Origin of the sequence: Desulfoluna spongiiphila (assembly GCF_900101345.1) — a bacterium.
Taxonomy (GTDB): Bacteria; Desulfobacterota; Desulfobacteria; order Desulfobacterales; family Desulfolunaceae; genus Desulfoluna; species Desulfoluna spongiiphila.
The window spans coordinates 1-56,768 of the sequence record NZ_FMUX01000026.1; the positions used below are offsets into that span (position 1 = coordinate 1).

Annotated in this window: 55 protein-coding genes, 1 tRNA gene, 1 other RNA gene and 1 pseudogene (1 of these 58 running past the window's edge); 22 read left to right on the forward strand and 36 right to left on the reverse strand. The window is 55.1% G+C overall.

All coding sequences use genetic code 11. From position 1 onward, the window contains the following. Positions 1-218, reverse strand: a pseudogene (locus BLQ12_RS27820) (IS5/IS1182 family transposase); the annotation flags it as partial. 245 nt (positions 219-463) lie between these two features. Between BLQ12_RS27820 and BLQ12_RS28420 the strand changes: the two are divergent. Continuing rightward, positions 464-604: a hypothetical protein gene (locus BLQ12_RS28420; protein WP_367888802.1), complete on the forward strand. Its 141-nt coding sequence runs from the start codon at positions 464-466 to the stop codon at positions 602-604. A 95-nt stretch (positions 605-699) separates the two neighbouring features. Here the strand turns inward: BLQ12_RS28420 and BLQ12_RS28425 are convergent, their stop codons facing one another. Next, positions 700-924 (reverse strand): helix-turn-helix domain-containing protein, encoded by a 225-nt coding sequence (locus tag BLQ12_RS28425; RefSeq protein ID WP_092214993.1) that lies wholly within the window; start codon positions 922-924, stop codon positions 700-702. Positions 925-1,405: 481 nt separating this feature from the next. Between BLQ12_RS28425 and BLQ12_RS23930 the strand changes: the two genes are divergently transcribed. After that, a complete protein-coding gene (locus BLQ12_RS23930) occupies positions 1,406-3,232 on the forward strand; it encodes a tetratricopeptide repeat protein (protein ID WP_092214996.1) in 1,827 nt (608 codons plus the stop codon). A 100-nt stretch (positions 3,233-3,332) separates the two neighbouring features. On the opposite strand, the gene BLQ12_RS23935 is transcribed toward BLQ12_RS23930, so the two are convergent. The 7 genes from BLQ12_RS23935 to BLQ12_RS23965 all read right to left on the reverse strand — a co-directional run bounded on the left by BLQ12_RS23935 (position 3,333) and on the right by BLQ12_RS23965 (position 9,569). Next, a complete protein-coding gene (locus tag BLQ12_RS23935; protein ID WP_092214999.1) occupies positions 3,333-3,527 on the reverse strand; it encodes a helix-turn-helix domain-containing protein in 195 nt (64 codons plus the stop codon). A 6-nt stretch (positions 3,528-3,533) separates the two neighbouring features. Beyond that, a complete protein-coding gene (locus BLQ12_RS23940; RefSeq protein ID WP_175470040.1) occupies positions 3,534-5,477 on the reverse strand; it encodes a terminase gpA endonuclease subunit in 1,944 nt (647 codons plus the stop codon). Further along, positions 5,474-6,043, reverse strand: a complete 570-nt coding sequence (locus BLQ12_RS23945; protein WP_092215003.1) for a MerR family transcriptional regulator — start codon at positions 6,041-6,043, stop codon at positions 5,474-5,476. Before BLQ12_RS23945 ends, BLQ12_RS23940 begins: the two co-directional genes overlap by 4 nt. Before the next feature lie 6 nt (positions 6,044-6,049). Beyond that, positions 6,050-6,472, reverse strand: a complete 423-nt coding sequence (locus tag BLQ12_RS23950; protein ID WP_092215006.1) for a hypothetical protein — start codon at positions 6,470-6,472, stop codon at positions 6,050-6,052. 121 nt (positions 6,473-6,593) lie between these two features. Further along, complete coding sequence (locus BLQ12_RS23955) at positions 6,594-7,889, reverse strand: replicative DNA helicase (protein ID WP_092215007.1); 1,296 nt, start codon at positions 7,887-7,889, stop codon at positions 6,594-6,596. Then, positions 7,886-8,644 (reverse strand): hypothetical protein, encoded by a 759-nt coding sequence (locus BLQ12_RS23960; protein WP_092215010.1) that lies wholly within the window; start codon positions 8,642-8,644, stop codon positions 7,886-7,888. The genes BLQ12_RS23955 and BLQ12_RS23960 overlap by 4 nt, the downstream gene beginning before the upstream one ends. Positions 8,645-9,098: 454 nt before the next feature. Further along, on the reverse strand, positions 9,099-9,569 hold the full coding sequence (locus BLQ12_RS23965) for a hypothetical protein (RefSeq protein WP_092215013.1): 471 nt from the start codon (positions 9,567-9,569) through the stop codon (positions 9,099-9,101). Between the two features lie 282 nt (positions 9,570-9,851). Here BLQ12_RS23965 and BLQ12_RS23970 point away from each other — a divergent pair, with 282 nt between their 5' ends. After that, positions 9,852-10,193: a HigA family addiction module antitoxin gene (locus BLQ12_RS23970; protein WP_092215016.1), complete on the forward strand. Its 342-nt coding sequence runs from the start codon at positions 9,852-9,854 to the stop codon at positions 10,191-10,193. 14 nt (positions 10,194-10,207) lie between these two features. Here the strand turns inward: BLQ12_RS23970 and BLQ12_RS23975 are convergent, their stop codons facing one another. From BLQ12_RS23975 to BLQ12_RS23985, 4 genes are all read right to left on the reverse strand, one after another. After that, on the reverse strand, positions 10,208-10,717 hold the full coding sequence (locus BLQ12_RS23975; protein WP_092215019.1) for a hypothetical protein: 510 nt from the start codon (positions 10,715-10,717) through the stop codon (positions 10,208-10,210). 114 nt (positions 10,718-10,831) lie between these two features. Further along, complete coding sequence (locus BLQ12_RS27160; RefSeq protein WP_175470041.1) at positions 10,832-11,473, reverse strand: SEC-C metal-binding domain-containing protein; 642 nt, start codon at positions 11,471-11,473, stop codon at positions 10,832-10,834. A 217-nt stretch (positions 11,474-11,690) separates the two neighbouring features. Further along, positions 11,691-15,725, reverse strand: coding sequence for an NACHT domain-containing antiphage protein EruA (gene eruA, locus BLQ12_RS23980; RefSeq protein ID WP_092215021.1), 4,035 nt, complete (start codon positions 15,723-15,725; stop codon positions 11,691-11,693). A gap of 240 nt (positions 15,726-15,965) precedes the next feature. Then, positions 15,966-16,451: a hypothetical protein gene (locus BLQ12_RS23985; protein WP_092215024.1), complete on the reverse strand. Its 486-nt coding sequence runs from the start codon at positions 16,449-16,451 to the stop codon at positions 15,966-15,968. Between the two features lie 104 nt (positions 16,452-16,555). Between BLQ12_RS23985 and BLQ12_RS27165 the strand changes: the two genes are divergently transcribed. After that, the gene (locus BLQ12_RS27165) at positions 16,556-16,774 is read left to right on the forward strand and encodes a hypothetical protein (RefSeq protein WP_139164091.1); all 219 of its coding nucleotides are present in this window, start codon (positions 16,556-16,558) and stop codon (positions 16,772-16,774) included. Here the strand turns inward: BLQ12_RS27165 and BLQ12_RS23990 are convergent. Next, a complete protein-coding gene (locus BLQ12_RS23990; protein WP_092215027.1) occupies positions 16,753-16,917 on the reverse strand; it encodes a ribbon-helix-helix domain-containing protein in 165 nt (54 codons plus the stop codon). The two genes, BLQ12_RS27165 and BLQ12_RS23990, sit on opposite strands and share 22 nt — an antisense overlap. 232 nt (positions 16,918-17,149) lie before the next feature. Here BLQ12_RS23990 and BLQ12_RS23995 point away from each other — a divergent pair, with 232 nt between their 5' ends. The 8 genes from BLQ12_RS23995 (at position 17,150) to BLQ12_RS24030 (ending at position 21,475) form a co-directional block, all read left to right on the forward strand. Then, complete coding sequence (locus BLQ12_RS23995; RefSeq protein ID WP_092215028.1) at positions 17,150-17,527, forward strand: hypothetical protein; 378 nt, start codon at positions 17,150-17,152, stop codon at positions 17,525-17,527. Between the two features lie 99 nt (positions 17,528-17,626). Further along, on the forward strand, positions 17,627-17,809 hold the full coding sequence (locus tag BLQ12_RS24000; RefSeq protein ID WP_092215029.1) for a hypothetical protein: 183 nt from the start codon (positions 17,627-17,629) through the stop codon (positions 17,807-17,809). A gap of 18 nt (positions 17,810-17,827) precedes the next feature. Continuing rightward, positions 17,828-17,895: hammerhead ribozyme type II (locus BLQ12_RS24005), an RNA gene on the forward strand. 118 nt (positions 17,896-18,013) lie between these two features. Then, positions 18,014-18,280: a hypothetical protein gene (locus BLQ12_RS24010; protein WP_092215031.1), complete on the forward strand. Its 267-nt coding sequence runs from the start codon at positions 18,014-18,016 to the stop codon at positions 18,278-18,280. Next, the gene (locus BLQ12_RS24015; protein WP_092215033.1) at positions 18,277-19,017 is read left to right on the forward strand and encodes a ParA family protein; all 741 of its coding nucleotides are present in this window, start codon (positions 18,277-18,279) and stop codon (positions 19,015-19,017) included. Before BLQ12_RS24010 ends, BLQ12_RS24015 begins: the two co-directional genes overlap by 4 nt. After that, a complete protein-coding gene (locus BLQ12_RS24020; protein WP_092215034.1) occupies positions 19,014-20,072 on the forward strand; it encodes a ParB/RepB/Spo0J family partition protein in 1,059 nt (352 codons plus the stop codon). Before BLQ12_RS24015 ends, BLQ12_RS24020 begins: the two co-directional genes overlap by 4 nt. Before the next feature lie 10 nt (positions 20,073-20,082). Next, the gene (locus tag BLQ12_RS24025) at positions 20,083-20,352 is read left to right on the forward strand and encodes a helix-turn-helix domain-containing protein (RefSeq protein ID WP_092215036.1); all 270 of its coding nucleotides are present in this window, start codon (positions 20,083-20,085) and stop codon (positions 20,350-20,352) included. A gap of 1 nt (position 20,353) precedes the next feature. Then, positions 20,354-21,475 carry a tyrosine-type recombinase/integrase gene (locus tag BLQ12_RS24030; protein ID WP_092215038.1) on the forward strand — a complete coding sequence of 374 codons (1,122 nt, stop codon included), beginning with the start codon at positions 20,354-20,356 and terminating at the stop codon, positions 21,473-21,475. A 235-nt stretch (positions 21,476-21,710) separates the two neighbouring features. Here the strand turns inward: BLQ12_RS24030 and BLQ12_RS24035 are convergent. Further along, positions 21,711-21,797 (reverse strand) — tRNA-Leu (locus BLQ12_RS24035). Between the two features lie 236 nt (positions 21,798-22,033). Here BLQ12_RS24035 and BLQ12_RS24040 point away from each other — a divergent pair. From BLQ12_RS24040 to BLQ12_RS24050, 3 genes are all read left to right on the forward strand, one after another. Further along, entirely contained in the window at positions 22,034-22,636 is a 603-nt protein-coding gene (locus BLQ12_RS24040; protein ID WP_092215040.1) for a Maf family protein, read from the forward strand. Positions 22,637-22,642: 6 nt separating this feature from the next. Then, on the forward strand, positions 22,643-23,338 hold the full coding sequence (locus BLQ12_RS24045; protein WP_092215046.1) for a YggS family pyridoxal phosphate-dependent enzyme: 696 nt from the start codon (positions 22,643-22,645) through the stop codon (positions 23,336-23,338). 178 nt (positions 23,339-23,516) lie between these two features. Then, complete coding sequence (locus BLQ12_RS24050) at positions 23,517-24,080, forward strand: epoxyqueuosine reductase QueH (RefSeq protein ID WP_092215048.1); 564 nt, start codon at positions 23,517-23,519, stop codon at positions 24,078-24,080. Positions 24,081-24,240: 160 nt separating this feature from the next. Here BLQ12_RS24050 and BLQ12_RS24055 read toward each other — a convergent pair whose 3' ends face one another. The 8 genes from BLQ12_RS24055 to BLQ12_RS24090 form a co-directional block, all read right to left on the reverse strand. Next, the gene (locus BLQ12_RS24055) at positions 24,241-26,538 is read right to left on the reverse strand and encodes a GspE/PulE family protein (RefSeq protein ID WP_092215050.1); all 2,298 of its coding nucleotides are present in this window, start codon (positions 26,536-26,538) and stop codon (positions 24,241-24,243) included. Between the two features lie 342 nt (positions 26,539-26,880). Continuing rightward, the gene (locus tag BLQ12_RS24060; RefSeq protein ID WP_092215052.1) at positions 26,881-27,087 is read right to left on the reverse strand and encodes a hypothetical protein; all 207 of its coding nucleotides are present in this window, start codon (positions 27,085-27,087) and stop codon (positions 26,881-26,883) included. A 102-nt stretch (positions 27,088-27,189) separates the two neighbouring features. Next, entirely contained in the window at positions 27,190-29,064 is a 1,875-nt protein-coding gene (locus BLQ12_RS24065; RefSeq protein ID WP_092215054.1) for an ABC-F family ATP-binding cassette domain-containing protein, read from the reverse strand. Positions 29,065-29,277: 213 nt separating this feature from the next. After that, positions 29,278-29,718 (reverse strand): MaoC family dehydratase, encoded by a 441-nt coding sequence (locus BLQ12_RS24070; protein ID WP_092215056.1) that lies wholly within the window; start codon positions 29,716-29,718, stop codon positions 29,278-29,280. Between the two features lie 52 nt (positions 29,719-29,770). Then, the gene (gene phaC / locus BLQ12_RS24075) at positions 29,771-30,904 is read right to left on the reverse strand and encodes a class III poly(R)-hydroxyalkanoic acid synthase subunit PhaC (protein WP_092215058.1); all 1,134 of its coding nucleotides are present in this window, start codon (positions 30,902-30,904) and stop codon (positions 29,771-29,773) included. Between the two features lie 11 nt (positions 30,905-30,915). Next, positions 30,916-32,082, reverse strand: coding sequence for a poly(R)-hydroxyalkanoic acid synthase subunit PhaE (locus BLQ12_RS24080; RefSeq protein ID WP_092215060.1), 1,167 nt, complete (start codon positions 32,080-32,082; stop codon positions 30,916-30,918). Between the two features lie 390 nt (positions 32,083-32,472). After that, positions 32,473-32,859: a hypothetical protein gene (locus tag BLQ12_RS24085; RefSeq protein ID WP_139164092.1), complete on the reverse strand. Its 387-nt coding sequence runs from the start codon at positions 32,857-32,859 to the stop codon at positions 32,473-32,475. A gap of 113 nt (positions 32,860-32,972) precedes the next feature. Then, positions 32,973-33,518 (reverse strand): LysM peptidoglycan-binding domain-containing protein, encoded by a 546-nt coding sequence (locus BLQ12_RS24090; protein WP_175470042.1) that lies wholly within the window; start codon positions 33,516-33,518, stop codon positions 32,973-32,975. Between the two features lie 291 nt (positions 33,519-33,809). Here BLQ12_RS24090 and BLQ12_RS24095 point away from each other — a divergent pair, with 291 nt between their 5' ends. After that, a complete protein-coding gene (locus tag BLQ12_RS24095) occupies positions 33,810-34,064 on the forward strand; it encodes a cytoplasmic protein (RefSeq protein WP_092215066.1) in 255 nt (84 codons plus the stop codon). 147 nt (positions 34,065-34,211) lie between these two features. Then, a complete protein-coding gene (locus BLQ12_RS24100) occupies positions 34,212-36,005 on the forward strand; it encodes an ARMT1-like domain-containing protein (RefSeq protein WP_092215068.1) in 1,794 nt (597 codons plus the stop codon). 94 nt (positions 36,006-36,099) lie between these two features. On the opposite strand, the gene BLQ12_RS24105 is transcribed toward BLQ12_RS24100, so the two are convergent. Further along, positions 36,100-36,777 (reverse strand): response regulator, encoded by a 678-nt coding sequence (locus BLQ12_RS24105; RefSeq protein ID WP_092215070.1) that lies wholly within the window; start codon positions 36,775-36,777, stop codon positions 36,100-36,102. Between the two features lie 224 nt (positions 36,778-37,001). Continuing rightward, positions 37,002-37,298: a hypothetical protein gene (locus tag BLQ12_RS24110; protein ID WP_092215072.1), complete on the reverse strand. Its 297-nt coding sequence runs from the start codon at positions 37,296-37,298 to the stop codon at positions 37,002-37,004. Positions 37,299-37,970: 672 nt separating this feature from the next. Between BLQ12_RS24110 and BLQ12_RS24115 the strand changes: the two genes are divergently transcribed. After that, positions 37,971-38,546 (forward strand): recombinase family protein, encoded by a 576-nt coding sequence (locus BLQ12_RS24115; protein ID WP_092215074.1) that lies wholly within the window; start codon positions 37,971-37,973, stop codon positions 38,544-38,546. 148 nt (positions 38,547-38,694) lie between these two features. On the opposite strand, the gene BLQ12_RS24120 is transcribed toward BLQ12_RS24115, so the two are convergent. The 3 genes from BLQ12_RS24120 to BLQ12_RS24130 all read right to left on the reverse strand — a co-directional run bounded on the left by BLQ12_RS24120 (position 38,695) and on the right by BLQ12_RS24130 (position 41,773). Beyond that, entirely contained in the window at positions 38,695-39,312 is a 618-nt protein-coding gene (locus BLQ12_RS24120) for a TetR/AcrR family transcriptional regulator (RefSeq protein ID WP_217640394.1), read from the reverse strand. A 56-nt stretch (positions 39,313-39,368) separates the two neighbouring features. Next, positions 39,369-39,698, reverse strand: a complete 330-nt coding sequence (locus BLQ12_RS24125) for a PilZ domain-containing protein (protein WP_092215078.1) — start codon at positions 39,696-39,698, stop codon at positions 39,369-39,371. Positions 39,699-39,958: 260 nt separating this feature from the next. After that, a complete protein-coding gene (locus BLQ12_RS24130; RefSeq protein ID WP_092215080.1) occupies positions 39,959-41,773 on the reverse strand; it encodes an ABC-F family ATP-binding cassette domain-containing protein in 1,815 nt (604 codons plus the stop codon). Between the two features lie 361 nt (positions 41,774-42,134). On the opposite strand from BLQ12_RS24130, the gene BLQ12_RS24135 reads away from it, so the two are divergent. Next, a complete protein-coding gene (locus BLQ12_RS24135) occupies positions 42,135-42,578 on the forward strand; it encodes a hypothetical protein (protein WP_139164094.1) in 444 nt (147 codons plus the stop codon). A gap of 308 nt (positions 42,579-42,886) precedes the next feature. Here BLQ12_RS24135 and BLQ12_RS24140 read toward each other — a convergent pair whose 3' ends face one another. From BLQ12_RS24140 to BLQ12_RS24175, 8 genes are all read right to left on the reverse strand, one after another. Further along, positions 42,887-43,309 (reverse strand): 4Fe-4S binding protein, encoded by a 423-nt coding sequence (locus BLQ12_RS24140; protein ID WP_092215084.1) that lies wholly within the window; start codon positions 43,307-43,309, stop codon positions 42,887-42,889. A gap of 12 nt (positions 43,310-43,321) precedes the next feature. Beyond that, entirely contained in the window at positions 43,322-45,277 is a 1,956-nt protein-coding gene (locus BLQ12_RS24145) for an aldehyde ferredoxin oxidoreductase family protein (protein ID WP_092215086.1), read from the reverse strand. A gap of 254 nt (positions 45,278-45,531) precedes the next feature. Beyond that, the gene (locus BLQ12_RS24150; RefSeq protein ID WP_092215088.1) at positions 45,532-46,779 is read right to left on the reverse strand and encodes an iron-containing alcohol dehydrogenase; all 1,248 of its coding nucleotides are present in this window, start codon (positions 46,777-46,779) and stop codon (positions 45,532-45,534) included. After that, a complete protein-coding gene (locus BLQ12_RS24155; RefSeq protein ID WP_175470044.1) occupies positions 46,779-48,011 on the reverse strand; it encodes an iron-containing alcohol dehydrogenase in 1,233 nt (410 codons plus the stop codon). Before BLQ12_RS24155 ends, BLQ12_RS24150 begins: the two co-directional genes overlap by 1 nt. Positions 48,012-48,041: 30 nt before the next feature. Continuing rightward, entirely contained in the window at positions 48,042-48,569 is a 528-nt protein-coding gene (locus BLQ12_RS24160; RefSeq protein WP_092215092.1) for a hypothetical protein, read from the reverse strand. 491 nt (positions 48,570-49,060) lie between these two features. Continuing rightward, positions 49,061-49,669 (reverse strand): TetR/AcrR family transcriptional regulator, encoded by a 609-nt coding sequence (locus BLQ12_RS24165; protein ID WP_092215094.1) that lies wholly within the window; start codon positions 49,667-49,669, stop codon positions 49,061-49,063. 783 nt (positions 49,670-50,452) lie between these two features. After that, on the reverse strand, positions 50,453-52,597 hold the full coding sequence (locus tag BLQ12_RS24170) for a response regulator (protein WP_175470045.1): 2,145 nt from the start codon (positions 52,595-52,597) through the stop codon (positions 50,453-50,455). Between the two features lie 151 nt (positions 52,598-52,748). Then, entirely contained in the window at positions 52,749-53,630 is an 882-nt protein-coding gene (locus tag BLQ12_RS24175) for a DMT family transporter (RefSeq protein ID WP_092215097.1), read from the reverse strand. Between the two features lie 436 nt (positions 53,631-54,066). Between BLQ12_RS24175 and BLQ12_RS24180 the strand changes: the two genes are divergently transcribed. The 3 genes from BLQ12_RS24180 to argJ all read left to right on the forward strand — a co-directional run. Further along, the gene (locus BLQ12_RS24180) at positions 54,067-55,251 is read left to right on the forward strand and encodes an RtcB family protein (protein ID WP_092215099.1); all 1,185 of its coding nucleotides are present in this window, start codon (positions 54,067-54,069) and stop codon (positions 55,249-55,251) included. 378 nt (positions 55,252-55,629) lie between these two features. Continuing rightward, complete coding sequence (locus BLQ12_RS24185; protein WP_217640395.1) at positions 55,630-56,460, forward strand: glucosaminidase domain-containing protein; 831 nt, start codon at positions 55,630-55,632, stop codon at positions 56,458-56,460. Between the two features lie 188 nt (positions 56,461-56,648). Next, positions 56,649-56,768: the beginning of a bifunctional glutamate N-acetyltransferase/amino-acid acetyltransferase ArgJ gene (gene argJ / locus BLQ12_RS24190; RefSeq protein WP_092215101.1), read on the forward strand. Its footprint extends 1,047 nt past the window's final position; only the first 120 of its 1,167 coding nucleotides appear in the window; the start codon lies at positions 56,649-56,651; its stop codon lies off the right edge, out of view.

Consider the following 56,768-nt stretch of genomic DNA (forward strand, 5'->3'; position numbering starts at 1 on the left):
TGCAAACGTTCCTTAATGATGAGCGTAGCAAGAGCCATTCGTGCTGATATTGCTGGGGGGCCTTGACCGGATTGAGTTAGCTTTCCATGGTACTCATTTTCAAATTCATCCCAGGGAATCAGGTGACCCAATTTTACCCAGCGGTTGTCTGGGGACAATCTGCCGCCAAAAGGTAGCTCAAATTCTAAAACAAGTTGCTTCTCATTGTGCCTGTACATAAATTTTTAACCTCAAAGTGCAAGGCTTTTTCAAAAACCAGCCTGTTATCATTGCAGTTCAGGCACAAAACATATCACGTTTCGTATCTGTTTTCAGTGGAATAGATATTATTCAGCAACCTCTAATTAAGACGTTGTTTGAATATCTATGCAATTTATATTGTGAACGTGGTCAAAATTACTCAGAGTATATAAACGACAATCGTATTGTTCTACACAATCATTTTGGCAACTATTTAAAAAAGATGGATGAATTTTATTCAAATGAATCGTTTATTCCTCAACAGATTGTCACTGATTATATTTCGGGCATGACAGACGATTATGCGCTTTGTTGCATGAAGCAAATAACAATACCTAAACCAATACAATTTTCGAATGTATAAATTGGGAAAAAGAGCCTGTTTGGAGAGGGTCACCTCTTTGCCACTTGTTCCCCTTCACAGCTTGGCATTTCGGGATGTCTACGCGTAGGCATCCCCTACCCCCCCACCCCAGCCTCCTCCTTCCGCCTCTCAACAAACTCCTCCACACTCCGCTCAATCACCCTCAACCCTCGCCGATATCCGGTGTAGTACCCCTTAATCTCCCCCGCCTCCAACAACCTGTAAGCATGAGCCCGTGAACAAGAGATCATCTCTGCCGCTTCCATTACATTCACCGTTCGTTCAATCATCGCTTGGGCAAAGGGGTCGCGTCTTGACATTTGACACAACCCCGTCACGGCCTGCCATTTCGGAATGTCTATGCGTAGCCATCCCCTAAACCTACCCCATAGCCTTCCGCCTCTACCCCCACCCCATATCAGATTCAATCACCCAAATCCGCATCGATTCGCAGCAAGATACCCCTTAATTTTTCAGGTCTTGAACAACGTGTAAATATGCATCCGTGATTAATTATAGCAGGGTCATCTCATATTGTAGGTGGCATTGCTATACTGTATTATGTATATGAACTATAGCTATTTTGAGAACTAAAATATCAAACAATAATAAGTGACTGTTTAAGGAATAGAGCAGTATTATTCTTGTGAACAAATGGATCAAGATAAACGTTAGGGTTCCTGTAACGGAGCCAGACCTTCACTCTTTCCATAGCCGATCGTGACGTCTGGGCCAACCCAATACATATGGACATACAACCTGTAGTCTTGATAATTAGCCGCCAAGGAGACATTCGGATTAATGAAATACACCTTATCAATCACAACGTTTTTTTTACTCTTGGTGCTGGTAGCCCCGCCGGTCTTTGCACAAGGAGCTGGGCTTGAATGGGCAATCATTCAAAAAGAGTCCATAGATCTTTGCGATGCCGGTGAATACGATCGTGCTGCCATTCTTGCTCAAAAAGCCATCCGCATTGCCGAAAGTGTTGTCGGTTCAGGCCATCCCGATGTAGCAAAGAGTCTGCTTAACTTAGCTTTAATATACGATGAACAAGGTCATTACGCTTTGGCAGAGCCCCTCTACAGACGCTCACTGGCAATTAATGAGCAGGCTCTTGGCTCGGAGGCCCCTATTGTGGTCGCAAATTTGTCTCTCCTATCGTTACTTTATGAAAAACAAAAGCAGTATGCTTTGGCTGAGCCTTTTAACAGGCGCGTGCTTACAATTAAGGAAAAGAGCCTTGGACCAGACCACCCCGATGTGGCGGATGCTCTAGGATCCTTAGCTTGGAACTACAACGATCAAGGGCATTATGCTGCGGCCGGGCCTCTTTTCAAGCGCGTGCTTACAATTAGGGAGAAAAGTCTTGGACCGGATCACCCCGATGTGGCGGATGCTCTACAATACTTAGCTTGCAACTACAACGATCAAGGCCAGTATGCTGCGGCTGGGCCTCTTTTCAAACGCGTGCTTACAATTAGAGAGAAAAATCTTGGACCGGACCACCCCGATGTGGCAAATGCTATAGAATACTTAGCCTTCAATTACGCCTATCAAGGTCATTATACTGCAGCTGAACCTCTTTTCAAGCGCGTGCTTACAATTACAGAGAAAAATCTTGGACCGGACCACCCCGATGTGGCAAATGCTATAGAATACTTAGCCTTCAATCACTACGATCAAGGCCAGTATACTGAAGCTGAGCCTCTTTTTAAGCGCAGGATTAAAATCAATGAGAAAGCCCTTGGACCGGAGCACCCTGAACTGGTCCGGTCTTTAGAGAATTTAGCAGATACTTACTTTAAGCAAGGGGACTACTATCAGGCAGAGCAGCTTTATAAGCGCGTGATAACAATTAAAGAAAAAACTCTTGGCCCGGATCACCTCGATTTGGCAAATAGTCTGTCACGTTTAGGATGGATTTATTCAGCACAAGGTGGTGGCACAGAAGCAGAACTACTCTGCAAACGTGGGTTAGAGATTAGGGAGAAGGCCCTTGGTCCAAGTCACTTTGATGTGGCCGATAGCTTGGAGGCGTTGGGGTTGTATTACGACATGCACAGTCAGTTCGATTCAGCAGAGCCCCTGTATAAGAGAGCGCTCGTAATTAAAGAAAATACCCTTGGTCCAGATCATCCAGATTTAAGTTCAATTCTTTGGCACATAGGAAGCATGTACGACAATCAGGGTTTGTACACTGCAGCAGAGCCTTTCTACAAGCGCCAGCTGGCGATTAGAGAAAAAAACCTTGGCCCAGATCACCTATCAGTATCCTATGACCTGGTCAACTTAGGTGCGATTATCGAAAAAAAAGGCAATTATGCTGACGCTTTGCAGCTCCGCTTGCGTGCATTGGCGATCACCGAGAAAAACCTTGGCCCGTACCACTCTAATTTGGTCTTTTACTTAAAAGCTATAGGAAGAAACTACTGCAAGCAAGGCAAGTACGCTGATGCGGAGCCATTCTACAAACGAATTCTGGAAATCACGGAAAAGGAATACGGCCCGAAAGACCCAAATGTGATAACAGCATTGAACAATTTAAGCGTGCTTTACGACAAGTTAGGCCAGCATGCAGAAGCAGACAAGCTCTACAAGAGTGCACAGGCGATTAAGAAAAAATAAAGTGGATAGGGCTACACATTTTTTGAAAATTGGAAAGATATGTAAAATGTGTAGCTCTAATCGCACCATCATATCAAGATGTCTACACGTAGACATACCCCTAAACCTCCACTCCCGCCTCCTCCTTCCGCCTCTCCACAAACTCCTCCACACTCCGCTCAATCACCCGCAACCCCCGCCGATTCCCGGTGTAGTACCCCTTGATCTCCCCCGCCTCCAGAAGCCTGTACGCGTGCGCCCGTGAACAAGAGATCATCTCTGCTGCTTCCATTACATTCACCGTTCGTTCAATCATGTTACCCTACCTCTTGTTGTACCAGCTGGGCCGGTTTCGATTTCCTGTGATTCTTTGTCGGACGTCCTGGGCCTCTTGCTTGGGGGCCGGTTTTGGTTTGGGGGCGTCTTTCTTCTTCTCTTGGGCTTTGGCCAGGTACCGGATGCTGGGCGTCCAGGCCGAGTCGGCGCAGGCTGCGGCGTAGACCTCGCAGTCCAGGAGGTGGTTATCTCGGCCTCCGATCTGCTGCCACTTGACCTTACGTGTCTTCTTGTCCCGGCGCTTCTCCTCGGCCAGGAACTGTTTGGCGTAGGCCAGGTCGGTTTCTGAATGGAGGTAGAACCGCTGGGCGTCGGCGGGCCTGCCGGTTTCGGGATCCGCCTCTTTACGGGCAAGCCGATAGTGCAGAAGGTCTTTGAGCTGGTGGGTATCCAAGAGCCGCAGCTCCAGGCCACCGGGGATCGGCTTGTTGCTTCGGGGCATCTTGTCCATGAGTTTTACCTGGACCTTCTGGAACTGGGTCTTGGATGCGCCCTTGATCCCGAAGATCACGCCTCGGTTGTTATCCCTAAGCCACTCGTAGGCCTCTTCGGTCCGGGTCCAATCGTCATCGGCATTTATGCCGCCGCCGGTGTCCAGGGCGGCCCGGAAGATCCCCTTGGTCTCCGTGGAGTCCTGGACCTCATACCGAGTGTTGAAGACAAGGTTTTCCACATCGTCCCAGGTGGAAAGCGTCCCGTACTGGATGAGCCAGCTTGTGAGGTCCTTGTCCCAGGCCCTGACCACAAAATAAAAGTTGGTCTTCTGCATGTCGATGCCGCAGGTGAGAGCCACGGCGTTTTTAGGCACGACACCCGGCGGGATCTCGGTTTTGTGCTTCAGGAGGTTGCTTTCGTCGGTGGTGGCCATCACCGGTTTGTAGGGCACGGCCTTGTGCTGGGTGTCGAAGGCCATCATCTTGGCCGGGTCCTGGAGGCCCTTCAGGAACGCCGCCGCCACATCGGAGAGGCTGACAAAAGGAGAGTACCAGGAAGGGAGGTGGAACCCCACGGCCACGGGTCTCTTGATCTCCTTCTCGGGCACCCACTTGCCGAGCTTCACGGCACGGTTCCGGTCGATGTCGTCCCAATCCATGCCGCACTTGGTGCAGGTGTACCGGGCGGATTTTTTCCTAACCACGGTTCTGTGGTCTGCCTGGGAGCCTTTGGGCCAGTGGATGGAAGGGAACTCCATTTTTTGAAACGTGCCGCAAATAGGGCAAGGCACCTCGTAGTGGTGCATAACCTCCACCTCCTCTTCCAGCAGTCGGGAAAAGGCGTCCCCGTCTTCCGCCGGGGTAGAGAAATAAAGGATCTTCTTGGTGAACGGGTAGGCGTTGGTTCTCATCTCTCCCAGGCTGAAGGGATCCGCCTCTTTGCCGGAGAACTCGGGGTACTTGCCCGGCTCGTCAAAGAAGATGTATCTGACGGACTCGGATGCCATGACCGCAGGCGAAGAAGCCCAGGCCATCATGATGTCCATGCCGTGGGTAAAGTTGATGGATAGGGTGGACACGTCATCAGCCTTTTTTCCCAAAAGCTCCGCAACTCTGGGGGATGATTTCAGAGAGGGGATGATCTGCCGCCTGCTGATCCGCTTCACTGCCTTTTCGTCGGGCATCACATACATGCCCGGACCGGGATCCTGGTCCACCGCATAGCACATGCAATTGATGGCCGCCTGACTCTTGCCCGTCTGGGGTGCGAAACACATGATAATTTTCTGCACCCAGGGCAGGTTCCAGGCATCCATGGGCCCCACCAGGTATTGCGTCAGGTCATTGGTCCAGAGCCCCTGGGCCGGGCCTTTGGCGACCCACCGGTGACGCTCGGCCCACTGGGAGACGGTCAGTTTCTCCTTGGGTTTGAAGATACGGCGCTCAGCGTCTGTGAAGACAACATATTGAGGGTTTCCATCATCATCATGAATCATTCTGCCATCTCCTCTAAGTCCATCTCTTTTGAATCCATTGTGCTCACGGCCATCACCGGCCATTTCTTCGGCTCCGCATACCGCCCTATGGCGCCTTCCAGTTTTTCCAGCCAAAAATCAATGAGGTCGGGCCCCATCTCCGGCTCTCCCTTCACAAGCCGGATCATCTCTCCCGCGTTGGTTCTGAAAAACGTTGCCAGGGCATTTCGAAAGATCGCCGCCCGTGCTGCCAGCTCCCCGTTGAACAGCTCCCGGTCAATGTACTGCCCGGAGTCCACCAGGGTTTTAAGTTCCCAGTGATCTGCCTGGGCATCCGCCTTCCTGGCTTCCGCTGTGAGCTTTTGCCGCTGGATCGCCTCCATGTCTTCACTGAAGGCTTCGCCATCAAGCCGTTTCAGGTGCATCCCCGCATACCGGTCCACGTCCTTCACCAGAAAGCTCCCGTCTTTCTGGGCCGGGATCCGGCCCTCGTCCCGGTGCTTGTACACCGTGGACTGGCTGACCTTGTACCCGGCCTCCTTCAGGTAGGCCGTGATGGCCTTGGGGTTTGAAAGTGTGTCTGTCATAAGTCTCTATTTCATCCCTTCAATTTTCTTGCGCCAGTTCCTCACCGTGGCCGGGTCGCACCCGATACGCCTGGCCGTCTCCGTCGTTTCCCACCCCCGGCCAAAAGAGACGAAGAGCAGAAAGAGCCCCCGGTAGTCCATGTGGCTTCCGGAGAGGAAGGTCCCGGTGAGGCTGGTGAACTTTTTCCCGCAGGCCGGGCAGGACAATCTTTTTCCGCTCCAGAATCTGAAGAGCCGTTGTTCGTCCAGGATGGAAGATCCGCACCCGGGACAACGGGCTTCGCCTTTGTGGATCCGGTTGAGGATCCAGCCCCGGCAGCACTCCAGGTCCAGGAACTCCGGGCCGAAGGCATCGGCTGCCTCGGCCGGGGTGAAGATCTCTCTGCCGTTGGCTGACTTGCATTGGTCTGTATTTTCTCGATGTTCCATTGTTCCAGCTCGTTTTAAAATTTAAGTGCGAAGAACTATCGCGCTCATTCTTACCCGCATGGGGCAAAGCCTGAGAAGGACCCAAAGCGCTTTCGGCTCCTTCCCTCTTCTTGCCAAGTCGTCATGCGTCGTTGAACCGGGTGTACTCCGGGTCCCACCGCAGATCGAACTTCCCGATGGGGCCGTTCCTGTTCTTGGCGGCGATGAGGGTTGCCGCATTGGGATGGGCCTCCTCACTGTAGACGGCGGGCCGGTAGGGAAAGAGCACGATGTCCGCGTCCTGCTCCATGGCACCGGTATCCCGCAGGTCGGAGAGGATCGGCACTTTGGAGGTGCGGTCCTCAAGCTTTCGGTTCAGCTGGGAGAGAGCGATCACCGGAATGTCCAGCCGTTTGGCAAGGCCCTTCAACCGCTTGGTGATGTCGGCCATGTCCCCCTGCTCTTTCGGATTCCAGCCCTTCATCTGTTGCAGGTAATCCACACCGATCCAGCCGATGCCGCACCGGCGATGGTACTTCTGTGCGATGGTTTCGATCTGAGAGATGCTTTGGTTCGGGGTCTCGTCGATGTAAAGCGGCATCTCGGCCACCGCGCTGGCGGCATCGTGGATGCGCTGCCACATGGCCTCGGAGGGCACCTTGCCATGGCGAAAGATCTGTGAGTTGATGCTCCCCACGTCAGAGGTCAGACGGTTGCAGAGCTGCCTTTCGGACATCTCCATGGAAAAAATCAGACCGGGAACCTTCCGCCGCCCCAGGTTCCGGGCCATGTTCAGAAGCAGCGCGGTCTTGCCCATGGAGGGCCTGGCCGCAATGAGGATAAAGTCCGTGGGATGCAGGCCGCCCATGACGCTGTCATACTCCTTGAAGCCCGTGGGAAGGCCCGGCGAACCGTCCGCCGCGTCCATCTCCTCCAACCACTCCATGGACCGGGTCGCAATGGAGGCCATGGAGATGTCGTGCCCTTCCGTCCGATCATCGTCGGTGTTGTGCATCAGGGTGACAATCTCGTTGATGTCCACACCCTGGCTGCATGCCTGCGCCGCGCTGAAGGCCTGCTTCTGCAATGTCCGGCGCTTTGCCCCCTCCCGGATGATGTCCGCGTGGGCTTTCAGGTTGGTGGAGATGGGGACACGGTCAAGAAACCGCGCTATCTCGGCTGCGGGGACCTCCCCTTTCAACCGGTGCGACACGGTCACAAGGTCCGCTGTCTTACCAGCTCCGATGATCTCAGCGATGGCCGCATAAATTAGCTGACTCTGCGGGTTGTAAAAGTCCCCGGGGCGAAGCCCGTCCACGTCAAAGAGATCCTCGTTGTCACACAGAAGGGAGGCGATCACCGACTCTTCGGCAGCTACCTGATCCGGCGTGGCCCCAAGGAATGACGCTGCACCTCGTTGTGAATTGCGTTGTTTCATGAAAAGCTCCTGTAAATGGCACCGGCATCGGTGACAACGGATTGCGGGGTGGATGCCTTTCGCTCGGCTTCATACTGCACGGCCACGTTCTGGAACCGGTTCGTCACGGCCCGTCCCTTGCGCCACCTCAGCTCAGACAGGGAGCGAAGCTGCCCCTTCCCCCAGAAGTGGTGCTCCTGTGCCCACTCCAGAACGCTCTCGATGTATGAAAAGCTGAATCCATCCTGAACCAGTCGCCCCACTGTTTCCGCCCCCTTGAAAAACAACTCCTCGGTAAGGTCCGGGGCGGCGTTGCCGTGGATCTGCCATTGCTTCTGCTGGTACTTCTCAGCAAATTCCAAAAATTGGGGGGTGATATATATATTATTACTTTCTTTAATAGGTAATTGCTCATCGGTTGTTCGCTGGTTGTTCACCGGTTGCTCGCTTTCTTCGGGTGAGGTTTGGTATGTATCCCAATTTACAACCGTAATCAGACAGAATCGGTTGCTCACGTTCTCTGTTTTGATGAATTCATCCTCTTCCAGGGCCTTGAGCATGCGCTGCAGCTTGGGCCGGGTGATCCCCTCGCCCAGGGCCCACTCCGAAACGACGATTCCGAATGAACCGGCGGGTACGTGGTGCCCCGAGAAATAGACCGGCTTGAACCGAGCGCGGTTGAGAATGCTCCACATCAACCCCCGATACTCCAGCCCCCGGCTCCAGGACACAGAATCTTCAACCTTGCGCCATGCCTTCAAATAGCCCCTTTCCATGCGATTAACCCTTTCTAACAACACAACTTTTTACTTGTATAGAACAACGTCGTGTGTTATCTTTTTCTCATTGTTTTGGTAAAGAATTTGAGCCTCGGCAGCGCCTACTGTCGGGGCTCTCTCATTTTCTGACCATTTTTACCGATTTTCTATTTCTGCTTCTCTCATCATTTCAATACATTGAAACAATTCAAATCTGCTCACTTCGTCAGTATTGGCAGTGCCCGGTATACTCTCGTCTCAGCACAGCAAGGCTCTTCTGTGTCCCGTCCTCACCTCTGCCCCTGTCAAAGAAAAACATGCACACATTCGCGTCATAGATCTGTCGTGCCCGTGTCTGTCCCACATCGAAAAGCCGCCCGGCTTCCGCAAAGCTTTTGCTTCACAGCACGGCGCGGGTAAGCTTGATGTTTCGGGTCTTCTGTTCTGGTTGTCCCATTGCGTCCTCCTGCCCCTAATTCCCACCGTCACGCACACGCCCAAGGATAAGCGCCTCCAGCTCATCCAACTCCCTCCGGCAAACCTGAAAATTTGCCAGCAGTTCAAGCTGAGCGTTCTTGGTGGGCTTACCGTTGGTCACCAGCTCCTGGGCCTTCTCCCTGAGCGTCGAAATGGCCGAGACCACGTCAAAGGACTCCTTGTCCCAGTTGTCCGTAGGTGAAAAGACATCCTCTTTCGCCACAAGGCTCATGCCCTCGGGCTCCAGGTAGCTCTTCAGGAAGGGGTCTTCAGTCACGGCCACCACGGCCTTTAAAAAGCGCAGGTTTACTTTAATGCGGCCTGTCAGGTAGTCGTAGATGGTTGCATCGGACAGAGACATCCGTTCCGCAATGCGCTTCACCACCTCCGACTTTTTGCACCGGTGCTTAACCGCTGCATTGGCTTCATTGGTGATTTCATCACGTTCTGTGTCAGCTAATACCATTCCCTAAATCTCCAATGGAAAAGTCTGTAGCCCCACCGGGTTAAGAGGGGGTACAGGTAAAGTGGAATTTTATTTTTCAAAAAATGATTTTTTTCTGAGAGAGGGGGCTGAACATGGGGTATAGAAACAAAAATAGCCCATGCCTTGCGGCTATGAGCTGATGGAAGGACCGCCGGGCCTTGTCTCCGGCCTGTGCGGGTGGTGCTGTGTGAGTGGGATAATACTTAATCGAAACGTCAGGGCGCTGTCAATAAGAAATCATTGTATCCATTAGGAGGGACCATGAAAGACTTTAACCCAACCCATCCAGGAAAAATTCTCTTCGAAGAATTTATGAAACCCCTGGGGATCAGCCAAAGCCGCCTGGCAAAGGACCTGGGTGTCCCGGCCATGCGCATCAATAAGATCGTCCATGGAAAAAGGAGCCTCAGCGCCGACACTGCCCTGCGCCTGTCACGATACTTTGGCACATCCCCAGAGTTCTGGATGAACATCCAATCCCATTATGACATAGAAATGGCAAAAATCACCCTGGGCGACACGCTGGCCGAGGTGAAGATCTTTGCAGAAGAGACGCGAGGTGACGCACCTATATGGAAGCCGGAGGACAGGGATAAACCATGATGAATGGCACCTGACTACTTGACAAGCTTTACCCATTGAAACCCGTGATCGGGATCTTTATTTTTCCAACACAACAAGTGGTATTCTTCCCCACTTTCAGCATCCTGGTAGAGTGCGACTTGCTTCTCCAACTCAACAAAAATGCTATAGTAAGGCGCTGATGTATCCTGAAATATCATTACTTTGTGCTGCGAGCGAGCTTGCAATAATTTTTGAAAATCATGTATAATTTCGTCAACATTACCCCATTCGGATTCAATAATCAGCTCTACAGAAATGAGATGGTGATTGTCCTCGGTTAACCTCACTGCACTTATATCATAAAGCCATTCTCCACAGTCTTTATTATCAATCTGACTGTCACCTATACAGATGCTCAAAGACTCGTCGTTCTTGCGAATATAATCAGCAACAGACTGCTTGATTGCGTGGGTCCAGGGGCCGTTTTTATGTTCACTTTTATTTTCTAAAGAACAGCCGGTTTTATGTATAGTTGAGATTATTTCTTCAATATTCAGCGTCATTGTGACTCCGGTTTATCAAATAATTGAGTGTTAGAGGCCACTATATTGAACGCCTTGCCAGGCAGCTTAATGTTGCCTGGCCCTATTTTTCTTCTGCAAAAGGCTTGTTAAGTTTCAACTGAACGCCTTTTTCATGTGAGGCCTACAACACTTTCTAAATTGTTTGCCTGAACCACAGGGGCATTGGGCCTTTACCGGATGAAGGGCATAATTTATCCTATCCAAAAGTTCTATTTCTTGACGCTCTAAAGCAGAAATCTCTTGGCCATCTTCAACCGACACAGAAATAAGTCCACTTGAAACTGGGTATTTTAGTTTTATCTCTCTGATCCTTGCTCGAAGCTTTAAAAACTTTTCTACTTCAGGCCTTTTTGAAATAGCCACCTCACACGAAGGGAGCCTGCAATTAGGGTTGCCATAATCAAATGTTATTGAATCATCTTTCAGGAAGAGCACTCTCTTATCGTCTCTTATTGTAGGAGTGACACAATAATATTTGTCATTTAGCTCTACGACTGCATGTCCTATAAAGTCGAACGCTACATTTTCCCAAATAGAAATTGCCCAACCAAAAACCACTCGCCCTCCAACAGCATCAGCTTCCACCATAGCGTTGTAAGCACATTTATTTATTATATATTTATCGCTATGCTGAATTTCTAAAAAACAGGTCTCTTCATGACCTGCAACCTTTAAGCATGCTTTCTTTAGCTCAGCAGAAATAAAATTTGGAACTATTGCTGGAGTAAAAGCCATATTCATCCTTGAAACTTAACAATTATTATTGGACAGATCTGTCCCGTAATACCCATTGGAATACGGGGCTGTCAGTATCCCAATTAGTTATGGCAGAGGGCCCCGATTTTTCGTTTGAGAGGCTTCCGCCATCATACATACTATAAGCCCTCAATAGCGTCCTACAATAGGTTAAAGCGCCTGTCCCCTTTTTCATCTTTGCTCGTAGCTATTAATCTTACTTGGGCTTTGACACATCCAAAACGAACACATCAATAAGTCCGGTGAGTGCTTTCGGTAAGCGTTCTTCAATGCTGCTTTTTAGTGCTTGAGCATTTCTGATGCCATGCTTTTTATGTCCAGCAACATATTCATCTTCACCAAACCAGATCACAAGAAATATACCCTGCTGCTCTGCATCTGGATGGATGGAGTATCGTTCATACAATTGATCTGAAGCGGCTGTATATAGCTCGCCATGCCACTGCCCTTTGACCTCGGTTACAAGCAATCGCCTTTTACCGCTGAACATTTTTGTCACCGTAAAATCACTTCGCTTTGCGCTCTTTAGCGGATGCTCTGGTGTCACAGTGATCCCTTGAGGCTCAAGTCTCAAGCTGAGACGCTCAGCAATAATCTCAGTTGATCGTACCTCATTTAGATGATCACCTTTCTCATAAAAGCGATCAGCGCTGTTGAACTCTCCACCATCGATAGATTTCTGGAAGTCTTGAAGCTCGTGGATCACGAGTTGACGCAATCCCTCCACAGTAACCACGGTGTCGTGTTCAAGCCAGTTCACGATTTCATCAGGTTTCGGTGGTTCGAAATCCCTCAGTGCTCTCTTTCTCAATTGCCCAGCATATATGTTCTTCAGGTTATTATTCAAATTAGCAAAACGCGAATCCTTAAGAAGCCGTTCGAGGACAGGGATAGCATCATCGGGACTATCTGAATCAATAGACCAAATCACTTCGGTCAAAAAGCGGTATGCGGTCTCTTCTTTTGGGCTTGATGTCCCCCAGGAATTTGAAAGGTATACCTTAGGCCATTTGTCGATGAATGCATCTAAAATGGCTTCTACCTTCCTTGATGTGAGCTTGGGCCAGTAGGGATGATCTCGATGACTCATTCGATCAGACCGCTCGTAGAGTATAAATAAAGTATCCTTATCTGCTTTAAGCCAATTCCAATATATTTTAGGTGCATTGTCGAAAAAATACCACGCCCTTACGAACCAAAAAGTGCGCTTTTGTTTAATATCATCATCTTCAGTCATGTTGGGCCATCTACCCATAAAGTCAGAACACCGTTCCTCAATGATTTCTTTTAATTGGCACCGGTCCCCATACTGAGCTGCAATCTCGAAAAGCTTATCTAACGGCTCAAGAGCCAATTCCCGAAAATGCTTAAGCCATTCAATTGATAATGTAGCGCGTAAGTGGCTGAAAGCCTCTTCATTGTGAAGTAACCAAAGATCAGGATGATTAAACTCCGAGTGTGATAGTTGTGGCTCGACATATTGCCGGAGAAAGCCTTCAGCGCTCTCGGCATCTGGAAAGATGAGGCGGTCTACTTCGTTCTTAAGTGCAATCCTCTCTTCTTCTGTTACTCCATTGTACCCCATATCAATGTTAGTACGTAGTGCTCTAAGCAGCGAAAGCTTAACATCTTCAAGATTACCCTTGATACGCATGATCTCCAAGCAAGCCGCATGGAGTATCATGACAGAGTGTAACGTCTTTGATGCACAGCGTAATTCAGAGATTTTGAGCAGATCTGGGATGCGTGGAGCTATAAAATCAAGACAATTTTTGAGTGCATTTCGAACGATCTTCTCATCGCCAAATACGTGTTCAATTTTTTCGGGGTCAATAAGCACAAATTTTGCGAAGCGAACCAAGCAACGCCAATCCGCCCCCCCCTCGATAATCTCTCGATTATCTGCAATATATTTTATATTTGCGACACGATTTTCCTCTTCACATCTGCTTTGGCGAGCCATCCTTCGCTTAAGCTTGGCGTGACGCCACAGACGTCTGTCTCGTTTGATTTGTAGTAAATTATCACGATTCGTCTTAGCCCACTCTCGCATGAACGAAGGTTTTTGCAGTGCTTGTTCACGCATGTGGCGCCGCAAGTCGTCGGGACCTCGGTCTTTCTCATCTCTATAGGGCTGATGTCTTTGTATGAAGCTCGCCCACAAATCTACGTTGTCAGCATCAAACGCCAAATCAATTATAAATTTGTAGTCGCCAACACGAAAAATAAGGCCAGAGTGTGACTGAGAATGTCCTTGAAACGTATTCACCCTATTGTTAAATATTTGATCACGATCAGTTAGTTTTACAAATACATGCGCGATAATACCTTGACGAAGGCTGTCATCATCTTGAAGTACTTTTACAGATTTGCTTTGATGTGCACTTATGCCCACATGGAAATTCAAACTTCGGACCCATTGCCAAATTTGTGCAGGTTTAAAAGGAGGCTTAGCCAATTCGAAGTAGCGATCCAGCATTGATCCGACAATCTTGCTCATGCCGTTTCGGCAGTCACATTCATAAGATTCCTTGCCGCATACGCAGGATAGGTCTTTGGTAAGTTCATCCAAGAGCTGTTGGATAAGCTGTAAATCCAATTCGGATATGAAGTGCTTAATAAAATATCGTTCGCCTATTATACCTTCATGTCGTTCTTTGTGGCCTGGGTAAAGCTTTGCACAGATTCGAAAGAAATTTGCAAGATAAGCCTGATCGAATGTTTCCGGCCCAAGTGTCTTGATGGTCTCTGCAGAAATTGTAAGTGACGTAGCACTGGCCTCAATAAAAAGATCGGATAGAACGGGGAGTTGGTCATAACCTTCGATATCAAGTAAACACCGATTCGCCAACCTGCGAGTGTTTTCGCTTTCATTGGGCGCTAAAACAAGTTGGCGCAACTCATCTCTTAGCTGTCCAACCCCTGGTGCCCCTGCCAAAAGTTCAAGGATTAGATCACGCAAGTGTCCATCGCTGCGAACCACAAGAAGAGGTTTGATCTCTTCCATCACATCATTAGTGAAGAAACCTGCAACACTAAATCGACGCCAGTAATCCCCTCTTCGAAAGTAGGGGTCCTCTTCCTCAATATCTTGCAACCGTTTTAAAAGCAGTCGCTTTGACGAATGTTCAAGCTGAGAGGGGTCCCCGTTTGCCAACACCGCATAAGGGTCAAGCTCAATTGCAACGTCCTCGATAGATTTGATGCCTAATGTTGCCATCCAACCCAGTAGGCCGCGTAGTTCATCTCGAACTGTTGAGTTTGGGGCGATAATAGGCAAACACTTAGATAAGGTCAGCTTATCCGCCGGGTCTGCTATTCGTTTTGTGAGATAGCCTGCGGCGCAGTATTCGGCTACAATCTTGTGAACAGGGAGGTGCTGTCCCTCACTGTCCCTGGGTTTGAAAAGACGAGAGGCCAAGATACTACCAGCCTTTACGTCGCGATCAACTAATGACGCCAGCAACGGATAAGTTCGACTTTCGGTGGCCTCTTGTATGCAGACGCCTTCAGCACCAGATAATAAGAGTTTGGTAAAAACATCAGATGCTATGCTCACCTTTTGACTGGTCGATAGCATTGAGTCGACTCTCTTTACATTGGGATTTACTTCCTTTGCTAAACGTTCGGCTGCTTGTGCGAAGATTGATTGTTTATCGGTAAAGTGTCTTTCACTTTCGATATAAGCATCAGCAAACAGCTTAAGAAATTGAGGATTGGGAAGAAGTGCTTCCAAATCAAATCGCGCAACCTCGGCCTGAAACGCAGCAAAGTCCTCCCCCGGCATATGGTGATTAAAGATCTCACGCTGTTCAATGTCTTTAAACTCGCAGAGTCCAACCACCAGAGGCGGGTGTCCGAGAAATTCGGTGAATGCCTCTGTTAAAGCGTTGTCCCACTCGCTGGATCGGCTCGTCAAGTAAACGTGTGTTGGATTTATCGCTTCAGCTTGGCCAAGTAGTTTATAAATACCGGAGGCATCTATTTTTGCTAACTCGTCAAATGCGTCGATCAAGAGCGGTATGTTTTCTTCCCTTGCTCCCACGTATACGAATTTACTCGCTGTCACTACTTTTGCACCCAATTGTTGGGCAAGACTTCCCATAAGCTCCGTTTTTCCACCACCGGGCTCAGCCAACACGACTACATACTTCGAAGCGGCGAGTAGCTCAGTTTCAGTGTAAATGTTGCCATTGATTGAGAGTCTTCGGGGAAGATAGATTGAATTCATATGCGCATAATCATTTAATATAAATCGGACTTATTCCATTCTACCGATTTGAATTATTTTTGGGCGTATCCAGGTGAATGCCATACCTTCCAACGGACACTTTAGAAAGAAAACGACCGGGCCACACCCGCAGCCCGGCCACACATCGCTACCTATTTATAACGTTCCTTTCACGAGAACATTGTTTCTTTTTCGAATAAAAAAAATGCACCTCCGCCTTAGAGCGATTGTGCATGGGAATCACACGGCCGTTTTTTTTTCAGGCTTTGGCGGCTTGTCTTGGGCCTCCGCCTCCCGCCTTGCTTCCTTCAACTCTCCGCGCAGGTAGCGGATCTCATCGCGCAATTCCGAAAGCTCTTCCTTGTAATGTTGGAGGAGCTCTTTCAGTGCTTCAACTTCCATCTTCTTACCAGCCTTCACTTCTTTGGTGGGTACGTCTTTTGTCAGGCTGGTGTCGCTACTTTTTTTAAGGCTGCCAGGCTCTTCTCCAGCTAAGAGACTTTCTCCCAAAGCAAGAAAATCGTCATACGAGTAGCCGCATGCCTTAACAATTGCATGTTGCTTATCAAATGATGCTCTTTTGTTGCCGTTCAGAACCTCACTTAAATACCCCCCGGAAATACCTGCTTCAAGGGCTAATACGCTCTTTTTTCTATGCCAATCCTTCTCAACGACACGTTGAAGCGCACGCAAAAATCTATTGTATGTGGGGTCATTCGTTATCATAGGTTCAATCTTTAGCTAATAGCGAAAAATAAACAACAGAAGTTTTCTTGCTATCAGAAAAGTTTTTCTTGACGATCCGGTAAAACTTCTCTAAAAGCATAATTATGAAACGAGGAACTCAAACAAATATCGTAAATAAGACGAAATTAAGCGCGGGTTTTGTCAGCGAAATATTTTCCGGCAAAAAACGACCTTCATGGAAAAAAGCGAAGGTATTGGCTGGAGCGACTGGCACTGAGCCTATCGTCTGGCTTGAGGGGACACCCGAAGAAATCAAGGCAGCCATAAAAAAAGCAGCGACTCAACCTGACCCACTGCCTTGATGTTGCTTGATGGATTTTTTCAGGAAATAGACCACCTGCCCTGAGAGGGTGCGCTCCTGCTCTTCAGCGATCTTGGCGAGCTGCTCCTTGAGGTCCCGGGTACACCGGATGTGAATGTGTGTGGTCTTCTCCATCTTATCCATGGCTCTCCCTTAACAAGGAACACGCAACGGCGCAATGCAATAGGCTGGAATCAAAATGAAACGTGGCCCAGGCGAGACACACAAGCAACCCCCTGTAACACACGGGGTTTCCCACGGGCCATCACAGGAGCCAACCCGCCCCTCACAGATAGGCCCCGCACCACGTTTTTATCACGGCATCAACGTAATCCAGGGGAAAAGAACCCTCTACATAAAAGAAGGAGCAGGAATCATGGAGAAAGCAAAAAGGGAAAAGGCACAAGCGGAAGCCTTGCTTTTCACCCACAAGGCCAAGAACAAACCGGGCATCGTGCTCAAGACGGCCATTGCCCTCACCCGCGGAATTGACGTGGGGAGAGGACCACTCTGCTTTGTCGTCAGGGCCTGGGGCAAGGACCTGGCGAGTCGGTTGGTTATGTATGACGCCGAGAACCCTTCACCAAAAAGATCAGGTAGGTGGCCGTTAACAGCGAGGGCTCCCATTTTCTCGATTGCGATCTGCTTGCCGCCGCCTGTGCGGATTCCTTCTGGAAGCCCAGCCTTCAGGCCCTCGCAAAGCAGGAAGAACAAGCTGCCATGGAGGAATGCCAAGAGTCAAAGGCCGCCTTGAGTGTATACCAGAAAATCAAGCTGCTGAAGCTGACTGGTTCATTGCCCCGGCCATACCCATGACCCATTCAAAAACTACATAAATGTGCAGGTACGAATTATGGAAAAAACCGGAATCGACAAATGGAACCACATGCACCCCGTTCATACCCCTGTATTCGTAGGCAGGAGCACGGCCACCGTCACCCGGTCGGACGCCTTTGTTTCTCAGAAGGGCAACAGCATGGTGTGGCTTGTGGGCTTCATCTTTCCGGTAGAGTTGACCCGGATCAAGGCTCTGTAGAACCGCCAAGGAAAAAGAAGTCGAAACTCCCCTTCCCGGGGAGTCTGCACGGGACTGGCCGCCCGGCACTGATGAGACAGGCTGAACAAATGAGCTGATGGATGGCTGCTGTGTGAGACTCCGGCCACAACATCCACCGACAAAAAGACAGACAAAAAGGGCGTTTCCCGTCACGGGTGAAGTGCGCCCAAAATCAGGAGAGCCATGAAACGCGAAAAATCAGGTCTTACGGCCTCGGAAAAACGAAAACCATCGGCAACCCTACTCAGCAAACCCCACCCCATCTTCACGAAAAACGACCCTGTCCGATACCACCCCGTCATCGGCGGCCCCCACGATGGCAAGACATACACCATCCGGGGAATCGGTTGCCTGCCCGGAAATCGGCAGGTGGTGTGGCTGATAGGAAAAGTGGGGTACGTGCCCCTGGAATCGTTAAGCCATATGGAGAAAGGAAAGCTGAAAAGATGAACGTCACCTGCATCGCAAACCAAAAGGGAGGCGTGGGCAAAACCACCACCGCCATCAACCTGGCCGCCGGGCTCGCACTCGCGAAAAACCGGGTTCTCCTTGTGGACCTGGATCCCCAGGCAAACCTCACCAGCGCCGCCGGAGTCTTTGCTTCGGGCTGCACCTACACAACAAGCCATGTGCTCCACCAGGAGGCGGGAATCCCCGAGGCGGTTATAAAGGATGTCCTGGGCGGCCATGTGGACCTGCTCCCGGCGGACGAGACGTTGAAGCGTGCCGAGGATCTGTTGATCCCTGAGCTTTTCTCCGAGTCCCGGCTGGCCAAGGCCCTCCAGGGGCTGGGCTATGACCACGTGCTCCTGGACTGCTCCCCTTCCCTGGGCCAGCTGACCGTCAACGCCCTGGTGGCGGCGACCCATGTGTTGATCCCCTGCGACTACGGGAGTTTTTCCATTGGGGGGATCGCCAACATCCATAACAAGATCGCCGAAATCGGCCTTGCAGGAAAGACCGTGCGCCTGGTTGTCACCATGTACCGCAGCACCACCACCCGCACCAATGAATGGGCGGAAAGCGAGCTGGCGCAATACCGGGAGATCATGCTCCGGACAAAAATCCGAAAAACAGAGCCCCTGCTCCAGGCGGCCATCGAGGAGCAGAGCATTTTCCAGTTCGCGCCCAAGGGGATCGGGGCCGAAGATTATGCCGCCCTCACCGAGGAGTACCTGGCACTATGAAAAAGCTCGGAGCCAACAAAAAGGTGAAGATCGCCGCCGGGTTCGGCGGGGAGTCCGGGACCTCATCCCATGAGCTTCTGCCCCAGGGCAGCTTCCTCAACGTGCCGGTGGATGCCCTGAAGCCGAACCCGTACCAGCCCCGGCAGGTGTTCAACCAGGAGGAGCTGGAGGCCCTGGCCGAATCGATCCGGCACCAGGGCGTCATCACCCCCTTATGCATCTTCGTTGAACGTGGCGAGTATTTCATTGGGGGCGGTGAAAGGCGGTGGAGGGCGTCCAAGATGGCAGGCAAGGCCACGGTGCCCTGCTACGTCACCACGGGGAGCCCGGCGGAGATCGGCCTCATCGAAAACATGTTCCGGCAGGACCTCACACCCATGGAAGAGGCCGAAGCCTACGCCCGGATGCAGAAGGAGTTCAGATACACCCACCAGGATCTTGCCCGGGTTGTGGGCAAGTCCCGGAACAACATCACCGAAACCCTGGGCCTAAACAAGCTGCCGGAGACGATCCGGGAAAAATGTCTACGCGTAGACATCTCAAAACGGGCTCTGATTGCCATCTCCCGGATGGAGACGCCGGAGGCCATGGAGGCGGCATTCAATCAGGCCACAGGCATCAGAACAAACGAGACGGATGAGCCGAAGCAACCCAAGGCGAAGAAATCCAAAGCAGCCGGGGCCACCGCCCGGGTGGAAAAGCTGACGGACGAAATCCGAAAGGTGAACCTGACCGAATGCAAGCCGGATGAATCCGCGGCCCTGGTCCTGGCCCTTCGGGATCTGAAGACGGAGCTTGAGCGGATTCCGAACATGGCGCTGTCCATGATGAACCAGGAAGGCGGCCCCGAAGAGCCCCTGAACCTCACCGGCTCCTGCCGGGTCAAGCTCCTCAGAGCTGGCTTTCGGATCTTCCGGACGCTGGACTACGACAAGGCGATTAAAGAACTCAGCCACACGGGAGGCTGGAAGCTGGTGAGCAAGCATAAAACAAAAAAGGCCATGAACGAGGCCCTGGAGGAACTGCTCCGGGATCCCATGTGCGTGAGAGATTAGAGGAGGAAGCATGCCGCAGATTGATAGAGAACAGATGGAAGCGTTGGCAGAACTGGTGGCCCTGAAGGTCATGAAAACGGTTCATGTAGCAAGCACCCTGCCCCGATGGCTGACCATGGAAGAGGCCGTTGTGTATGCCAAAACCAGCAAGCGCAAGCTGCGCACGTGGGTGGATGAGGGGTATATTTACGGATTCAAGCGCACTGGGAAGTACGTTATCGACCGGGAATCTATTGACAACTGGTACAACTCCGAACGCATAAGCATTGGAAGATTCTAATATGGCTCCCAAGATATCGTACGATCAGTCCATGGCGCACCTCTGGAAAAACCCGAAATTCGGGACCTTCTACGCCGAGTGGCAAGAGACGAAAACAGGAACCCAGGGCAAACGGCGGACCGTCACCCGCCGTAAAGCCCTTGCCATGCCTGGAGAGCGAAAAGCCACAAAGGATCCAAAGCTCGCGAAAAAGCTGATCAACCAGTTCAACAGGACGTTGATGGCCGGAAAGGTGGAAGCCATTGCCACAGGCGTTAGAATGACGTGGGGAGATTTTAAGGTGGAGTTCCTCAGGTACGTGGAGGCGAACAGGTCCGACGGTACGTATAAGCTGTACATACAGGCCCTGAATAAAGCCAGTGAGTGCTGGGGGGACGGCATGGATGTAAGCCACATAACGGGACGCCATATTGACCATCTCACCAGCAACCTTCTCCTGGCCGGGTTGTCCATGGCCTACGTGGGCAAAATCTTCCGCCACGTGAAAGCGGCCCTAAAGAAGGCCATCGAATGGGAGTACGCCAAGGCCTTTATTTTCCCTAAAGCGCCAAAGGTGCCCGGGACGGTGCGCTATATCCCCGTTCACCAGCTCAAAGAGATCATGGGAGAAATTAAAGACCCGGAGTTTTACGATTTCTGTCTTCTCAGCGCCTACCTGGGGCTGCGCTCCGGTGAAGCACTCCGGCTCACGCCCGACGACATCGATGCCCCGGAGGGTTTCCTCCGGATCTCGGCCCTGCAGAAGAACCGGCAGGAATCCCGGGTTCCGATCAACGATACGGCCAGGGAGATCCTGGTCCGATGCCTTGGCCGAATGGACGCCTCAAGAAAGCGACGCACCCTCTGGCGCTGGACGACGGTGTCCTACATGTCCAACCTTTTTAAAAGGGCCGTCCGATCCGCCGGGTATGAAGATTTTCATTTCCATGACCTCCGGCACACCTTCGCCTCTTACATGGCCATGCAGGGAGAACCCTTAAAAACCATACAAGACCTCATGCGCCACAAGTCCATCACCTCGACCCTGGTCTACGCCCACCTGTCGCCGGATCACCTGATCGAAGCCTCAAACCGTTTTTCCCTGGGGCCGATACCGACGCCCAAGCCCGACGGACAAAAGTAGTTCATGGCCCTGCAACAAATCATCCCCCAAAAAGATCTTCCCATTTTTGTAGCAATTCTAAGAAGGCCACTTTTCCATGCAATGATCGCCCCCCATTCAAAACGTGGAACTATACGGTAAACTATACGGTAAATGCCGTATAGTTTGCCCTATCTCGCCATTTTTGACACAAAAAAGGGTTCCCCGCACAAAGCGAAGAACCCTTTTTAAATTCGTGAAATCATGGAGATTTTTATGGTACCCGGAACGAGAATCGAACTCGTACAGACTTGCGTCCGAGGGATTTTAAGTCCCTTGCGTCTACCAGTTCCGCCATCCGGGCAGAGCATAAAAATGGTCCTGTTCGAAACATGTCGAAAGGACTGTATCTCTTTACGCGATTTTTTTTTGAATGGCAACCGACAATTTGCCCCTGATGAATTTTAAACCCTGTGGTACCAGTCTTTCTGAGGCATTTTTGCAGGATCCGAAAGTGATGGCTTTCCATCGTCTTGGAAATCTCCCGGCTTGGGTGCCTTCACCTTGCATGCATGTGGGTTTTCTGGTACAACCCCCGAAATGAAAGAAATTCAACACATTGATACCCAACGACTTGTCCTCGCATCTCAGTCTCCCCGACGCAAAGACCTCCTTGAAGAAGCCGGAGTTCTTATTGATATCATTCCAAGCCACGCCGACGAGATCCTGCCGGAAGGGGTGGACCCGGCCGGCTGTGCCATAGCCCTGGGCCGCCTGAAGGCAAGGGATGTGGCTGAAAGCCACCCGGACCGCTGGGTTCTGGGGGCCGATACCATCGTGGTGGTGGACGACATGATCCTTGGCAAACCGGCGTCCGGAGACGACGCGAACCGTATGCTCAGACTCCTTTCCGGCCGGGCCCACCAGGTATGCACCGGTTTTTGCCTGCTCAACGCCTCCCTTGACCGGGAAATCTGCGATGTGGTGGTTACCGACGTCACCTTCAAAGCGCTGTCCGAAGCCGAGATAAGCTGGTATATTGACACCGGTGAGCCCTTTGACAAGGCCGGAGCCTACGGTATCCAAGGCAAAGGCGCCTCCCTGGTCAGGGAGATCAAAGGCTCGTACACCAACGTGGTGGGACTGCCCGTCTGCGAAGTGGTGGAACATTTAAAAGCAATCGATCTGGTGGAGTTCAGATAGCACGTGATGAAAGATCGCATTCAACGCATTGAAAAACAGATAAGAGAAGCCGCCGAAAAGGCAGGACGCAACCCCGACGAGATCCGACTCGTTGCCGTAAGCAAAATCAAACCCGCCGAAATGGTCAAAGAGGCCATGGACGCCGGTCAGAAAATCTTCGGTGAAAACTACATCCAGGAAGCTGTTGCCAAAATCGAGGAGATCGGAAGCACCAGCATTGAGTGGCACTTCATCGGCCACCTCCAGAGCAAAAAATCGAAGTACGCTGCCGGAGCCTTTGCCCTCATCCACTCGGTGGACAGCCTCAAGCTGGCCAGGGAAATCGACAAACAGGCCGCTAAAAAAGGTGTGGTTCAGCCCATTCTCATTCAGGTCAACACCAGCGGTGAAAAGAGCAAGTCCGGAACCACAGCCGAAGACGCCGTGGAGCTGGTCCGAGAGGTGGCAACCCTTGAACATATTGCCGTCAAGGGCCTCATGACCATGCCCGCTTTCTTCGACGACCCCGAAGGGGCCAGGCCCTACTTCCGCGAGTTGCGGCTTATCCGGGATCGCATCGCAGCCCTTGGTTTCCCCGGCGTGGAGATGAAAGAACTCTCCATGGGCATGAGCGGAGATTTTGAGGTGGCCATCGAAGAAGGAGCCACCCTGGTACGCGTCGGCACGGCCATCTTCGGGGCACGGGACTATTCGGCCCGATAACACCGCCCGCACGGCCTTCGCATCAAGCCGTTGGTCAAGGGGCTTAAAAAAACATACCATTAACCACGGGCAAAGCCCGCGAGCAACAGCGACGCACCCGAAAGGCGTGGGGGCGCAGCTTATGCAAACCTGGGGTGCAGGGGATCTATCCCCTGCCCGCCGAAGGCACTGTTTTACCATGAAACTATTGATGCACACATGCTGCGGCCCCTGTTCCATCTACCCAACGCGGGTGCTCCGGGAGGCCGGGCATAACCTGATGGGATTCTTTTACCGCCACAACATCCACCCCTTCACCGAGTGCATGAAGCGTGAAGAGGCCATGCAACAGTTTGCGGAATCCTGCGACATGAAGATGATCTATCAGGAAGGATACGAGCTGGAAGAATTTCTCCGGCAGGCAGCATTCCGGGAAAAGGATCGATGCAGGGCCTGCTACCACGACCGGCTCCGGGCAACGGCCCTTCTTGCCAAACGGGGAAAGTTCGAGGCATTCACCTCCACCCTCCTCTACAGCCGCCACCAGAACCACGAGCTCATCCGAAGCATCGGCGAATCCCTGGGCAGGCAGGTGGGGGTTAAATTTTACTATGAGGATTTTCGCCCCGGCTGGAAGGAGGGCATCGACACCTCCAAAGAGATGGGCCTGTACCGGCAGCAGTACTGCGGGTGCATTTATAGCGAAAAGGATCGGTACGCGAAAGAGATCAAGAAGGTAAAGCAGGTGATAGGTGATAGGTGATAGGTGATAGGTGATAGGTGATAGGTGATAGGGCCTTGACCCTTTGCGCCCCGCGATACAATAAAAAAGGGCGACCCAACGGTCGCCCTTTACTGTTTCAGTATCCTTCCTTACCTATGACCTATCCCCCTTTTTTCCCATGACCTGATTTTCCCATGACCTACTTTATACACACCTTCCGCACCTGCAACAGGTCACAATACCCCTGAAAAATCTTTGCGATTCCGTCCTGTTTCAGGCTGCTCATGCCGTCCCGGACGGCCTGATCCCGCAGCTCCTCCATGCGGGCACTGGTCTGGATCAGCTTGCGCATCTCATCGGTCCCTTCAAGAAGCTCATGGATCCCCATTCGGCCCCGGTAGCCGGTGTTGCTGCACTTCTCGCAGCCCTTGGCCCGGTGCAGCTTGAGATCGTCCGTGTAGGGAATATTCATGAACATGTCGAACTCTTCCTGGCCACCGTACTCCCTCACCAGATCATCGTACTCGTCACGGCTGGGGTGATACTCTTCCTTGCAGTCCTTGCAGAGGGTACGCACCAGCCGCTGGGCCAGGATGCAAAGAATGGCGTCGGCAAAGTTAAAGGGGTCCATGCCCATATCGAGCAGGCGTGTGATGCTCTCCGGCGCGCTGTTGGTGTGAAGGGTGGAGAAGACAAGGTGACCGGTAAGGGAGGCCTCGATGCCGATATGGGTGGTTTCCCTGTCCCGCATCTCCCCCACCATGATGACGTCGGGGTCGGCCCGGAGAAAGGCGCGCATGGCGGCGGCAAAGTCAAAGCCGATCTTCTGCTGTACCTGAACCTGACGCAGGCCCTTCTGGGTAATCTCCACGGGATCCTCGGCCGTCCAGATCTTACGTTCCTCGTCATTGATCTTGGCCAGGGCGGAGTGAAGGGTGGTGGTCTTGCCGGAGCCCGTGGGGCCGCAGACAAAGATGATCCCATAGGGTTTGTTGATCATCTCGACGAATTTTTGAAAGTTCCGATCTGAAAACCGCATGTCCTCCAGAGGAATCGGCTCCCCTGCCGCCAGGATCCTCAGCACCACATCTTCCATGCCGCCCTGGGTGGGCACGGTGGCCACACGCAACTCCACGTCAAGGCCTCCGTAGCGCTTGAACTTGATCTTGCCGTCCTGGGGCTTCCGGCGCTCGGCGATGTCCAGATCGCACATGATCTTGAGACGCGAGACGATGGCATTCCGGTACTGATAGGGAATGGTCTGATAAACCGAGCAGGCGCCGTCCGTACGGAACCGCACCTTGGTGTTCTCTTTGCCGGGATAGGGCTCGATATGGATATCTGAGACCCCCCGGTTGAACGCATCGATGATGATCTTGTTCACCAGCTGAACCACGACGCTGCTCTCTTCGCTCAGGCCGCTCTCGGCCTCCTCGATCTCCTCCTCTTCATCGGCCAGCTTGGAGATGATATCGTCAATGGAGGACTGCTGCTTTTCGTCCTGGGTAAAAAGGGCGATGTAGCTGAGGATATCCTCCCGGAAGGACACAAAGGGTTCCAGCTCACGGCCCGGGAACAGCACACGGATCTGGCCCATTTTCTGGGCATCGTGGGGATCATCCACGATGATCACCACCTTGTCCCCTTCGGATCGCAGGGGCACCCAGTGGTTGTTGCGCATAAAGGGGACTTTCAGGCCATCCAGGAGCTCCCCGGGAATGGGCATGCTGCTGTTGTACTCCACAAAGGGGGCTTTGTAGTAGCGGCTCAAGGCTTCGCCCACATCCCCTTTGGGAATTTTGTACTGGGCCAGGAGCACCTGCTCCACGGCCTCCCCGGATTCGCGAGACATGCGTTCGGCGTGGTTCAGCTCCTTCTGGGTCATGATATGATTTTCCAGAAGGTAATCAAACTTGCCCTTTTTGCTTCGTGCCACGCGCTTCTGGTTGTACAGGGCGATGCCGATGATCTTGGCGATCTCCTGGAGATTCTCTTCGTCCTGTGCGGTAAAGGCATCCCCCTGCTTCCGGTTCATGAGTTGAACCGCGCCGAGGAGGTAGGTTTTATAGAGGATGGGGACCACCAGCATCTGCCGGGTGACAAAGCCTGTTCTGCGATCCCAGCTGGAGTCAAAGGTGATGCTCGGGTCAATGGCGGCCAGCTCTCGGTTGTCATGGACATCCTTGATGTTCAGGAGAGACTTTTTAAGGACGCTGTAGCCCGCAATGCTGGAGGTGGTAATGGACAGGCGGATCTCATCGATCTCTGTGCCGGTCTTGAACCGGGAGACAATCTCCCGTTTCACCCCGTCCACATAGTAGATGGTGATGCGTTCGGCTTCAAAGAGGGTTTTGATCTCATCCTTGAGGTGGATGATGATGTCGTCCAGGTTCACCGCAGCGTAAATCTTATTGCAGATGTCCTGAAGACGGGTACGGTAGGTCACTTCGTGCTGAAGGTTTTCAACTTCACTCGCCCCGTTGGTCGCTCCGCTCACAGCACCACTCCTTTACGTAATCACCGCAAGGCTGCCCCGCAGGGGCCCTCAAAAAGGAAAAGAAGGGGACGGCTCCTGGGGTCGCCATCGTTGTGGGATCTTTTATTTATGGAAGATGGGTTCGTACCCTTTTTGTTTCACATGAACTGCCCGGTGACAAGATGGCGTCCCTTACCCCGGTTGCAGGGACGCGGCGGGATGGTGTCGACCTTTTTCTCGTCGTCTTCGGTGGGAAGCCGGTACGAACGGCTCTTCCAAGATTAATGCAAACCTTGGAAGATATAAACCTTTTTTATTTCAAGACCAAAGCAGTCGCCGATCAAAACGAGTCAGCGCCCCTGGTCAGGAATCCTTTTTCGGAAGACCTTTAAGCTTTTGAACGCCGCCGCCCATCAGAAGGATACTGATGGTGTAAAAGCAAAATTTCATCATGAGGACCGTCCCCCCCGAAAGATCACGGATCTCCTGGATCTGCCGCGCCTTGGACGGAATGGTGAAAAACATGGCCAGCCCCATCAGCAACAGCATAACGCCCCAGATTTTCTTCATCGCCTCTCCCCCTTCGTATCTGTCGAAACAGGTCGGCCCCGGACAAGGGAGCCCTCCCCCTGGGGCCACGGATCATGGGCCCCGCACTCGCGTTGGTACAGCTTACACAGCGCCGCCCAGTTCTTCAAGCTCCGCGTTAAACGAGGCCTCCAGACGATCAAGTTCATCGGAAGACGTCTCCAGCACCTCAAACCCTTCGTCAATGACGGAGTTGTGGTGGTGCAACTCCTTGGACAAAGAGGTAATCCGACCCGAATCACCGGCCTGGGTGGCCTCCAGCAGGTCGTCGTTGATCCGGTTGATCTCTTTTTCGCTGGCATCGATGGCCTCTTCGGCAGCGGCCATCTTCTTTCGCAAGGGGGCGGTCTCTTTGTTCCGCCTTGAAATGATGGCGGAACGCAACTTGCGGCTCTCCTTTTTCCCCACGGATTTTTTCGGAGCCGAAGCCTCCTCCGTGTCCATGGCAAGGGTTTCGGATACGGTGCCCTCCGGGTCATCGCCCCACCCCACCTTCTCAAGGAACTCGGCATAGGTGCCGTCAAACAGCTCCACCCCGCCGTTTCGGAACACCACCAGCCGGGTCGCCACCGCATGGAGAAACAGCTCGTTATGGGTGACCATCACCACCGTGCCGTCAAAATTGTCCACGGCGGCCATCAGGGAATCACAGGATTCCATGTCCAGGTGGTTGGTGGGTTCGTCAAGGAACAACAGGTTCAAGGGGGTCACCAGAAGCTTACCGAGCATCACCCGGCTCTTCTCCCCACCGGAGAGCACCGAGCACTTCTTCAGGGCTTGGTCCCCTTCGAACATCATGGCACCGCAGATGTTTCTAGCCTGCTGGCGTTCCACATCGGGGTGGGCGCAGAGGATCTCGTCCTCCACGGAGCGCATGGGGTTGATGCTGCTGACGTTGGTCTGCTCGTAAAATCCGGGAGCCGCTGACGGGTGATGGGTAATGGTGCCGGCCTTGGGCGTCAACTCCCCTGCCAAAAGCTTCAAAAGGGTGGTTTTGCCCCGCCCGTTCTGCCCCACCACGCAGATGCGATCCCTGGGCCCCAGGGTAAGGGAAAAATTGCGGATCAGCTCCGGCCCGCCGTCATACCCGAAGGAGAGGTTCTCCGCCGTGTACAGCTGCTTGCCCTTGATGGGGCAGCTTCGAAAGCTGAACCCCAGGGTGTCCAGGGAGGCGAGCTTGTCCTTCTTCTCCATCTTGTTCAAGGTCTTTACGCGGGACTGCACCATATTGGCAAGGCGCGCCTTGGCCCGGAACCGGGAAATGAACTGCTCCATCTCCTTGCGTTTTTTTTCATCATTGAGACGGGTCTTCTCGTAGATCTCTTCTTCCTGGGCGATCTGGGTGTAGCAGGCCTCGGTGTTGCCCGTCACCTTGCGGACCCGACCCCTGTGGATCCCCACGGTGTGACTCACCACCCGGTCCATGAATCCCCTATCGTGGGTAATGAGAAGCAACTCACGGGGCCATGCCTTCAAAAAGCCCTCGATCCAGCGGATGGAGGTGATGTCCAGATAGTTGGTGGGTTCGTCGAGAAGCAGGAGATCCGGGTCGGACACCAGCACGCGGGCAAGGTTCAGGCGGACCTGGAACCCTCCGGAAAAATCCCCGGGGTGCTGCCCCATGGCTTCCTGGGAAAACCCCAGCCCCGCAAGGATCTTCTCCACCTTCCAGAGCTGATCCGAATCGTGGTCTGGCAGCCCCAAGGCAGCCTCCTCAAGGACCGTCTCTTCGGTGAAACGAATGTGCTGCGTGACGTAGCCGATGCGATAGTTTTTCGGAATGGTCACCTGGCCGGAGTCGGCCTCTTCCTCCCCTGTAATCAGGCGAAAAAGGGTGGTTTTCCCATGACCGTTGCGACCCACCAGCCCCACGCGTTCCCTTGTGTTGATCTTAAAGCTGACGTCGTCAAAGAGCTGCTGCCCACCATAGCTTTTGGTGATGTTTTCGAGGTTGACCATCGCTGTCCCAAGATTGCCTTTCGTTCCGGTTGATTCCAACACTTCCTTACAAAATATGCGGGTTATATCGAAGGGCCGCCCCCTTGTCAACGTCGGGGCAGGTCATGAAGGCACCGGAAAACCGGCTCGAGCACACAAAAAACCCCCGAAATCCCTGCCCTTGGGCTGGGATTCCGGGGGCTCTTCAGTTGCCTCGTTTGTCACGGGTTGCCGTCAGCTGGCCTGTGCCGCCGCCTTCTTCTTCATGGGGCTCATCAGGGCCGTGCCCGTGATCACCACGGTGCCGTCCTGATTGGTGCAGACCGTCTGCAGAATCACGCGGTTCTTCTCCGCCAACACCTCCACGACCTCGGCCCGCGCCGTGATGGTATCGCCGATGTAAACCGGGGCCGTAAATTTAAGCTCCTGGCTCAGGTAGACGGCCCCGGGGCCCGGCAGATGCGTGCCAAGCACATTGGAGATAAGACCGGCCGACAGCATGCCGTGGGCGATGCGCCGCTTGAAAAAAGTCCCGCTGGCGTAATGCTCATTCACATGGGCCGGGTTGAAATCCCCGGTTACCCCGGCAAAGGTATAGACATCCGATTCGGAGATCGTCTTGGCCACCTCCGCGTGATCCCCCACGGTGATATCATCGATGCTTTTCCCGTTCATGCCCTCTCCTTATTCACCCGCCTGTCTGGTGTTTGGTGTGCAGGAAACCGCCTTACCCGGCCTTTGGCATCTCAGGTGGCCGATGCCCATGCCGAAAGCCCCTTCCGGACTCGCGATCGGCCAGCCACTGGATAATTTCCGGTGCAAACTCTTTCTGGGACCTGGAGCTGACGTAGATACCGATGTGTCCGGTATTGATGCAAAGATCCCGGGCATCCCGGCTTCCCACGGCACTGATCAACCGGTTGCAGGCCTCCGGCGGCACAAGGTGGTCCTTCTTGCCGTAGATGTTAAGAAGGGGCATGGTGATGTTTCGCAAATCCACGGTCTCCCCCCCTAAAACCATCTTGTTCTGGATCAACAGGTTTTGCTGGTAACAGTCCGTGATAAACTGCCGAAAGGTGGCCCCGGGGACATCGGGGCTGTCGAAAATCCACTTCTCCATCCGCACAAAGTTCTCGACAAAATCCCTGTCCCCCATATTCCGTGCAAAGTTGTTGTATTTATCCAGCATAAGACGCGCCGGGTTAAGCAGGAGGAACCCCAGGTTCATGACGTCGGCGGGCATGTTCCCCCAGGCGCCGATGAGCTTGTCCACGTCCAGCTCTTTCATCCAGCTGTGGAGAAACCCGTCGTTGGTGTCGAAGTTGGTGGGGGTCACGGTGGTGATGAGGCTGTTGATCTTTTCAGGGTGGAGTGCCGCATACATGGTGCTGAAGGTGCCCCCCATGCAGATTCCCATCAGGTTCAGGGTTGGCAGCTCTTCCTTTGCCAGGACAAAATCAACGATCTTGTCCATGTACCCGTTCACATGATCGTCGATGGTGAGGTGCTGATCCTTCCGGGTGGGGTATCCCCAATCCACCATGTAGACATCCAGCCCGCTCTCAAGAAAAATCTCCAGCACACTGCGCCCCGGCTGGAGATCCAGCATGGTTTCCCGGTTGATCAGGGCATACACCACCAGCAGGGGCCGCTGAAACGCCTTTTTCCGTGTCTGGGAGCGGTAGTGCTTCAGCTTCACGCGGTCTATCTCGAACACCACCTCAAACGGGGTATCGGCAATGGAGGTGTCAAGATCTGACTCAAACACCTCCATTCCCTGACGTGCTCTGTTCAGGCTGTCGGTACCGTACGCCATCAGCGAGGTGAACGCATCCACCACAGGATTTGCCATACGTTCCATGAGCAGCCCTCCTATGGGGTTTTACCGGCCGGTATTGCCGATGGTTTTGAAGGTTTGCCGGCCTTGTCCGGACTTTTCGCCGCCGACGAGGCAGGAGCCTTCCCGGTGGGGCTTGCTGTCCGGGTCGCCTCTGTCGGCTTGGCCTGAACCGCAGACGTCTTGGTGGCTTTGGGTGCCTCTTTGGGCTTCACCGGGGCCTTGGCGGCAGGTTTGGCTGTCTTGGCGGCGGCCTTGGGTTTCGCCGCTTTTTTTTCAGCCGGCTTCGGGGCCTTGGCAGCCTGGACCAGTGTCTCCACGGAATTTTCTAAGGACGAAAGCTTCTTTTTGATGCTGTAGAGATCCCGGTACAGATCGTCCAGATCGTTTTCGGAAGGAACGCCCATCAACTTCAAAAAGTCACTGATGAAATTCTGGCGGGCCATATTGAACTCTCCCATGGCCGAGACAAGACGCTTGAGCAGCCCCAGGTACTCCTCGGACCCATACAGGGTAAAGTAACCCTGCTCCAGTTCCTTCAGCCAGGTCTCATACACGGTTTCAGGGGTCAGGGTGCGACGCTGCTCATCGGTAAGGCCCTCCATGGTGGCCTGCACCATCCGCATGGACTGCTCCAGGGGCGAGAACATGAGGAACATGTACTCAGCCAGGGTCAGAAGAAACTGGTTGCCCTTTTCCACCACCTCCACCACCTTCTCCTGGTAATTTCGCGAAAGCCCCAGGGGGGGAATGGAGATGAACCGGTTCATCTCTCCGGACATCAGTTTAAACAGCTCCTTAAAAGTACCCTTGCCGCCAAACATCTCAGGAACACCCATTCCGAAGGGGGGCTGGGTCCAGTTCATGGAAGGTCCCATGCCCTCACCCATGCCCATGGAGACAAAGTTTTCCCACCCGCTCTTGGCCATCTTTTCGAACTGTTTGAACCCCTCTTCCCTGACCTTGCCGAACGGATCGGAAAAGGCCTCCGGGGAACACGACTCCTGAAACTGTTTCCATGCGTCCATGGCTGGTTCCCAGGGTTCCCAGGGGTTGTACTCACCGGTTCCACCGCTTCCGGCATCCGCCCCCTGACCCGGCCAGGAAAATCCTGCCATGCCTTCCCAAAATCGCGTTGAGTTCTTAACCACGGCATCCATGAACTGAGAGGGATCCATTCCTTTTGAATCTTTTCGAGTCATGTCCTTTTCCTTCTTATAATGTCAGCAGGTTAACGTAAACAGACGAAGCAGATTAAGCAGCCCCAGCCGAACAGAAAAGGCATGGCCTCCCCTGTGTTCTTCGATTGGGTCTGGTCGGGACGAATTGAGTGGCTGAAAATCGTAAAAATCCCTGCCTGCGCCAGGCAGGAGGTCATTCGGACCGGGAATTGAATCAGGAGAGCATATTATTTAGGTCGGGTCAGCGAAACATTCCCGGGAACCTGTGCACCGTTTATACCACTGAATGCAGGAGCACTGTCCATAAGGCAGATATCTCAATTTTTCGTGGAGATCCCCCAAGCGAACAATTGTCCGGGACAATACCCTTAAAATCATGGGTAAAAACCATCAGGGGATAGTCACAAGCCGCTACCTGTCGCTGCGAATGTTCCCATCCGGCGCAGGGTGGCAGGTGCGGAGCGTCTCTTCAAGAAAATGAAGCTCTTCCGGTGTAAACACTTTTTTTGTCAGACAAAAACCGGTTTGGCATGTGGGGTCAGGGAGGGGAGAGGGGGCGGCAGAGTCAAGCTTCTCGATCTGTTTCAAGGCATCGTCCATCACCTTGATCAACGCTTGCTGCCGTTTCTCATCAAAGGGATCGGAGGCATGGACCGTGTAGGCTTTGCGGTCCCTTGTGACACGGGCCGATGTCTCCCCGCCACTTTCAGGGCGCGGCGAATCCAATTCGTTGATGAGACGCTGAAATCTGTTCATCAACGCATGAAACCGACGGGAGAGAAGGGTCGTGTCATCCATGTCGTGTGGCTTGTCCATAGGTCCCTGGCCTTGGTTATGGGGCAACCGGCTGTTGGTATGGAACGAAAAACGACAACTAATAAAACCGAGTGCGGGCAAACAGGCGTTTGTTCTTAATGTGAAGCGCTTACCCGCAGCCGTTGACCGACGTAGATACGGGTTCTGTCTTTCAGGCCGTTCAAACGGATCAGGTCGTGCTCGGAGACGTTGTATTTTTTACTGATCCTGTAGAGCGTCTCCCCTTGCCTTACGACGTGATACGAAGAGCGCGATGGAACGGAGGGCCTTCTGGGCGCGGCCCTTTTTTCTACTTTTACTACGTTATCTTTCGTTTTCGCACGATTGTCAACTCTTTTTTCATGCCGTTCCAACCGCTTAGCCACCCCCACCACAAGGGATTGAAGGCCGTGGATCTGCTGCTTCATGGTGTCGATGTCCCCCTGGCCGCTGTGGCCCCCTTCCGCCAGGAGAGTCTCAAGCCTTAAGAGCCGGACATCCAGTGCCCTGACCTGCTCCGCCAGAGCCTCGGAGGCACCCCCCGCCGTTGCAGAACCGGGGCCATCCCCGTTCCCCCGTGGTACCAGATACATCGAACCGACAAGACATAAAAGGCCGACACACACCAGGCCCACTACTTTCAACGAGATAAACTTAACCATCACATCCCCGATTACTCTGAACATTCATGGCCCTTAGGCCCACACCCGCTCCATCGCCACGCATCATGTTTTTTTGGGTTCCTTGCCTTCTTTGGGCTGGTATTTTAACAAGGCCCCCGGTTATGATAAATATGTAGCACACCCCCGACCGCAAACCCAAATCTAAAAAGGGTATGCGGCGCGGGCTGATTGCCCCGAAGAGGCGCAAAGCACCCTTTGGGTCTTTGCGGGGAGAGATGCCATTCACATGAAAAAAAACAGACAAACCATAGCAGGAGCAACTGTCTCACCATGAGCAAACACACCTACCGTTTTGTTGAAGAATACACAGGAATCGCCATGTATGGATGGGATCTCGAAGGAGACCTCGACACCCTCAAGTACTACCTTCAAAAATTTTCCGACGACTCGTTTCTCGATCTCATAATGACAAAACTGGATCAGGAAGACCGTGACGCCATCTACAGCCTCCTGACCTCCCTTCTCAAAAAACACCTCACCGAGCCGGAGTATCACCGCCATTTCCTGAAAGACGGCACCCATTGAGACCGTACGTCCGTCACTGAGATGCCCATCAATCAACCCGTGGTGACGCCCTCGAAACAGGGAACGAGCCCCTTGTATTTAGGCGCCCGCGGGATTGACGGCTTTGGCCCCCAACCCCAAATTCAAACCACCGACGGGAGAAAAACAATGCGCCCTGCCCCCACGCCAGCCCCCTACACACCGGGAGTCGATCCGGACACCGATGCATGGTTCACCACCTTTGTTCTTGAAAACCACCTAGACTACTTCGCCTACCCCGGTGAAGTCGCCACCCCGGAACAGGTCAAGTTCATGGTGTTCCTTGACGAGCAGGAGCGCTATTTCCCCTGCTCGGAGGCCACGTTCCGGGAAGTGATGAGCCGCGCGCCCTCCCCGTACCTTCAGCTGCGGTACCGCACCGCCCTGGACCACATCCTGGCCCTCATTGAGGCAACCATTGAAGACCCCAAGGAGAGGGCCTATCTCACCACCCTCATCAAGACCAAATACGCCCACGAAACCCGGGATGAGATCATGATCCCCTCCCGGGTGGAAAAGCGGCTCCTGCGTATCTTTCTCAACCGCACCCACATCGCCGACCCTTTCCAGGAGACCAAGCTGAAACGCAACAAAACCGCCGCCGACTTCCTGGCATCCGACCTCTTCAGGGACGCCTTTCAGCACATCGGTGACGCCGACATGACCCCGGCCCGGGCCATGGACCAGGTGCGCACCCGCCTTGACCACCTGGCTGTCAAGCGTCTGCTGAGCCTTCTCACCGCCCCGGAGATCTGGACGGGCGACCGGACCGCCCCGGGCACCGAAGAGGCCATCCAGACCCTTTTTAAACTGCCCGTCTCCGGCGACGCAGCCACCGCTTTTTTCAACTTCCTCGGCATCCCCGCCTCCGGGGAACGATCCCCGGAAGCCGACCGTCGTACCATCTTGTGGCTTGCCAACGAATCCGGTGAGGTGATGGTGGACCTGGCCATCATCCGCTACCTCGTCTCCCTGGGCCACAAGGTGGTTGTGGCGTTTAAGGCGGGCCCCCTTTTTTCCAAGGCCGAAATCATGGGCACCCAGGAGGACCCCACCCTGGCCCACGCCCTGGACGGATCTTTTTTCATCCGCAGCGACACCCTCACCAAAAACCAACTCGTGGACATCCTGCGCCAGGAGAGCAACCTGTTGATTCTCTCCGACGGAACCCACGAGAAGCTCAACCTGCTGCTCACCTCCACCACCTTTGCCCGGCTGTTCAAAGAGGTGGACTGCATCGTCGCAAGGGGTCCGGAACAGAAAAACCGCCTCTTTGACACCCCGTTTCATTTTACCCAGGACATCTACAGCATCTGCGCCGACGCCAGCGGGGTGGCCATCGACTTCAACCCCAAATCCCCCCAGGCCATCAAATTTTCCCACAAAGACCTGGAGCGCAAAGCCCAGACCATCATCAGCGATATGAAAGCGGCCAAGGATGATGGCATGGCCGTCTCTTTTTACAGCGGCATCATCGGCTCCATCCCAGGAAAAATCGATGTGGCAAAAAAACTCATGACCGTCTTTATCGCCCACCTGGAAGAGCAGTTCTCCCAGACCCACATCATCAACCCCTCCCTCTACTATGAACCGGGAATGGATGCCGACGACCTGATGTTCATGTGGGAAATCGTGCAGCGAAGCGGCTACATTGACATCTGGCGTTTCCAGACCTACCAGGACATCGTCACTGCCTTTCAGCTCATGGGAGAAAAGGTGCCCCCGGAGTGGGTGGGCAAGGACGCCACCTACAGCACGGGCTGCACCAAGGAGATGAAAATCGCCATGGAGGTGCAGCAGGTGCACCCGGAGATGCAGATCATCGGACCGGCCACGGAAAAGTTCATGCGAAGGCGGGACTACGGAATCGGGAAGATGTACGACCAGCGCCTCGGTCACGCCGCCCAGATCCCCCACGAATAGTGCCGCGCCCCCAATAAAAAACGGCGCGTTCGATTGCCTCGAACGCGCCGTGTCTGCCATGATTCATCAAGATCCTTGAACCCGGTCCGACCCTTTACTCTTTCCAGAGCTCCACATCAATGAGCCCCAACCGGGCAGCATACCGCACAAGCTCCATGGTGGAATGTATCCCCAGCTTCTTCATGATATTGGCCCGATGGTTCTCAACGGTCTTCGGGCTGATACACAGCTTGTCGGCGATCTCCTTGGGGGTGGACCCTTCGGCCAGCAGGCGCATCACCTCCTGCTCACGGGGAGTCAGGGAGCCGTAATCGGCGTCGGTGATCTTGGCGTCCTTCACCGGAAACTTCATCAGCTTCTCCACCACCTGGTGGGAGACGGAGCTGTCCAGGAAGTACTCGCCCTTCAGCACGGATTCAATGCCTTGAATCAATCGATCCGAGGCCGAATCCTTGGCCACGTAGCCCGTGGCCCCGGCTTGGAACGCCTCGGCAATGTAATCGATTTTTGAATGCATGCTGACGATCATGATCTTGGTCTCCGGAAGGTAGGAGCGCATCTCCGTCGCCACCTGGACCCCGTTGATGTCCGGCAGTGAAATATCCACCACCGAAAGGTCCGGTTTCAACTGCCGGGCCATCTTGAGCCCCTGCCGGCCGTTTCCGGCCTCTCCCACCACTTTAAAGCGTTTGTCCCGTTCCACAATGGTCTTCAGACCCTCCCGAAACAACGGGTGGTCATCAATAATCAATATATTCTTTGTCTGACTCACGGACGCATCTCCTCTGACTGTTCGGACATGTTGGCCCTTGCAAGATGGGAAAGTCGGCGGGGTCACCCGGTAATTCGCATTTCGCGAACGGATGATCTTCTAAAAAAAACTTGTTTAGTAATAAAAAAGAGGAGGGCAACTGTCAATAGAATAAATCGGCCGTCAAAGGGCTGCATTGTAATAGTACCGCAGGAGATGCGCTCCGCCAGCCTGAAGGTTTCAGGCTAATTGACGCTATGGGATGTGACGGAAAACCCCATTTCACTTTCAAAGAGCCCCACCATCATGTTGAAGGTGGTCTCATCGAGGACCGCAGGCGGCCACCCCCGCCCCTCCATGGCCTCGTTGACGATGGCAACGGTAAAGCTCCCGCCGTCTCTAATCAGATGGAACACATCTTTGACCATGCGATGGATCTCGTCAGGGGAGTGACCTTTTTCGGCCAGGTGCCACAGCAAAGAGGTACACAGACGGGCCCCGTCCTTGGCTTGCCCTCTTTTTCCCGCAGGAATCTGCCCCATACCCGCTCCTTTCATACCGGCTGCGAAAACGTCAACAGCACGTCCATTCCTGCCGGTATCCGGACGTATCGTTTGGTTGACATGGCATCATCGGTACCCGCCGGGCCGCAAAGGACAGGCTCGCCGGCCAGCACCCTTTCCGGGGCGACGCAAAGCCACAGCACCCACCCGAAAAAAAGGTACCAATACGACAAAAATCTCCATATGTCCCGGCCGCCGGGATGTCGAAAGAAAATTCTACGGGAGCCTGAAACATGCAGCAAGAGGTCGGGGCACAGCCCCGGAGAGGGGGATCAACGGATGAAATTCGCGGCAGAGATTGACGTTCACGATCATACGATCGAATGATGACGTTTATCCATGAGACAACCCCATCAATTCAATGGGGCCTCCTCCCGAAACTGCTGGTAATATCCCACTTTACATTATAATCTAAAGTGTATATATCTGGGTTCCGATATATAGAAGTAGGTGAATTGAAGATTGTTCTCCCCAATTCAACAGACGAACCAGAAGCGCCCGGTTCTTCCGCTATTCGCAACAACACTCCTCCGGCGTCAACGGCATAAGCAACATCAATCGATTCATCCCGATTTACAATCGATTCATCGTCCGCCTCAGGCTTTCCCGGCTTTTGGTGGGACGACGGTACACACCGACATGGAGGTACACATGAGTGAATTCCTGAAAACCGTGAGAAACTCACAGGGACGTTATCCCGGCAAACGCACCGGGAGCTATAACACCGGAGGCGGGTACTATTCCCAGGACCGCCGGGGCAACGAGCGTCGCGGGCAATCCACCCGGGGCCGGGATCAGGACAATCGGAACTACAACCGTCAGGATGATCTCCTGACACCCATTCGCCAGCTCCTTGAGCAGGTAACCGAGAGCCAGAGGATCCAGGAAGGGTTTATTGAGCGGCAGACCATCGCGTCCGAAGAGGTCGCTGCGGCCTTCATTGACATCGTCAAGATCCTGGAACGGCTTACGGAAGGGGGGCCCATGCCCGCACCGCCTGAGACGGCATCCCCTGCAGCGCCGGTAAGCCTGACCCAGCTGACCGATGATCAGCTCCTTTCACCGGCCGATGAACGCAGAGAAGCGATCAAGATCATGAAAAAGCTGAGAAAAAAAGGGGCCACCTACAAAGAGATCGCCCACTTCCTCAACGAAAAAGAGATTCCAACCTTCTCAAACAAGGGGCACTGGCACGCCCAGACCATCCACAGGCTCTGCAACCAGTAGGGCCTGGAGCACAGACGATCGACCAGCCGCAGGTTACGGCCATATCGGCCAGTAGCCGCGGTTGCAAGATCACCCCAGATATACATCGGTTCGATCTGCCCTATTTCATTGCCTGCCATCAAGCCCCGGGCGCCATGCCCGGGGTCTCTCAAACAGCCTCAGCGCCGGAATTTCCCACCGCACCGCACCCGACCCCCGTCACCAGGGAGGCGGCTACCGCTGCAAGCTTCCTGTATTCAAGGCGATCTTCACAGGTCACGGACTGAATGACCAGCCCATCAAGCACAGCCACCAGGAGGCGGGCCAAGCCGTCAGGAAAACGGCGTCCGCCAACCATGCGCAGGTACCCGTCTTGCACGAGTTGAAACCACTGCCCGTAGGTCGACTCAAGGCGTCCTTTCAATGCCGGGTTTCCGGAGAGGGATTCGTTGATAAGATAGAGGTGCAACCGGCTTCGGGTCTTGGAGCCCAGAAGCCCTTCAAACAGGGTCCCCAGAACCTCTTCCCAGGTGGGGTGCTCGTCACCTGTCTCCATCATGGCAAACACCTTTTCGGTGATCTGTGCCATATGGATGCCTGCGATATCGAACACGAGGTCGTTTTTTGTGGGGTAATAGTAGTAGAGGGTTCCCTTGCTGATGCCGGCTCTGCGTGCAATCTCAGACAAGGTGGTCTTATCCACGGATTTTTCACTGAGGCACTGCTGTGCCGATGCGATGATCCGGTCTTTGCTGTCGCCTTCCTTCAGGCCCTGTTTCACATTCACCTGCCACCGAAATACCCTGCAATCCCCGACGGAAGGCACGGGGCCGGCCCACGGAGTTACAGACTGTTGATATAAGATTTCAATTTGTTCAGTTCTGTGGTGTTTTCACACATAAAACGAACGGCAAATCCATTGCCCCCTCTTCTTACAACATCCCCTGAGAGCTTGACAAGGTCCACCCCGGAATAGTCGGAAAAGAGCATCTGGACCCTCTCACCGGTGGGCGGTCCGTTTTCCGATTCAATGAACACCCCGCCGACACTGATGTCCCGAATCGGATCCGAATAGACTCCTTCGGAGAGGGCATAATCCACATCGGTAAAAAAACAAAGTTTACGATCGTAGGCCCGCTTTGCAACAGTGCCGTCTCTGTCCTTTGTTGTCATCGAAACACCCCGCTTTGTCTGGTAAACGGTTATGATGCGATGTCCCAAAAGGGGAGTCGCTGCGCTTCGTGCCCGAAGGCAGGAAGCGGTGGTTTATAGGGCCGTTGACTTCCGCATCAAACACATAAGGTAATCGCCATCGGTTACCATGCCCCGGGCATTATCGCCGTTATGACAAAACACATGTGCCGGAGCCATGGCGCCTTATGATTAAAAGTATATAGAATTCAGATCGTTGTGTCCACACCCAAATCCTTGGATCACGCATCGGCCTCATCGGCTGCCTTGAGTTCCTCAAGGGCTTCCCAGCGGCTGTAAAGGGCCTCCACCTCTTTCTGGGCATCGCCCAGAGCCCCGCAGGCCTCCTGCAACGCCGCCGGGTCCGAGGCAATGGCAGGATCGTTCACCCGGGCCTCATGGCGCGCCGCCTCCTCCTCCACCTCGATGATTTTTGCCTCGATCTGCTCCAGCTCATACTTGTGCTTGTAGGTGAATTTTTTCTTTGCCTTGGACTCCTGACGAGCCTGTTTCGCCGGCGCCGCCTTTTTTTTCACGGGCTCAGGGCGGTTCTCACGGCCCCACTGGTCGACGCTGCTGCAGGCAAAGACACCCCCCTTGTCCAGAAACCCCAGCATGGACGAGGTGATGGTCTCCATCAGGTACCGATCGTGGGAGGCCAGGACCACGGCTCCCTGGAATTCCTGGAGGCTCTCCTCCAGCATCTCAAGGGACGGGATATCCAGGTCGTTGGTGGGCTCATCCAGAAGCAGGACATCGGCAGGCTGGCGCATGAGATGGGCCAGGAGCACGCGGGCCTTCTCTCCGCCGGAGAGGCGGCCCAGGGGCAGGTCGAGCTGATCGGGGGTGAAGAGAAACTTCTTGGCCCAGGTCACCACGTGCAGGGGACGCCCCCGGTAGATCACCGAATCGCTGTCCGGTGAGAGGGCCTTTCTCAGGGGCATCTCCAGGTCAAGAGAGTCCCGTTCCTGCTCGAAATGAACGATGCGCAGGCCCTCTGCCTCCCGCACAAGGCCCTTGTCCGGGGTCTCCTTGCCGCAGAGCTGGCGCATGAGGGTCGATTTTCCTGTGCCGTTGTTCCCCACCAGCCCCAGGCAGGTCCCGGGGGAGAGAACAAAGGATAGTTCCTCAAACAGGGTGCGGTCCTCAAGGTGCCGCGCCAGGCCTTTGGCCACGACCAGCTGACGGGTCTTTCTCTGCGTGGAGGTAAAATCCAGATCCATTTCCCGGTTGCTGCGGTTCCGGGTCCTGACGTCGGCCAGGTCCTCCTCCATACGCTTTGCGTTGTCGATGCGGAACTGCGCCTTGGTGGTTCGCGCCTTGGGACTACGGGCGAGCCACTCTTTTTCCCTGCGCATCACCGAAGCCAGGGCACTCTCCTGCTTTGCCTGGCTGGATAACAGCTCATCGCGGCGTCGCAGGAACTCCCCGTAGTTGCCGTCGATCTTCAGGTACCCCCCGGGGTACTGCTCGCCCAGCTCCACGGTGATTCCCGTGACATTGGAGAGAAGGGCCCGGTCGTGGGTGATCATGATGTAGGCGAATTCGGCACGCTTGAGCACCGATTCAAGCCAGAGGATACCGGAGAGGTCAAGGTGGTTGGTGGGTTCGTCCAGAAAAAGAAGGTCCGGCATCTTGATCAGGGCCAGAACCACGGCAAGGCGTTTCTTCCATCCCCCCGAGAGGGTCTCGATGGGGGCCGACAGGTCGGGAAATTCCACCTGGCCGATGAGCTGCCAGGCCTTGCCGAAGGCCTCGGTGTCATCGGCGCAGAAGGCGTCCAGGGTTTCGTCAATAAGCCCTGAGACGGTTTTCCCCTCTTCGAAATGGCTCTCCTGGGGAAGGTAAACCGCCCGGAAGCCCTTTTTGATGACAACCTCGCCTGCGTCCGGCTGGATCACCTCCGCAAACACTTTGAGCAGGGTTGATTTTCCGGCGCCGTTGACGCCGATGAGGCCGATGCGGTCGCCCTCGTGGATATTCATGGATATGTCGGTAAAGAGGGTCCGGGCCCCGTAGGATTTGCCCAGCCCCCTGTATTGTGCGATGAGGGACATATGTCTCTGCGTGTCTCTATTGTTCTGGGGCGTTTCCGCAAGGCGCGGTAAGATGCCGGTGCGAATGCCCTAAAAAAAAGAAATCCCGTCTCCCCATGGTATCCAACGGTGGTCAACCACCGCTGGGATCCGGAAGACAGGCCGGTCCGTATCCAAATGACTGAAAAATGCCTTTTGTTTTTCTTAAAAGAGTACTACTGTTTTTGCTTTCACCATTTTGTTTTGTCGCTTCCCAGGGTGGGCGTGGTGTGACCACGCACCCCACGGCCTGAAAAGAGCCCTTCGTAATCACGGGCACTTAGTTCAGGACCGCCCCCCACAGCGACATCAGCGGGGACCCGACAGCAGAAGGCGGACCGGAATGGACAAGAGTAGCAGATATATCGACATGTGCAAAGGGGCCAGAGAAATTCAAGAAACCTGGAACCACAAAACAGGCGACATCTTTGCCACGGAGGAAGGAGAGGTGCTCTTCTGGGTCCCGGGCAAGTACGGGGCCCCGGAAATCAAAAACGGCTTCGGGGTAACGCGCACCGACAAGGTGGTCACCCTTGCCCGCTACACCTGGCTGCCCCGATACAGCCAGCTCATCGAAACCGCCCAGGAAGGCGCCGGGACCAGCTTCCGGGATGTCACCTTTCACTTCTACTCATGGCTGGACACCCCATACGGCCCCGAGGCAGAGCAACGCCCCAAAGAACTCTTCTCAACCAACGAGCAGGTGTGGCTCGCCTATATAATGGAGAAACGATACGACAAAATGTGGTCGGAGGCGGGGTGGAGGAAAAGCGGGGCTAAGGGCTAAGGGGAATCCTTCGTCAAGGAAAACGTGAGACGTGGCAATTAGTGACCATCAACACAAACCCGCAGAGGCTCCCCAGTATCTTTATACCCCTTTTCCCACGGACGGCCAGAAATGATGATACCGTGTCCTCAGCCGAGCAGAGATTATATGACATTCCGTGCACTCCCCCCGCTTTGGCAGCAAACGTCATTGCGGCTTCCCCTGAGGAACGAAGGGTAAACCGCAATGACAATATGCTTTCGAGGTGGCTCACCTCGCCGCCGGAGGCAGGCTTTTCCGGCTTCTTTAATCTTAAATGACTCGTTTTGTCAGGCAACCTCTCGCGGGGCCAGGCTGATGGCATCGGCGGGGCAATCCGCCGCGCAGAGGCCACAGCCCAGGCAGGAGGAGAGGTCCTCCATGCAGGGGTAGCCGTTGGGGTCCTTGCCCTGGGGCGGTCCCACGATAAGACACCCCGTGGGGCAGGCATCCAGGCAGATCACGCAGGCCATACAGCGCTTCTGGTCAAAAACCGGGGCGGGCCAGCTGTTTTTTTTCATGCGCACGGCCGGAATCCCGAAGGGATCGGAAACAGCCCCTGCCGGGCAGATCCGCCCGCAGCTGCCACATTCAATGCACAAGTCGGCAGCGATCGTATGCTGCTCTTTCTTTTCTCCGGTGATGGCCCGGGTGGGGCAGATTCGGCTGCAGGAGCCGCACCCCGTGCAGGTATCGGTGATGGTATACGCCATGAGTCTTCCCCCTTACAATGCAGCTTCAAGTTCCCGGATGGTCTCATCCAGGGGTTTTCCGGTTTCGGGGTCCCATCCGAACTGCGTCCAGTAGTCCCGCATCATCTCTTCAATGGCAACGCTGCGCCCTTTGTTGGCCCCCTTGGACTGGACCGGCCGCCCCAGGGCCCGCTCCGAAATCTTGAAATCCTTCGGTTCGATGCCGTGGCGCACGTTAAAAGCCTGGCGCAGGGTCTGCACGTTGGCCCCCACCTCCATGTACTCGTTAGGCGTCAGGGTCCAGCCGGTGGCGGCGTTGAGCCAGTCGAACAGCCGCATGCGCCTGGCCCCCAGAAAGGTACCGAAAAGGCAGGCCCCGGAGCCGTTGACCACATTCATGAACCGGCTGTTGGCAGCCCCGATCTTGGCCTTTTCCTCATCGGCCTTGTACTTGCTGCCCTTCATGTACAAGGGGGTGACCTTTGGCAGATCGTCCACCACCTGCCAGAGCTTGAACATCTCGTAGTAGAGCCCCGATCCCACGGTGTGCTTGCCCGGTGAGGGCTCCACGCTGTAATGCAGGGCAAAGCCGGGGTCGTTTCGCGAATCGTGCATGGCCGGCTCCTGGCCTCCTGCGTGAACAGCAAATGCCTCGGAGCCCTTGCCGATGCGAGGGGCCGCCTGCTTAACCCCGTCTGCCAGGATGTGTCCGATCCCCTCGCGCGCCACCATTTTTTCGATAAGGGCCACGATGGCCTCGCTGTTGCCCCAGGTGAGCACCAGGCCGTCTGTGTCCTTTTTCGTGAAGACCCCTTCCTCGTAGCACTCGATGGCAAAGGCCACCGCGTGCCCCGCGCTGATGGAATCCATGCCCGCACGGTTTAAGAGCTCATTCAAATAAAAGATGGAGTCGATGTCCTTGTTGAGAAGCAGGCCCCCAAGGGAGAGCACCGTTTCGTATTCCGGCTTGTGCGTCTCGCTGTACTTGCCTGCGGTGCTGCAGATCCCCCCACATCCCAGGGGACACGAGTAGCAGTGGTACTTCACCTGCTCGCACCGGGTAAAGGCCGACGGGCTTGAGCTGCGACTCTTGAACATGCCCCAGTCTTTGCTCGTCCCCTTCCAGTTCTTGATGGGAGAGTCCCCCATCTCCACGGACATCTGGTTCATGGCCACGGTACCCCATTTTTTCAGCATGATCTTGTAAAGGATCCCGTCCTGGGCCATGACACTCGGAAGAAGCCGCATGAGGGCACCGGTGCCTGCCATCATGGGGGCGGACATAAAGGGAGGCTGAAACTGCACCCACTTGTTGCAGATGGCGCTGAGGCGTTTCATCTCCTTGCGGTTGTGGGGGGAAATGCGCTTGTTGCCTGCCAGGACAACGGCCTTCAATCGCTTGGACCCCATCACCGCCCCGAGCCCCGAACGGGCCGCCATGCGCCCGTAGTCCGTTGCCACACCGGAAATAAGGGAGACGCTCTCTCCGGCCGGACCGATACAGGCCACACCGATCTTGCGCCCTTTTCTCCCCTGCCTGAAATGGGTCTCGGTCTCCACGGTGTCCTTGCCCCACACCTCCGAGGCGTCCCTGAGTTCGGCCCCGTGGTCGTCGATGTAAAGCGTCACCGGGGTCTCACTGATGCCGCGGACAAAGATCCCGTCGTAACCGCAGCGCTTGATGGCAGGTGAAAAGGTGCCGCCGCAGTTGGCATCCCCCCAGGCTCCGGTCAGGGGAGATTTCCCCACCAGGGTCCACCGACCGGTAAAGAGACTGCCCGTGCCCGTGAGAAGCCCTGAAACAAACCCGATCATGTTGTCCGGCCCCAACGGATCCGCCCCTGCCGGGATGTGCCTGTAGAGCATGTACGCCCCCAGGCCCATGCCCGAGAGATACTGCCGGTAAACCCGATCCGGGATCTCTTCTTCCCGGACGCTCTTATCCCCAAGATCCACGATGAGGACCTTGCCCATGTATCCTTTACCCATGATGTCTCCCTAAAACTGATGCCCACAAAATTCGGACGAAAAGCCACGCCTTCTATGGTTAAAGAGATGGAAAAACAGCCTCCGGCGGCCCTGCCGGGGGCTAAACTTTTAAAAAGTTTAACAAACAGGTCTTAAAAAGTATTCTTGCATGAATTTCGTCTTAAAGGCGGATGTGATTTGCCCCGAGGAACGAGGGGAAAATCACATCCGCAGCCTGCTTTCAAGGTGGCACACCTTGCCGCCGGAGGCATGTATTATGCGGTCTTCACGAGCCCCAGGTCCAGCGGGTCACCGGCCCAGGCCGCCTCCATCACCATGAGGGCGTCATCGTAGTCCACCTCCTCGGGGTTGTAAAAGATTGAGCCGTCCCCAAGGGCTGTCCGGGCGATGGCGGGCAGGTGTTCCCGTGTCACCGCAGGGTTCCCGTCCCGATCCGTCACCTCTTTGAAAAAGCGGCTGTGGCGCCCGCCGGTGGCATCGTACAGGGCCTGGTTGAATTCGCGGATACAGGCCACGGTCTTTTCCGCGCGCTTGTCCACCGGAGTGGCCGCGTACACCGCGTCCCCTGCAATGGCGTAGAGAAGCTCTCCTGTCCATTGGCCGTTTTTATGCATGTTGTACTCCAGGCCATAGGGAAGAAGGATGGACATGCAGGTTCCATGGGCCACATGGCACACGCCCCCCACCGAATGCCCCAGGGTGTGCACCATACCCACCATGGAATTTGAGAAAGCGATACCGGCCAGATTGGCAGCCGTGGCAAGGGCAAGGCGCCCCTGCTGATCCTCGGGATGCTTCACCACGTCCATGAGGTTGCGGGATATAAGGGAGACCGCCTCCATGGCAAAGGCGTCGCTGATGGGGTTTTTGGAGAGGCAGGTGTAGGCCTCGATGGCATGGGTCATGGCATCCATGGCCGTGGCCGCCGTCAGGTGGGGCGGCAGGGTCAGGGTCATGCGCGAATCAAGGACCGCGATATCCGGGAGAAGAAAATGGGAGGTGAACAGGAGCTTCCGGTTCACCGACGGGTCGTTGATCACCGCAACCAGGGTCACCTCGGAACCTGTCCCTGCCGTGGTGGGAACCGCCACCAGGGGCTTTAAGGGCCGCTTGAGCACCCCGGCCCCTGAAAAATCAAGGAGGTTCTCCGCCTCTTCGGAGACCATGATGTTCACCCCTTTGGCCGTGTCCATCACGGAGCCGCCCCCCACGGCGATGATGGCATCGCAGCCGGCGCTGCGGTACACCGAGGCGATACGGTGCACGGTGTCCACATCGGAATCCACGGGCACGTCATCTTCCACGGCCACGGCGGGCATACCCGATGCCAGGGCCTCTTCCACAATGGCGACAAGCCCGACCGCAGCCACGCCTTTGTCCGTGACGATCATGGGCTTTGACGCCCCGAGGCCTTCAAGCAGGGCGGGAATGCGCTCCAGGGCCTGGTGCCCCGCCACAGTCTTTACACCGCAAAAAAACTCATAATAACCTGGGTTGTACATTAGGACACCTCCTGTATGGCTCGGGTCGACTGGTTCCTCGGGTCGAGACGGGTCCCGTTGTAGGCGGAAAGCAAAAGGGTCTCCACCTCATGGCTCTGCCACCCTTCAACCATGGCCGAGGCCTGCTCACAGAGCCCCAGCAGGGTTTCCCTCTCCAGGCCCGCTTCGGAAAGGGTGCGCGGAAGCCCGCCTTCGGAAAAGAGCCAGAGGCGATTGATGGTCTCCCGCACCATGGCCAGTGCGGCCTCAGTCCGCTGCTGTACCGGTGTGGCGCAAAGCAGGTCAAGGTCTCCCAGGGCGGCGAGCAGATCGGAGAGTTCCTCTCCCCGTACCCGGTGGGCGTACTCCAGAACTGTGGGCAGCAATACGGCGGCAAGCACCTCGCGGGAGACTGTGGCCACCGGAGCCAGAACATCGGCCAGGACAAAGGTCGTGCTTTTACGGGCCTCAGGAAGCAAGCCCCCCGAAACCGCCATGGCCGTCACAAAGGCCACCTCCTCCTCCCGCTTCCCCTCGCTTCCGAACCAGCGTGAAAGACGTCCTCCGGGCTCTCGGGGCTTGAACACAAGGGGTGTCAGCCCCGCTATGATCCGTTGCGCGGTGAGGCGCGCATAGGGACGTGCCAGGGGGTTTACGGCGCCTGAATCATAGAGGGAAAGGGCTGCGGCCAATGCGCCCAGCCCGGCTTCGGCCAATCCGGTATGGCCCTGATTTGCAAGCATCCGGGGATCCACGGCGATGAGGTTGGGGCAAAGGCAGGTGCCCTGGATGAGGCGGCTTTCCAGTGCCGCCTCCGGGGCGGCTTCCCTGCCGGTCAGCGCCAGGGTGGGTACCCAGGCAAGGGGCGCCGTTGCCCCTGCCGTTCCCCCATCGGCCAAAAGGGACCTCAAGGCCTCGGGACCGCCTGCAGCGGCCACGGCAAGGCCTTTGGCCACATCCACCACGGCCCCGCCGCCCACGGCGATCACCGCATCAAAGCCGCCTTCGTCATAATGGGTCCATACCTCACGAACGGTCTCAAGGGAGGGGATGTCATCCATGGCATACACCCCGAAGGTAAGCCCTGAGCCCTTAAACGCCGCCTCAAGGGGTTTAAGACCCCCTTCGCTGTCCAGCTCGCCGGAGCACACCACCATGGGCCGCTGTGCCCCGAACCCGCCCAGGTCAAAGGGGAGGTGCTCCAGAGCCCGTGCTCCGGCCCCGATCTTTGACGGAAATAGAAATTGCGTCACGCCCGTATCCATAGTGCATTCCTCCATCATTTATATCCCGGTCACGGTTCGAAGATAGACCTTGCTACGGCCCAGCAGATGACGGGACCAGGACCAGCAGGGGTAGCGTTTCACGGCCAGCTTTGCGATGAACTTCGGCAGGAGGTAGACCTGCACGATATCCAGGACCCGCACCACGGCACAGGCCTCGGGCACACCGCCGTCCACGTAAAGGCGAGCCCTGGCGTTGGCGGTGGGGGTGCTCTCCTGAAAAGAGAAAATCATGAAAAAGGCCTGCATGTGCTTGATGGTCATGTCAAGGTCGATGGTCTCGCCCTTGCCCTGGCCCAGGTAACGCACCTTGCCCCCAACCTCCTTGCGCACAACCATGCGAGGCCCTGACGGCAGAACGCCCAGGGAAAACGTCAACCCGTCCGGTAGCGCTTCAAATTCGCGTTTCACGTCCTCATCAACCTTGGAAGCCGCAACGATGGCGCGGCCCACAAACCAGAGCATCAGCGTGATATAGAGCTTTTGAAACACCCTGCGCCCCGACCTAACCTCTCTGAATTGTCCCATACCTGCTCCTTGAATTCTGTCGTCCGCCTGAATCGGCCTGCACCCTGCCACATTATCTAACAAAACTGCAGCATCAAGAACATTGTTCGCATTTTCCGAGAAAAAAAAGGCCGGTGTTCCCGGGCCCTTTGTTTCGCCTCTCGGCCAGCTGGCCGATTCACATGAGCATATAGCAAAGCATCGTTTACTGTCAAGCGACCCCTCGCATGCCACCAGGGCCAACGCCTTTAGATTTGCCCTCCGGCGGCCCTGCAGGGGGGCCAGACTTTTGAAAAGTTAGGCAAACAGGTATTGAGTGCGATTTTGGTGCTCGTATTTCGATTGATTTCGCTTAATGTGTATGCCCCCGTAAAAACAAAAAACCGGCCCACCGCCCTTATCAGGCGGCACAAGCCGGTTTTACGTTACGCGATATGTCTCGGGTGATTCAGGCTGCCGGCAAGGACTAACCGGTACCGTTCACCATATGCTCCCGAACATCGTCCCTGGCATCAGATAGATTCGAGGGACGCCCCTTCACGCATGATGAGAAGGGCCAGTTTGTGCATGTACTCGCGACGCTCCGCTTCGTTCCTTCCAGGGTAGTTGCGGAAGGTCATGACGATACCGGCAAGGGAGGCGAAAAACGCCTGGCTGTGGAAGCGCAGCGGGGTCTCTCCGTCGGATTTTTTGACCACCTCATCAAACATCTTGGTGAAGTAGAGGAGTACTGCGTTGAACTTCTTCAGGGCCCGGGGGTTCTCTTCGCCCCGCATGAGGAAGTGGCACATCATCTGAAAGGTCGCTTCGTTGTCGATCATGTAGTCCACAACCGCCACAGCAAGGGATTCGATGGAACCGCCTGCCTTGAGACGGGTTTCCAGAAGCTGCTCGATCTTGTTGATGTCCCGGATGAGGGCCTCGACAAACAGGTCGTCCCGGCTGGGGAAATATCGATAAATGGATGCGGCGGAGACGCCGGCTTCGCTGGCGATATCGCGCATGCCGATTTCGTGAAAGTTTTTGGTTTCAAAAAGCTTCATGGCAGCTGAGATGATCAGCCCCTTTCGCACTTCTCGCTCGTTCTCTCTGAGACGCATGAATGTAGACTTGTCAGTCATTTTATATACCCTCCGACTTCTCGGTCCCGCCCGTGGGCCGGGTACCGTACTTTTTTAGAGCAATGGCATGTCACAACAGAAACGTCGTTTTTTCACCACAGGTCCTGGCCGCCTCCCGGAGGGGCCGTTCTTACCGATATGCATCTCTAAGGTGGCGCAACCTTTGAGAGCCATTGAGTCAACCTGATCTGTGCGACACAAAACAAAAATTACTTTAACAAATTTCGATATATACTACTGTTCATTTGGCATTGCAACACCTTCTCCCTATTTTTATACGATCGGTATAGTTCTTAGGCCAAAGGGAAGAGCCGTCCATCTCCATCCCAATATTTTTAAGGTGTGTATTCATCATGTTACCACATCGAGACCGGCTCATCACGGAAGAGGAGAAAAACCCGCCTTGCGGATTTTCCCTTAGAGGAAGGGTCGGTGCCTGGCAAAAACAGGTCTTTGCAGGCCTTTTGAACCACCAGCCAGGTGGATTACAACACAACGCCTGTAGGTTCAACCATGGCACCCGTCACAAGCATGTGGGATGACTGGGCTTTTTCATGAGGTTATTTTACAGGCCCACAAAAATCTTATCAAATCGCGGGTCCTCCATCAAACCCCAACCGGAGCCCCGCCCATCGAGATACACTTATCACACACAAAACATCGTTCAATACCAAAAATAAAAAAAAGAGGGCACCCAAATTCAACCCAACAGAGCCTCCGGCGGCCCTCACGCCCCAACCACCTGAAACATTGAGCAAAAAAAAGCCCACGGCCTATCTCGTTTCAGCGTACCGGCTGCACGGTATCGGTCATGAAACGATTGATCACTTCCCGCAGGGCGTTGATGGAGATGGGCTTGGAGATGTAGTCGTCCATCCCGGCTTCCAGGCACCTGTCGCTGTCCTCCTTCATGGCATGGGCGGTCATGGCCACCACGGGCACCCGGGTATCCTTGACACCCGAAGCAGGGTCCCGGATCAGACGCGTGGCGGCAAGGCCGTCCATCTCCGGCATCTGGACATCCATGAGCACCAGCTCGTACCGCTTTTTTTTCAGCAGCGCCACCGCATCTGACCCGTTTTCGGCCACATCGGCGTTGAGCCCCAGCTTGGAGAGAAACTTCTGGGCCACCAACCGGTTGGTGGGGTTGTCTTCCACCACTAGGATGGGGTTGTCCGGGATGCTCCCCTCATCTGTTTCTTCGGTGCCTTTGCCCCCGGCACTATCCGGGTTGTCGCCCGGGGTGGCGGATGCCATGGCCACGGCAAGGCCGTCCAGGAGCCCCTTGGTCTTCACAGGCTTGGCCACCATGGCATGAAAGCCCGCAGATTCGAGTCCGTCCAGTTCCGGAGCCTTACCCCGACGCGTCAGAAGCAGAAGCGGAATGGCGTCCCCGCAGCGTTCTTTCACACGCTGAGCCAGCTCCCCGGGCTTCATGATGGAGAGTTCGCAATCAATAATCACAAGGCTCACGGCACGGACAGAGCCACCGGCCCGCAGAATTTCCAGGGCATGGTAGCCGTTCAGAGCCTCTTCACACCGAAGCTCGGCGGACTCCAGCAGGTTGCGGACCGATTTTCGGGTGGGCAGGCTCTCGGCCACCACCAGGTATTTTCCCTGCCGCAGCCTGTCCGGTACCGGATAGGGTCTGGCCCCTGCCTGGCCGCGGGAAAAGGCGGCGGTGAACCAGAACAGGGCCCCGCCCCCTTCGCGCCTCTTTGCGCCGATTTCTCCGCCCATCATGGCCACGATCTGCTTGCAGATGGATAGGCCCAGCCCCGTGCCCCCGTATTTCCGGGTAACGGAGACATCCTGCTGGGTAAAGGGGGTAAACAGCTCCTCCACCTCCTCTTCACAGATGCCGATACCGGTGTCCGCCACCTCAAACCGCAGCACCACCTGCTCTGCCCCCAAGCTCTCCGGGGTAATGGAAAGGGAGACCGCCCCTTTTCCTGTAAACTTCACGGCGTTGTCCATGAGGTTGGTCAAAACCTGCTTAAGACGCACCGGGTCCCCTGCCAACAGGGAAGGCACCCCGTCGTCCACGGCCCCATCCAGCCCCACATGCTTTTTGGCGGCACGGACGGAGATGAGGTCCATCACATCTTCCACCGCGCTTCGCAGGTCAAAGGAGATGTTTTCCAGGTCGAGCTTTCCGGCCTCCACCTTGGAGTAATCGAGAATGGCGTTAATAATGGTGACAAGGGAGGTGGCGCTGCTTCGGATGATGTTGACGTACTCCAGCTGCTCGGCCCCCAGGCGGGTCCCCAGAAGCAGCTCGGTCATGCCCACCACCCCGTTCATGGGGGTACGGATCTCATGGCTCATGTTGGCAAGGAACGCACTTTTGGCCCTGTTGGCCGATTCGGCCCGTTCGGCGAAAAACTTCAGTCGCTCCACAGCCTGACGCAACTCCAGGGTACGTTCCCGAACCTTCTCGTCCACCTCTTCGCACAGAGCCCGGTTCTCACTGTCGAGGTGCCCCATGCAAAGGGCCTCCTCCATCCAGATCCCCACGGCCTCCGAGGCCTCGGTCCCGGAACACGCCACGGCCCGGACAAAGGGCCCGGTGGGCGCTGCCTGACCGGGGGTATCCAGCAGGTAAAACAGGTGCACCGCCGCATGGGAAGGCACGTTTCGAAGGCAGGCCACCACCTCTTCAACCCCCGGAGCACCCTGCCGGGCAACCACCGCCACGAGGTTGTGGCAGGCGGAGGAGGCCGCATCGGCCTCCCCGGGGGTGGTGCACCGATACAAGGTGGTGATTCGCTCCTCAAGGCCCCGGGTCCTCAGGGCGCTCATCACAAAGGATTCAGCCTCGGTGTCGAGGTCGTAGAGAAGCAGGCTGCCCCTGCCCTCGGAGGGAAGCAGGGACGTTGATGGATCGTTGGATTCGCAGGCACCGGATGGCATGGGGATGCTTCCCATAGAACCGCCTTTTGCAACATGATTTTTTCGCCACATGGCCGTGGCGACACAGATAAACCCCGTAAGTTTTGATGGATTCCCGAAGTCATAGCAGGTGCCGGAGGCACGTGTCAACAAACCGGAATCACATCGTCAAGGACGTCGGAGGCCTTTATGCGGAGCGACCGTCCTGGCTCAAAAACACCCCGGCAATGACCATGGCACCGGCCACAAACTGAATCGGCTTGAAAACCTCCCCCAGAATCAACCACCCGAAAAAAAGGGTCAGCACAGGGATCAGGTTGATAAAGGCCGTGGCCTGGCCGGCGGGCATGCGGACCATGGCAAAGCTGTAGCAGAAGTAGGCCCCGAAGGTCACAAACACCCCGAGGTAGACGATGGTCACAGCAGCTTCCGTGGGAATGGAGTCGGGAATGGGCACACCGAACCCCCACATGAGAGCCGCAAAGAAAATGGCCCCGGCCACGGACTGGACAAAGGTCAGGAACAGCGGAGAATAGCGATAGGAGAGCCGCTTGAGCACCAGGGTGTAACCGGCGGCCGCCACCATGGCCAGAAACTCATAAAAATTGCCCAGGGGCGGATTCGGAGCGGACTCCGTGGCCTCCCCGCCCAGGGTAAGCAGGCACACCCCGGCCACGGCCAGGACGAACCCGGACACCGTCCGCCAGGTCATGGATTCGTTGAAAAGCATCCATGCGCCCACGGCCACCATCACCGGCAGCAGGGCCGTGATCATCCCCGCCTGGGAGGCGGAGGTCAGAACCAGGGCCTTGGCTTCAAAGACGAAATAGAGGCAGGGCTCGCAAAGTCCCAGTGCCAGAAGATACACCCAGTCCCCTTTATGGTAGTCGACCCGGCGAATCTGCCTGAGGAACAACAGGGCACAGCAGGTTGCCACCGCCATGCGCCCGAAAATCACAAAATAGGGGTCGCAGCTCCTGAAGGCAATCTTCAGCGCCACAAACGACCCGGCCCAGAGCACAATGGCCCCGAGAAGCGTTGCCACGGCAAGGCCCCTTTCACCCTTCATCTCAATCACCTTTCACCCTTGTATATCATCCCGGGGGGCGGAATCCCCATCAGCTTGTCTCAACGGATAGACACGGGCACCTTCGAATCTGCTGCCCGACATCCCGCGACACCTCCGCCCTGTTTTTTGTGCGCATGGAGCTTTATCACCTTTTTATATAATTTGGAAACCACAAGGGATCCGCCTTCCGTGGCATCCCCCCCTCTACCCTGCCCGCCCCCCCGGTTTTCACGTGGCCCGTCGCCGTCGATGATGGTATAGTGATTCCAAAGATAAGGGTCCGATCTCCGCTGCCATCCACGGGTTTCGGCCTTTGTCGGTTTTCGGGCCAGGCCCTTGTCCGGGCCCCTGGTGGTGCCTGCGGCATGCCTGATGGAAAGGGCCGTGTTTTTAATTAAAGGTGTATCCCCTGTTTCAGCCTCCGAGGAGTTTTGCCATGCCATGGGAACAACCAGCCGATAAAGCGCCCCTTCCCATCAAATCCTGGTGCACCGACCTTGACGAGGGAGCCCTGCGCCAGGCCCGGAACCTCCAGCAACACCCCGTTCTTGTGGGCCATGTGGCCCTCATGCCCGATTGCCACCTGGGTTACGGCATGCCCATCGGCGGGGTGGTGGCAGCAGATCATGCCATCATCCCCAACGCTGTGGGGGTGGACATCGGCTGCGGCATGGTGGCCCTTCAAACCGACCTGGCCTCTGACGCCCTCTCCAGGGACGATCTTCGCCGGCTCCTGACCCAGGTCAAGGAGAGGGTCCCCCTGGGGTTTTCACGCCACAAAAAAGAGCAGTCCTGGGATGGGTTTTCCCGGCAGCGCCCCCGTTTCATCAAAGACGGGGCCTGGAAAACGGCCCGTGAAAGCCTGGGCTCCCTGGGGGGAGGCAACCACTTCATCGAAGTCCAGAAAGGGGACGACGGCAGCCTCTGGCTCATGATCCATACGGGCTCCAGGAACCTGGGAAAAACCATTGCAGAGTACCACCACAAAAAGGCCCTGGCCTGGTGCCGGAAACACGGGGTGCCCCTGCCCGACGACGACCTGGCGTTTTTCCCCACAGAGACCCCCGAAGGCATGGCCTACATCCAGGACATGAACCTGGCCCTTGCCTATGCCATGGAAAACCGCAGGCGCATCATGACGGCCCTTGCCCACAGCCTGGAAAGCCTTTGCCCTTTCAGCCAGAAGCGGCTGGTGAACATCCACCACAACTACGCCTCCCTTGAAGCCCACGACGGGAAACAGGTGTGGGTCCACCGGAAAGGGGCCACCTCCGCGGCCCGGGGGGAGGCAGGCATCATCCCCGGCTCCATGGGGACCCCTTCGTACATCGTGGAAGGCCTGGGCAACCCGGAGAGCTTTCGCTCCTGCTCCCACGGCGCAGGGCGCGCCATGGGCCGCAACCAGGCCTCCCGTATCCTCGACCCGGAACACTGCACAGCCGCCATGGGGGATGTGGTGTTCGACCGCTGGCACACCATCCGCCACGGCAAACTCAAAGGGCGCCCCGACCTCGGCGAAGCGCCCCAGGCCTACAAAGCCATCGAAGCCGTCATGGCCGCCCAGGCCGACTTGACGCGCCCCGTCGTTCGTCTCTTTCCCCTTGGCGTTTTGAAAGGATAAGGGGCAAAAAACTCACCGCCCACGGACCCCTTGCCGGGAACTCCCCGGCATCTGCTGCCCGGACACGATCCTGTGTAAAAACCCGACCTGCACAAAAAAACCCCGCGGTTATTTCTACCCGAACCCGGCCCCGGGCCCCCCTGGTTTAAAAAGGCCCTCAACCTCCACCGGGTTCCCGCCGATAAAAAATATCGGCGTTCGGGGTTGACAAACGGTAGAGGCCCTTTTAATTTGCGCCTTTCCAGACAGATACAACAGAATAAGGCATGCACACCGACCAGGGCACCCGACGCACCGGTCGGATAAACATCACCCGCAAACAGGCACGGCACCCTTTGCTCATTGGTTTTATAGGGGGGGCCACCCGGGACAGCTATCATGGAAAAAAAACGAGAAACCCCCTTCTCCGCAGGCGATCACCACAGGGCTCCATGGGCCGGATTAACTTTTGTGGTGGGTCTTGCCGCCCTTTTTGTTGTCTTTTATCCTGAGCACATGGAACCGAAGGTGCGGCATTCCCAACCCCCGGTCACGCCCCAGGTTGCGCACCAGGTAACCTCATTGCCCGACTTCGGGGCCATCCCCATCGTGGCTGAAAAAAAAGAGGCGTTCTTCTCCTTCATGCGGCCCATCGTCGAAGCGGAAAACAACGCCATCCTTGCCCTGCGTCACCGCCTGATCGAACTCCACGAGGCCGAAGACTTCGGCGCCGATGAGCACGCCTGGATAAGCGATCTGGCAACCACCTACAAACTCTCCCCCTTTTCACCGGTGGCCACCGAGGACCGCGAGTCCCTTCTGGCCCGCGTGGACATGATCCCCCTCTCCCTGGCCCTGGCCCAGGCCGCCAACGAGTCCGCCTGGGGCACCTCCCGATTTGCCCGTGAAGGCAACAACCTGTTCGGCCAGTGGGTCTTCGGAGAAGGCAAGGGCATGGTGCCCAAAAACCGGACCGAAGGGGCCAGCCACAAGGTGGCATGTTTCGACTCCGTTGCCGACTCCGTTCGGGGATACCTCCACAACCTCAACACCCTCTGGGCCTATGAACCCTTACGAGATATCCGCAGAGAGCAAAGGTCCAGGGGGGAGGAACCGGACGGAGAGTCGCTTGCCGCAGGCCTTGTACGCTATTCCAGCCGGGGCGACGCGTACATCCGGGAGATACAGCAACTTATACGCATGAACGCCTCACTCTTGAGCAAAAGGTAGGCACGCAACGAGAATTTACTGCGAGAACCTTTGTTCAACCTCCAGACATTTCATTTCATTCATCAATCATCCAGCACAGGTCACTTTTGCGTCAAAATGTTTATTTCAGTTATTGTGGCAAACCGTGTTTTATACTATGAGATAAATCAACCACCCCGCTTACGGGGGACCAGATCAGGAGCATGATCATGAAGTTCCACACCCCATCTGTCATGGCGAAGGGGTTTCGCTGCGCCAGCATGAACTGCGGTATCAAAGAAGAGGGAAAGGACCTCTCCCTGTTTCTTTCCGACGTCACCGCCAACGCC

Bases quoted from the DNA above. Each gene is read 5' to 3' on its own strand.
- BLQ12_RS24040 (WP_092215040.1), top strand. From the start codon at position 22,034: ATGAAAGAAATTCAACACATTGATACCCAACGACTTGTCCTCGCATCT.
- BLQ12_RS27160 (WP_175470041.1), bottom strand. From the start codon at position 11,473: ATGGCTTTTACTCCAGCAATAGTTCCAAATTTTATTTCTGCTGAGCTA.
- BLQ12_RS27165 (WP_139164091.1), top strand. From the start codon at position 16,556: ATGAAACGAGGAACTCAAACAAATATCGTAAATAAGACGAAATTAAGC.
- BLQ12_RS24180 (WP_092215099.1), top strand. From the start codon at position 54,067: ATGCCATGGGAACAACCAGCCGATAAAGCGCCCCTTCCCATCAAATCC.
- BLQ12_RS24015 (WP_092215033.1), top strand. From the start codon at position 18,277: ATGAACGTCACCTGCATCGCAAACCAAAAGGGAGGCGTGGGCAAAACC.
- BLQ12_RS24125 (WP_092215078.1), bottom strand. From the start codon at position 39,698: ATGACAACAAAGGACAGAGACGGCACTGTTGCAAAGCGGGCCTACGAT.
- BLQ12_RS24080 (WP_092215060.1), bottom strand. From the start codon at position 32,082: ATGACTCGAAAAGATTCAAAAGGAATGGATCCCTCTCAGTTCATGGAT.
- BLQ12_RS23940 (WP_175470040.1), bottom strand. From the start codon at position 5,477: ATGATTCATGATGATGATGGAAACCCTCAATATGTTGTCTTCACAGAC.
- BLQ12_RS24025 (WP_092215036.1), top strand. From the start codon at position 20,083: ATGCCGCAGATTGATAGAGAACAGATGGAAGCGTTGGCAGAACTGGTG.
- BLQ12_RS28420 (WP_367888802.1), top strand. From the start codon at position 464: ATGGATGAATTTTATTCAAATGAATCGTTTATTCCTCAACAGATTGTC.
- BLQ12_RS24085 (WP_139164092.1), bottom strand. From the start codon at position 32,859: ATGGATGACACGACCCTTCTCTCCCGTCGGTTTCATGCGTTGATGAAC.
- phaC (WP_092215058.1), bottom strand. From the start codon at position 30,904: ATGGAACGTATGGCAAATCCTGTGGTGGATGCGTTCACCTCGCTGATG.
- BLQ12_RS23955 (WP_092215007.1), bottom strand. From the start codon at position 7,889: ATGAAACAACGCAATTCACAACGAGGTGCAGCGTCATTCCTTGGGGCC.
- BLQ12_RS23935 (WP_092214999.1), bottom strand. From the start codon at position 3,527: ATGATTGAACGAACGGTGAATGTAATGGAAGCAGCAGAGATGATCTCT.
- BLQ12_RS24000 (WP_092215029.1), top strand. From the start codon at position 17,627: ATGGAAAAAACCGGAATCGACAAATGGAACCACATGCACCCCGTTCAT.
- BLQ12_RS23990 (WP_092215027.1), bottom strand. From the start codon at position 16,917: ATGGATAAGATGGAGAAGACCACACACATTCACATCCGGTGTACCCGG.
- BLQ12_RS24115 (WP_092215074.1), top strand. From the start codon at position 37,971: ATGAGTGAATTCCTGAAAACCGTGAGAAACTCACAGGGACGTTATCCC.
- BLQ12_RS23930 (WP_092214996.1), top strand. From the start codon at position 1,406: ATGAAATACACCTTATCAATCACAACGTTTTTTTTACTCTTGGTGCTG.
- BLQ12_RS23975 (WP_092215019.1), bottom strand. From the start codon at position 10,717: ATGACGCTGAATATTGAAGAAATAATCTCAACTATACATAAAACCGGC.
- BLQ12_RS24175 (WP_092215097.1), bottom strand. From the start codon at position 53,630: ATGAAGGGTGAAAGGGGCCTTGCCGTGGCAACGCTTCTCGGGGCCATT.
- BLQ12_RS24150 (WP_092215088.1), bottom strand. From the start codon at position 46,779: ATGTACAACCCAGGTTATTATGAGTTTTTTTGCGGTGTAAAGACTGTG.
- BLQ12_RS24020 (WP_092215034.1), top strand. From the start codon at position 19,014: ATGAAAAAGCTCGGAGCCAACAAAAAGGTGAAGATCGCCGCCGGGTTC.
- BLQ12_RS23950 (WP_092215006.1), bottom strand. From the start codon at position 6,472: ATGGAACATCGAGAAAATACAGACCAATGCAAGTCAGCCAACGGCAGA.
- BLQ12_RS24140 (WP_092215084.1), bottom strand. From the start codon at position 43,309: ATGGCGTATACCATCACCGATACCTGCACGGGGTGCGGCTCCTGCAGC.
- eruA (WP_092215021.1), bottom strand. From the start codon at position 15,725: ATGAATTCAATCTATCTTCCCCGAAGACTCTCAATCAATGGCAACATT.
- BLQ12_RS23970 (WP_092215016.1), top strand. From the start codon at position 9,852: ATGAAAGACTTTAACCCAACCCATCCAGGAAAAATTCTCTTCGAAGAA.
- BLQ12_RS23945 (WP_092215003.1), bottom strand. From the start codon at position 6,043: ATGACAGACACACTTTCAAACCCCAAGGCCATCACGGCCTACCTGAAG.
- BLQ12_RS24100 (WP_092215068.1), top strand. From the start codon at position 34,212: ATGCGCCCTGCCCCCACGCCAGCCCCCTACACACCGGGAGTCGATCCG.
- BLQ12_RS24185 (WP_217640395.1), top strand. From the start codon at position 55,630: ATGGAAAAAAAACGAGAAACCCCCTTCTCCGCAGGCGATCACCACAGG.
- BLQ12_RS23995 (WP_092215028.1), top strand. From the start codon at position 17,150: ATGGAGAAAGCAAAAAGGGAAAAGGCACAAGCGGAAGCCTTGCTTTTC.
- BLQ12_RS24135 (WP_139164094.1), top strand. From the start codon at position 42,135: ATGGACAAGAGTAGCAGATATATCGACATGTGCAAAGGGGCCAGAGAA.
- BLQ12_RS24145 (WP_092215086.1), bottom strand. From the start codon at position 45,277: ATGGGTAAAGGATACATGGGCAAGGTCCTCATCGTGGATCTTGGGGAT.
- BLQ12_RS24170 (WP_175470045.1), bottom strand. From the start codon at position 52,597: ATGGGAAGCATCCCCATGCCATCCGGTGCCTGCGAATCCAACGATCCA.
- BLQ12_RS24010 (WP_092215031.1), top strand. From the start codon at position 18,014: ATGAAACGCGAAAAATCAGGTCTTACGGCCTCGGAAAAACGAAAACCA.
- BLQ12_RS24060 (WP_092215052.1), bottom strand. From the start codon at position 27,087: ATGAAGAAAATCTGGGGCGTTATGCTGTTGCTGATGGGGCTGGCCATG.
- BLQ12_RS24065 (WP_092215054.1), bottom strand. From the start codon at position 29,064: ATGGTCAACCTCGAAAACATCACCAAAAGCTATGGTGGGCAGCAGCTC.
- BLQ12_RS24095 (WP_092215066.1), top strand. From the start codon at position 33,810: ATGAGCAAACACACCTACCGTTTTGTTGAAGAATACACAGGAATCGCC.
- BLQ12_RS24030 (WP_092215038.1), top strand. From the start codon at position 20,354: ATGGCTCCCAAGATATCGTACGATCAGTCCATGGCGCACCTCTGGAAA.
- BLQ12_RS24045 (WP_092215046.1), top strand. From the start codon at position 22,643: ATGAAAGATCGCATTCAACGCATTGAAAAACAGATAAGAGAAGCCGCC.
- BLQ12_RS24160 (WP_092215092.1), bottom strand. From the start codon at position 48,569: ATGGGACAATTCAGAGAGGTTAGGTCGGGGCGCAGGGTGTTTCAAAAG.
- BLQ12_RS24110 (WP_092215072.1), bottom strand. From the start codon at position 37,298: ATGGGGCAGATTCCTGCGGGAAAAAGAGGGCAAGCCAAGGACGGGGCC.
- BLQ12_RS23960 (WP_092215010.1), bottom strand. From the start codon at position 8,644: ATGGAAAGGGGCTATTTGAAGGCATGGCGCAAGGTTGAAGATTCTGTG.
- BLQ12_RS24070 (WP_092215056.1), bottom strand. From the start codon at position 29,718: ATGAACGGGAAAAGCATCGATGATATCACCGTGGGGGATCACGCGGAG.
- BLQ12_RS24090 (WP_175470042.1), bottom strand. From the start codon at position 33,518: ATGGTTAAGTTTATCTCGTTGAAAGTAGTGGGCCTGGTGTGTGTCGGC.
- BLQ12_RS23985 (WP_092215024.1), bottom strand. From the start codon at position 16,451: ATGATAACGAATGACCCCACATACAATAGATTTTTGCGTGCGCTTCAA.
- BLQ12_RS23965 (WP_092215013.1), bottom strand. From the start codon at position 9,569: ATGGTATTAGCTGACACAGAACGTGATGAAATCACCAATGAAGCCAAT.
- BLQ12_RS24165 (WP_092215094.1), bottom strand. From the start codon at position 49,669: ATGACTGACAAGTCTACATTCATGCGTCTCAGAGAGAACGAGCGAGAA.
- BLQ12_RS24130 (WP_092215080.1), bottom strand. From the start codon at position 41,773: ATGTCCCTCATCGCACAATACAGGGGGCTGGGCAAATCCTACGGGGCC.
- BLQ12_RS28425 (WP_092214993.1), bottom strand. From the start codon at position 924: ATGTCAAGACGCGACCCCTTTGCCCAAGCGATGATTGAACGAACGGTG.
- BLQ12_RS24050 (WP_092215048.1), top strand. From the start codon at position 23,517: ATGAAACTATTGATGCACACATGCTGCGGCCCCTGTTCCATCTACCCA.